This window comes from Methanoregula sp. PtaB.Bin085 (assembly GCF_002067035.1).
Lineage (GTDB): Archaea > Halobacteriota > Methanomicrobia > Methanomicrobiales > Methanospirillaceae > Methanoregula.
Window position 1 is genome coordinate 55591 of sequence record NZ_MVQB01000062.1, and the last position, 56621, is coordinate 112211.

At 54.1% G+C, this 56621-nt stretch carries 63 protein-coding genes and 2 tRNA genes (3 of these 65 cut by a window edge); 50 read left to right on the forward strand and 15 right to left on the reverse strand.

The features are described from left to right. A protein-coding gene (gene twy1, locus A4E33_RS13975) for a 4-demethylwyosine synthase TYW1 (protein WP_292349032.1) crosses the window boundary here: on the forward strand, nt 1-3 show its final stretch. It extends 897 nt beyond the left edge of the window; the window shows 3 of its 900 coding nt (coding positions 898-900); its start codon lies beyond the left edge, outside the window; it ends in the stop codon at nt 1-3. Next, on the forward strand, nt 1-1649 hold the 3' portion of the coding sequence (gene sepS, locus A4E33_RS13980) for an O-phosphoserine--tRNA ligase (protein WP_292349034.1). It extends 1 nt beyond the left edge of the window; the window shows 1649 of its 1650 coding nt (coding positions 2-1650); only part of the start codon is in view: it crosses the left edge, with 2 bases visible at nt 1-2; the stop codon is at nt 1647-1649. Before twy1 ends, sepS begins: the two co-directional genes overlap by 4 nt. 428 nt (nt 1650-2077) lie before the next feature. After that, the gene (locus A4E33_RS13985) at nt 2078-2467 is read left to right on the forward strand and encodes a hypothetical protein (RefSeq protein ID WP_292349036.1); all 390 of its coding nucleotides are present in this window, start codon (nt 2078-2080) and stop codon (nt 2465-2467) included. A gap of 75 nt (nt 2468-2542) precedes the next feature. Beyond that, nucleotides 2543-2773 carry a helix-turn-helix transcriptional regulator gene (locus tag A4E33_RS13990; RefSeq protein ID WP_292349242.1) on the forward strand — a complete coding sequence of 77 codons (231 nt, stop codon included), beginning with the start codon at nt 2543-2545 and terminating at the stop codon, nt 2771-2773. Nucleotides 2774-2780: 7 nt separating this feature from the next. Here the strand turns inward: A4E33_RS13990 and A4E33_RS13995 are convergent, their stop codons facing one another. Together A4E33_RS13995 and A4E33_RS14000 are read right to left on the reverse strand one after the other, a co-directional pair. Then, nucleotides 2781-5096: a DEAD/DEAH box helicase gene (locus A4E33_RS13995; protein ID WP_394334412.1), complete on the reverse strand. Its 2316-nt coding sequence runs from the start codon at nt 5094-5096 to the stop codon at nt 2781-2783. Beyond that, entirely contained in the window at nt 5077-6168 is a 1092-nt protein-coding gene (locus A4E33_RS14000; protein ID WP_292349040.1) for a ribonuclease H-like domain-containing protein, read from the reverse strand. The genes A4E33_RS13995 and A4E33_RS14000 overlap by 20 nt, the downstream gene beginning before the upstream one ends. A gap of 157 nt (nt 6169-6325) precedes the next feature. On the opposite strand from A4E33_RS14000, the gene A4E33_RS14005 reads away from it, so the two are divergent. Beyond that, the gene (locus A4E33_RS14005) at nt 6326-7105 is read left to right on the forward strand and encodes a TIGR01458 family HAD-type hydrolase (RefSeq protein ID WP_292349042.1); all 780 of its coding nucleotides are present in this window, start codon (nt 6326-6328) and stop codon (nt 7103-7105) included. 59 nt (nt 7106-7164) lie between these two features. On the opposite strand, the gene A4E33_RS14010 is transcribed toward A4E33_RS14005, so the two are convergent. After that, on the reverse strand, nt 7165-8079 hold the full coding sequence (locus A4E33_RS14010; RefSeq protein WP_292349043.1) for a site-specific DNA-methyltransferase: 915 nt from the start codon (nt 8077-8079) through the stop codon (nt 7165-7167). Nucleotides 8080-8748: 669 nt separating this feature from the next. On the opposite strand from A4E33_RS14010, the gene A4E33_RS14015 reads away from it, so the two are divergent. The 23 genes from A4E33_RS14015 to A4E33_RS14125 all read left to right on the forward strand — a co-directional run bounded on the left by A4E33_RS14015 (nt 8749) and on the right by A4E33_RS14125 (nt 28991). Continuing rightward, the gene (locus A4E33_RS14015; RefSeq protein WP_292349045.1) at nt 8749-9480 is read left to right on the forward strand and encodes an ABC transporter ATP-binding protein; all 732 of its coding nucleotides are present in this window, start codon (nt 8749-8751) and stop codon (nt 9478-9480) included. Continuing rightward, complete coding sequence (locus tag A4E33_RS14020; protein WP_292349047.1) at nt 9465-10580, forward strand: SufD family Fe-S cluster assembly protein; 1116 nt, start codon at nt 9465-9467, stop codon at nt 10578-10580. The genes A4E33_RS14015 and A4E33_RS14020 overlap by 16 nt, the downstream gene beginning before the upstream one ends. A 6-nt stretch (nt 10581-10586) precedes the next feature. Continuing rightward, complete coding sequence (locus A4E33_RS14025; RefSeq protein WP_292349049.1) at nt 10587-11237, forward strand: protein-L-isoaspartate(D-aspartate) O-methyltransferase; 651 nt, start codon at nt 10587-10589, stop codon at nt 11235-11237. After that, a complete protein-coding gene (locus A4E33_RS14030; RefSeq protein ID WP_363054487.1) occupies nt 11234-11854 on the forward strand; it encodes a cyclase family protein in 621 nt (206 codons plus the stop codon). Before A4E33_RS14025 ends, A4E33_RS14030 begins: the two co-directional genes overlap by 4 nt. A gap of 2 nt (nt 11855-11856) precedes the next feature. Continuing rightward, nucleotides 11857-12468: a hypothetical protein gene (locus A4E33_RS14035; RefSeq protein WP_292349050.1), complete on the forward strand. Its 612-nt coding sequence runs from the start codon at nt 11857-11859 to the stop codon at nt 12466-12468. A 75-nt stretch (nt 12469-12543) separates the two neighbouring features. Then, on the forward strand, nt 12544-13794 hold the full coding sequence (locus A4E33_RS14040) for a phosphopentomutase/phosphoglucosamine mutase (RefSeq protein WP_292349052.1): 1251 nt from the start codon (nt 12544-12546) through the stop codon (nt 13792-13794). Between the two features lie 23 nt (nt 13795-13817). Continuing rightward, nucleotides 13818-15017, forward strand: a complete 1200-nt coding sequence (glmU, locus tag A4E33_RS14045; RefSeq protein ID WP_292349054.1) for a bifunctional sugar-1-phosphate nucleotidylyltransferase/acetyltransferase — start codon at nt 13818-13820, stop codon at nt 15015-15017. Nucleotides 15018-15025: 8 nt separating this feature from the next. Further along, entirely contained in the window at nt 15026-16180 is a 1155-nt protein-coding gene (gene glmU, locus A4E33_RS14050; RefSeq protein WP_292349056.1) for a bifunctional sugar-1-phosphate nucleotidylyltransferase/acetyltransferase, read from the forward strand. 1 nt (nt 16181) lies between these two features. Beyond that, nucleotides 16182-17927 carry a glutamine--fructose-6-phosphate transaminase (isomerizing) gene (gene glmS, locus A4E33_RS14055; protein WP_292349057.1) on the forward strand — a complete coding sequence of 582 codons (1746 nt, stop codon included), beginning with the start codon at nt 16182-16184 and terminating at the stop codon, nt 17925-17927. After that, complete coding sequence (locus A4E33_RS14060; RefSeq protein WP_292349059.1) at nt 17924-18523, forward strand: acyltransferase; 600 nt, start codon at nt 17924-17926, stop codon at nt 18521-18523. Before glmS ends, A4E33_RS14060 begins: the two co-directional genes overlap by 4 nt. A 48-nt stretch (nt 18524-18571) precedes the next feature. After that, nucleotides 18572-19705: a glycosyltransferase gene (locus A4E33_RS14065; RefSeq protein WP_292349061.1), complete on the forward strand. Its 1134-nt coding sequence runs from the start codon at nt 18572-18574 to the stop codon at nt 19703-19705. Between the two features lie 63 nt (nt 19706-19768). Further along, nucleotides 19769-22381, forward strand: a complete 2613-nt coding sequence (locus A4E33_RS14070) for an oligosaccharyl transferase, archaeosortase A system-associated (RefSeq protein WP_292349062.1) — start codon at nt 19769-19771, stop codon at nt 22379-22381. An 83-nt stretch (nt 22382-22464) separates the two neighbouring features. After that, the gene (locus tag A4E33_RS14075; RefSeq protein ID WP_292349064.1) at nt 22465-22758 is read left to right on the forward strand and encodes a DUF2098 domain-containing protein; all 294 of its coding nucleotides are present in this window, start codon (nt 22465-22467) and stop codon (nt 22756-22758) included. A 344-nt stretch (nt 22759-23102) separates the two neighbouring features. Beyond that, a complete protein-coding gene (locus A4E33_RS14080; protein WP_292349065.1) occupies nt 23103-24338 on the forward strand; it encodes a translation initiation factor IF-2 subunit gamma in 1236 nt (411 codons plus the stop codon). 2 nt (nt 24339-24340) lie between these two features. Continuing rightward, nucleotides 24341-24718, forward strand: coding sequence for a PIN domain-containing protein (locus A4E33_RS14085; RefSeq protein WP_363054526.1), 378 nt, complete (start codon nt 24341-24343; stop codon nt 24716-24718). 7 nt (nt 24719-24725) lie between these two features. Then, the gene (locus A4E33_RS14090) at nt 24726-25367 is read left to right on the forward strand and encodes a DNA-directed RNA polymerase (RefSeq protein ID WP_292349066.1); all 642 of its coding nucleotides are present in this window, start codon (nt 24726-24728) and stop codon (nt 25365-25367) included. After that, a complete protein-coding gene (gene spt4 / locus A4E33_RS14095; RefSeq protein WP_292349068.1) occupies nt 25351-25557 on the forward strand; it encodes a transcription elongation factor subunit Spt4 in 207 nt (68 codons plus the stop codon). Before A4E33_RS14090 ends, spt4 begins: the two co-directional genes overlap by 17 nt. Beyond that, on the forward strand, nt 25557-26045 hold the full coding sequence (locus tag A4E33_RS14100) for a GTP-dependent dephospho-CoA kinase family protein (protein ID WP_292349069.1): 489 nt from the start codon (nt 25557-25559) through the stop codon (nt 26043-26045). Before spt4 ends, A4E33_RS14100 begins: the two co-directional genes overlap by 1 nt. Nucleotides 26046-26153: 108 nt before the next feature. Further along, nucleotides 26154-26453 (forward strand): 30S ribosomal protein S24e, encoded by a 300-nt coding sequence (locus tag A4E33_RS14105; protein WP_292349071.1) that lies wholly within the window; start codon nt 26154-26156, stop codon nt 26451-26453. A 2-nt stretch (nt 26454-26455) separates the two neighbouring features. Next, complete coding sequence (locus tag A4E33_RS14110; protein WP_292349073.1) at nt 26456-26638, forward strand: 30S ribosomal protein S27ae; 183 nt, start codon at nt 26456-26458, stop codon at nt 26636-26638. A gap of 6 nt (nt 26639-26644) precedes the next feature. Beyond that, on the forward strand, nt 26645-28234 hold the full coding sequence (locus tag A4E33_RS14115) for a bifunctional N(6)-L-threonylcarbamoyladenine synthase/serine/threonine protein kinase (protein ID WP_292349074.1): 1590 nt from the start codon (nt 26645-26647) through the stop codon (nt 28232-28234). After that, nucleotides 28231-28785 carry an RdgB/HAM1 family non-canonical purine NTP pyrophosphatase gene (gene rdgB / locus A4E33_RS14120; RefSeq protein ID WP_292349076.1) on the forward strand — a complete coding sequence of 185 codons (555 nt, stop codon included), beginning with the start codon at nt 28231-28233 and terminating at the stop codon, nt 28783-28785. The genes A4E33_RS14115 and rdgB overlap by 4 nt, the downstream gene beginning before the upstream one ends. Before the next feature lie 59 nt (nt 28786-28844). Beyond that, the gene (locus tag A4E33_RS14125) at nt 28845-28991 is read left to right on the forward strand and encodes a 50S ribosomal protein L40e (RefSeq protein WP_292349078.1); all 147 of its coding nucleotides are present in this window, start codon (nt 28845-28847) and stop codon (nt 28989-28991) included. A 93-nt stretch (nt 28992-29084) separates the two neighbouring features. Here A4E33_RS14125 and A4E33_RS14130 read toward each other — a convergent pair whose 3' ends face one another. Continuing rightward, complete coding sequence (locus tag A4E33_RS14130; protein WP_292349080.1) at nt 29085-29735, reverse strand: putative phosphothreonine lyase domain-containg protein; 651 nt, start codon at nt 29733-29735, stop codon at nt 29085-29087. A gap of 179 nt (nt 29736-29914) precedes the next feature. On the opposite strand from A4E33_RS14130, the gene htpX reads away from it, so the two are divergent. From htpX to A4E33_RS14150, 4 genes are all read left to right on the forward strand, one after another. Then, nucleotides 29915-30808 carry a zinc metalloprotease HtpX gene (gene htpX / locus A4E33_RS14135; RefSeq protein ID WP_292349081.1) on the forward strand — a complete coding sequence of 298 codons (894 nt, stop codon included), beginning with the start codon at nt 29915-29917 and terminating at the stop codon, nt 30806-30808. Between the two features lie 186 nt (nt 30809-30994). After that, entirely contained in the window at nt 30995-32395 is a 1401-nt protein-coding gene (locus tag A4E33_RS14140; RefSeq protein ID WP_292349082.1) for a response regulator, read from the forward strand. A 193-nt stretch (nt 32396-32588) separates the two neighbouring features. Next, nucleotides 32589-32659, forward strand: a tRNA-Gly gene (locus A4E33_RS14145). Between the two features lie 4 nt (nt 32660-32663). Further along, nucleotides 32664-32737, forward strand: a tRNA-Val gene (locus tag A4E33_RS14150). Between the two features lie 362 nt (nt 32738-33099). On the opposite strand, the gene A4E33_RS14155 is transcribed toward A4E33_RS14150, so the two are convergent. The 5 genes from A4E33_RS14155 to A4E33_RS14175 all read right to left on the reverse strand — a co-directional run bounded on the left by A4E33_RS14155 (nt 33100) and on the right by A4E33_RS14175 (nt 37371). Then, a complete protein-coding gene (locus A4E33_RS14155; RefSeq protein WP_292349083.1) occupies nt 33100-33810 on the reverse strand; it encodes a hypothetical protein in 711 nt (236 codons plus the stop codon). Between the two features lie 181 nt (nt 33811-33991). Then, entirely contained in the window at nt 33992-34207 is a 216-nt protein-coding gene (locus A4E33_RS14160; RefSeq protein ID WP_292349084.1) for a hypothetical protein, read from the reverse strand. Nucleotides 34208-34499: 292 nt separating this feature from the next. Then, nucleotides 34500-34901 carry a hypothetical protein gene (locus tag A4E33_RS14165; protein ID WP_292349085.1) on the reverse strand — a complete coding sequence of 134 codons (402 nt, stop codon included), beginning with the start codon at nt 34899-34901 and terminating at the stop codon, nt 34500-34502. Between the two features lie 239 nt (nt 34902-35140). Further along, a complete protein-coding gene (ftsA, locus tag A4E33_RS14170) occupies nt 35141-36502 on the reverse strand; it encodes a coenzyme F390 synthetase (protein WP_292349086.1) in 1362 nt (453 codons plus the stop codon). Between the two features lie 53 nt (nt 36503-36555). Further along, nucleotides 36556-37371, reverse strand: coding sequence for a methyltransferase domain-containing protein (locus tag A4E33_RS14175; protein ID WP_292349087.1), 816 nt, complete (start codon nt 37369-37371; stop codon nt 36556-36558). A 111-nt stretch (nt 37372-37482) separates the two neighbouring features. Here A4E33_RS14175 and A4E33_RS14180 point away from each other — a divergent pair, with 111 nt between their 5' ends. The 3 genes from A4E33_RS14180 to A4E33_RS14190 all read left to right on the forward strand — a co-directional run bounded on the left by A4E33_RS14180 (nt 37483) and on the right by A4E33_RS14190 (nt 39188). Beyond that, nucleotides 37483-38607, forward strand: a complete 1125-nt coding sequence (locus A4E33_RS14180) for a TIGR04084 family radical SAM/SPASM domain-containing protein (protein ID WP_292349089.1) — start codon at nt 37483-37485, stop codon at nt 38605-38607. Nucleotides 38608-38713: 106 nt separating this feature from the next. Then, complete coding sequence (locus tag A4E33_RS14185) at nt 38714-38881, forward strand: CxxC-x17-CxxC domain-containing protein (RefSeq protein WP_015286826.1); 168 nt, start codon at nt 38714-38716, stop codon at nt 38879-38881. A 91-nt stretch (nt 38882-38972) separates the two neighbouring features. After that, a complete protein-coding gene (locus tag A4E33_RS14190; RefSeq protein ID WP_292349093.1) occupies nt 38973-39188 on the forward strand; it encodes a hypothetical protein in 216 nt (71 codons plus the stop codon). A gap of 46 nt (nt 39189-39234) precedes the next feature. Here A4E33_RS14190 and A4E33_RS14195 read toward each other — a convergent pair whose 3' ends face one another. Further along, nucleotides 39235-39843, reverse strand: coding sequence for a hypothetical protein (locus tag A4E33_RS14195; RefSeq protein ID WP_292349094.1), 609 nt, complete (start codon nt 39841-39843; stop codon nt 39235-39237). 342 nt (nt 39844-40185) lie between these two features. Here A4E33_RS14195 and trpE point away from each other — a divergent pair, with 342 nt between their 5' ends. Genes trpE through trpA form a run of 7 tightly spaced genes read left to right on the forward strand, consistent with a single transcriptional unit; the run spans nt 40186 to nt 46595 of the window. Further along, nucleotides 40186-41718 (forward strand): anthranilate synthase component I, encoded by a 1533-nt coding sequence (gene trpE / locus A4E33_RS14200; RefSeq protein WP_292349095.1) that lies wholly within the window; start codon nt 40186-40188, stop codon nt 41716-41718. Then, nucleotides 41715-42296, forward strand: coding sequence for an aminodeoxychorismate/anthranilate synthase component II (locus tag A4E33_RS14205; RefSeq protein ID WP_292349096.1), 582 nt, complete (start codon nt 41715-41717; stop codon nt 42294-42296). Before trpE ends, A4E33_RS14205 begins: the two co-directional genes overlap by 4 nt. Further along, entirely contained in the window at nt 42293-43312 is a 1020-nt protein-coding gene (gene trpD / locus A4E33_RS14210) for an anthranilate phosphoribosyltransferase (RefSeq protein WP_292349097.1), read from the forward strand. The genes A4E33_RS14205 and trpD overlap by 4 nt, the downstream gene beginning before the upstream one ends. Continuing rightward, nucleotides 43309-44064, forward strand: coding sequence for an indole-3-glycerol-phosphate synthase (locus A4E33_RS14215; RefSeq protein ID WP_292349099.1), 756 nt, complete (start codon nt 43309-43311; stop codon nt 44062-44064). Before trpD ends, A4E33_RS14215 begins: the two co-directional genes overlap by 4 nt. Then, nucleotides 44055-44633, forward strand: a complete 579-nt coding sequence (locus tag A4E33_RS14220) for a phosphoribosylanthranilate isomerase (protein ID WP_292349101.1) — start codon at nt 44055-44057, stop codon at nt 44631-44633. Before A4E33_RS14215 ends, A4E33_RS14220 begins: the two co-directional genes overlap by 10 nt. Before the next feature lies 1 nt (nt 44634). Then, nucleotides 44635-45807 carry a tryptophan synthase subunit beta gene (gene trpB / locus A4E33_RS14225; RefSeq protein ID WP_292349103.1) on the forward strand — a complete coding sequence of 391 codons (1173 nt, stop codon included), beginning with the start codon at nt 44635-44637 and terminating at the stop codon, nt 45805-45807. After that, the gene (gene trpA / locus A4E33_RS14230) at nt 45804-46595 is read left to right on the forward strand and encodes a tryptophan synthase subunit alpha (RefSeq protein WP_292349106.1); all 792 of its coding nucleotides are present in this window, start codon (nt 45804-45806) and stop codon (nt 46593-46595) included. The genes trpB and trpA overlap by 4 nt, the downstream gene beginning before the upstream one ends. A gap of 14 nt (nt 46596-46609) precedes the next feature. Here trpA and A4E33_RS14235 read toward each other — a convergent pair whose 3' ends face one another. After that, entirely contained in the window at nt 46610-47128 is a 519-nt protein-coding gene (locus A4E33_RS14235) for a YkgJ family cysteine cluster protein (RefSeq protein WP_292349108.1), read from the reverse strand. A gap of 217 nt (nt 47129-47345) precedes the next feature. Between A4E33_RS14235 and A4E33_RS14240 the strand changes: the two genes are divergently transcribed. Then, nucleotides 47346-47771 carry an arsenate reductase ArsC gene (locus A4E33_RS14240; protein ID WP_292349109.1) on the forward strand — a complete coding sequence of 142 codons (426 nt, stop codon included), beginning with the start codon at nt 47346-47348 and terminating at the stop codon, nt 47769-47771. Nucleotides 47772-47813: 42 nt separating this feature from the next. Here A4E33_RS14240 and truA read toward each other — a convergent pair whose 3' ends face one another. Next, nucleotides 47814-48644, reverse strand: a complete 831-nt coding sequence (gene truA / locus A4E33_RS14245; RefSeq protein WP_292349111.1) for a tRNA pseudouridine(38-40) synthase TruA — start codon at nt 48642-48644, stop codon at nt 47814-47816. After that, a complete protein-coding gene (locus A4E33_RS14250) occupies nt 48599-49276 on the reverse strand; it encodes a PHP domain-containing protein (protein ID WP_292349114.1) in 678 nt (225 codons plus the stop codon). The genes truA and A4E33_RS14250 overlap by 46 nt, the downstream gene beginning before the upstream one ends. A gap of 41 nt (nt 49277-49317) precedes the next feature. Here A4E33_RS14250 and A4E33_RS14255 point away from each other — a divergent pair, with 41 nt between their 5' ends. The 6 genes from A4E33_RS14255 (at nt 49318) to A4E33_RS14280 (ending at nt 53662) form a co-directional block, all read left to right on the forward strand. After that, entirely contained in the window at nt 49318-50730 is a 1413-nt protein-coding gene (locus A4E33_RS14255; RefSeq protein WP_292349115.1) for a dihydropteroate synthase-like protein, read from the forward strand. 171 nt (nt 50731-50901) lie between these two features. After that, nucleotides 50902-51183: a peptidylprolyl isomerase gene (locus A4E33_RS14260; protein ID WP_292349117.1), complete on the forward strand. Its 282-nt coding sequence runs from the start codon at nt 50902-50904 to the stop codon at nt 51181-51183. Between the two features lie 12 nt (nt 51184-51195). Then, the gene (gene budA / locus A4E33_RS14265; RefSeq protein ID WP_292349119.1) at nt 51196-52020 is read left to right on the forward strand and encodes an acetolactate decarboxylase; all 825 of its coding nucleotides are present in this window, start codon (nt 51196-51198) and stop codon (nt 52018-52020) included. Nucleotides 52021-52113: 93 nt separating this feature from the next. Beyond that, nucleotides 52114-52485, forward strand: a complete 372-nt coding sequence (locus A4E33_RS14270; RefSeq protein ID WP_292349121.1) for a Mov34/MPN/PAD-1 family protein — start codon at nt 52114-52116, stop codon at nt 52483-52485. After that, on the forward strand, nt 52482-52946 hold the full coding sequence (locus A4E33_RS14275; RefSeq protein WP_292349123.1) for an FAD synthase: 465 nt from the start codon (nt 52482-52484) through the stop codon (nt 52944-52946). Before A4E33_RS14270 ends, A4E33_RS14275 begins: the two co-directional genes overlap by 4 nt. Before the next feature lie 68 nt (nt 52947-53014). Next, nucleotides 53015-53662, forward strand: a complete 648-nt coding sequence (locus tag A4E33_RS14280; RefSeq protein WP_292349125.1) for a DUF2284 domain-containing protein — start codon at nt 53015-53017, stop codon at nt 53660-53662. A 3-nt stretch (nt 53663-53665) separates the two neighbouring features. On the opposite strand, the gene A4E33_RS14285 is transcribed toward A4E33_RS14280, so the two are convergent. Both A4E33_RS14285 and A4E33_RS14290 read right to left on the reverse strand, forming a co-directional pair. Beyond that, on the reverse strand, nt 53666-54808 hold the full coding sequence (locus A4E33_RS14285; RefSeq protein ID WP_292349127.1) for a cation:proton antiporter: 1143 nt from the start codon (nt 54806-54808) through the stop codon (nt 53666-53668). Then, nucleotides 54808-55293: a cation:proton antiporter regulatory subunit gene (locus A4E33_RS14290; RefSeq protein WP_292349129.1), complete on the reverse strand. Its 486-nt coding sequence runs from the start codon at nt 55291-55293 to the stop codon at nt 54808-54810. The genes A4E33_RS14285 and A4E33_RS14290 overlap by 1 nt, the downstream gene beginning before the upstream one ends. Nucleotides 55294-55707: 414 nt before the next feature. Between A4E33_RS14290 and A4E33_RS14295 the strand changes: the two genes are divergently transcribed. After that, nucleotides 55708-56621: the 5' portion of a PAS domain S-box protein gene (locus tag A4E33_RS14295; protein ID WP_292349131.1), read on the forward strand. It continues 3364 nt past the right edge of the window; 914 of the gene's 4278 nt are visible here — the first part of the coding sequence; it begins with the start codon at nt 55708-55710; its stop codon lies beyond the right edge, outside the window.

Here is a 56621-nt window from a genome sequence, read left to right on the forward strand (position 1 = left end):
TGAGATTCAATCCCGAAGACTGGAAACGGAAATCACACGAGAACTTCGAAGGTGCATGGCACGAGGGCCCGTCGGTCCTGACCCCCGCAGCGCATTCGGAGACCTACCCGTGCCGGCAATACAAGCGGGCGCAGGCGCACCCGATCTTCGCCACGATCAACCGCCTCCGCGAGACCTACCTGTCGATGGGGTTCGACGAGGCGGAAGTCCCGGTCATCATCGAAGAGAAGGATATCTACCGCCAGTTCGGGCCCGAGGCGATGGCCGTTCTCGACCGCGTTTTCTACCTCGGTGGCCTCCCCCGCCCGAATGTCGGAATCGCACGTGACCGCCTTGACGAGATCAACGACATCATCCTGAGCCACCGGAGTCCCCTCGCTCATGGCGGATCTGCCGGAGCAACGAGTGATTCTGGCGGATCGTATAAACCTATGTCTCCCGAGACTGAAGAACGCCTCCGTGAAACACTCCACGCGTACAAGAAATCAGAGATAGACGGGGATGAGCTCACCTTCGAGATGGCAAAGGTCCTCGGAGTTGATGACGGGGTTGTTGTTCACATTCTCGATTCGGTTTTCCCGGAATTCCGGAACCTTGCCCCCGAGTCCTCGCGCTCCACGCTCCGCAGCCATATGACAAGCGGCTGGTTCCTCACCCTTGGATCCATCTGGGACAAAAGCCCGCTGCCCCTCCGCATGTTCTCGGTTGACCGTTGTTTCCGCCGGGAGCAGGCGGAAGGGCCCACAAGGCTCATGACCTACCACTCCGCATCCTGTATCGTTGCCGGTGATGACGTAACCATCGAAGATGGTAAAGCAGTCAGCGAGGCACTTCTTTCAGCGTTCGGGTACACGGATTTCCGGTTCCAGCCGGACGAGAAGCGCTCCAAGTATTACATGCCCGACACCCAGACCGAGGTCTACGCCCGGCACCCTGTCCATGGCTGGGTCGAGGTGGCAACATTCGGGATGTACTCACCATCCGCGCTTGCAGAGTACGGTGTCGGCGTCCCGGTCATGAACCTCGGCCTCGGCGTCGAGCGGCTCGCGATGATCGCGTATAATGCAAACGATGTCCGGCAGCTCGTGTACCCGCAGTTCTTCCCTCACCCGCTCTCCGACCGGGAAATTGCCCGGGCCGTACACCTCAAGGAAGAGCCGGTCTCCACCGAAGGAAAAATGCTCGCCCGTGCAATTGCGAGGGTTGCTGCAGCCAACGGGGCGTCACAGGGACCCTGTGCCTTCGATGCATGGGAGGGATCACTCGGGGGAACAGCCTTGAAAGTCGTTGTAGAGGAAACGGAGTCCAATGCGAAACTCTGCGGGCCGGCCTGTGCCAACGAGATCTTCGTGTACGAGGGATCGGTCCTTGGGGTGCCGGATGCAGAGAAGTGGAAACAGGTCAGGACCGAAGGGGCACCAACGGGAATAACGTACCTGTCCGCGGTCTCGGCCATGGCCGCTGCACGCATTGAAGAGGCGGCATGGTGCGGGAAGGGAACAACCGTCCAGGCCAAGATGGCAAAACTCCCGAGCGATATCAACCTGAAGATTGACGAGTACGCGATGCGGTACATCACGGACAACAAGAAGAAAGTCGATGTCCGGGGCCCGGTCTTCCTTTCGGTTCGCTCGATCATAAAGGAATAATTTTTTCCAGAGACGTTTTTGGAAACCCGGCCGCCCGCTGCAAACCCCCCTCCATCCTGGCGGGGGGGTCTGATCGTTTTTACAAAAAGAAGGGTGGGGGGTCTCCGGCAGACCCCCTACTCAACCGTGAGTAGTATCCATTGTTATGCAAAGGATGTACCTTCGCTTCCGCTGGAATTGCCGGCGATACCCGGAACAGGAGCAACCTACCCGGAAATGAGTTGGGGGGTCTGATCCGGGCGGAGGGGGGAGGGGGTCTGCGGGAGACCCCCCCCTGCCTGTGGGCCGGGAATCGGATCGTTTTAAAAATTAAAGGAGGGGGGTCACCACGACACCCCCCACCGGCCCGGGCAGATTGCACCTAATTTTGTTAGAAATACACAACATTCATATCCTTGTGTTAGAAATATATAACATACAGGCAGACTATGATGAAACCCAGAAATATGTATCGTATCGTTATCGGTGCGCTGATGGCGGCCAGCGGTGTTGCAGCCATTCTGATGAGCGGTGGGGAGGGGATCATTGGAACACTGCTCCTCTGTGCCGGGCTTGCATTCCTGATCACGGGAATCCTCCGTCACCGCAGGTATGGCGATGACCCGGAATCGGACGAACGGTCGAAAAAGATCGGGGCATATGGCATCACCTATGCATGGCTGACCGGCCTCTTCTTCATGACTGCATTATTCTGGCTGGATTATCTCAACGTGCTCAGGCTTGACACCCGGAATGCGCTCTGGATCTCGATCCTTGTCCTCGCCCTGTCTGCGGTGCTCTTCCAGGCCTGGCTCTTCCGGAAAGGAGATGTCGGGTAAATGGGCTTCTGCCCGCTCATAGCAGAGCATGTCAACAGGAACAACCAATCCGGAATACAGGATACCGAGGACCCCATGCAGACGAGGATAAAGGAGTACCGGGCCAGGTTCTCCATCACCCAGGAAGATCTGGCAAAAGTCGTGGGCGTGCGCCGGGAGACCATTGTGTTCCTCGAACAGGGGAAATATAACCCGTCCCTGAAACTGGCCCACGATGTGGCACGGGCCCTGCACACGACCATCGACGACCTGTTTATCTTCGAAGACGATGGTCCCGAACCGGAACGGACCGTTCTTGTGGAATAATCCTGGTTTACGGTGAAACAGTCGGGGAAACGGCAGGATCCGGTACTGCAGTGGCTGGGACCGGCTGACGACAGAGTTCTCCCAGAATGATGATGGTTGCCTCCTTGTCCAGCGGCTGGTTGTCATTCCCGCATTTCGGTGAGTAGATACAGGAAGGACAACCCTTCTCGCACGAGCAGTCCCGCACGAGTTCGTGGGCACTGGCAAGAAGACAGGGAAGGATGTCGTACGCCTTTTCGGCAAGCCCGATACCCCCCTCGTACGCATCGTAGACGAAAATCGCAGGTTCCCCGGTTTCACCAAACATCGGTGACGAGAGCCCCCCGATATCCCAGCGATCGCACATCACGTGCAGGGGCATCAGCGCGATGATCGCATGTTCCGCACCATGAAGTCCCCCCGCAAGATCGAGGTCTCCTGCATCGACCTTCTGCCCGATGCGTTCCGGCGGTACAAGCCAGAACGCTTTTGTCCTGAAGGTAGTCGGGGGGAGGGAGAGCGGTTCTATCCCGATGATCGTATCACCGCGCTTGAGCTTGAAGCCAGTGATTGTTTCGGTCACCTCAACTTCGCCGAACGCACACTTCACATCATTGAGAATGCGGTTCCCGGTTGTTTCGACGATCTTCAGGCTTACCTCCTTGAGCGGCTGCGTGTAGTAATCGACATCGGTCTCGGAAACCCGTATTGTGTGGGTTTCCAGGTCCATTTCGTTCACGACATAGGTAACGCCCTGGTGGAGCATGATGGCTCCCTTGTGTGCCTCGCTGAACGCGTGTCCCCGGTCCATGGTCTCAAGAAGCTTCCCCTTATGCATGATCCGGAACGTCGGCCCGGGGATCCCGTCCAGCTGGACAGCCTCCGCAGCACGGCCCCGTCCGGAATAGACCCAGCCGCGCGCAGTTTTTCGTACCAGATCGTGCGTGGCGAGATCTGCAAGGTGTGAAGAGAGGGATTCCCCGAAAAAGAGGGAATCGGCTGAGTCGTTCACCGGGAGTTCCGCAGCAGCGCAGAGGAGGTGCCCGGAGACGATATAGGGATTGTGCGTATCGACAATGGCATGCTCATGGGACCGGGAAAAGAACCTGTCCGGGTGGTTCATGAAGTACTGGTCGAGCGGGTTTGCCATGGCAACGAGAATTGCAAGCGAATCGGTACCGTTCCTCCCGGCACGGCCGGCCTGCTGGCGTGCCGACATCATGGTCCCGGGGTAACCGGAAAGGATCACGGCATCCAGTGTCCCGACATCGATCCCAAGCTCCAGCGCGTTTGTAGACACGATCCCCTTCATCATCCCGTCTTTCAGCTGTCGTTCAAGACCCCGCCGTTCTTCCGGGAGGTATCCGGCCCGGTACGCGGAGATGGCATCGGCAAGACGACAGGATGAATGTCTGGCATCCTCGCGGGCCCAGAGCGTCACCAGCTCCGCCATCTTCCGGGACCCGGTAAAACAGAGCGTCTGCAGGTCTTCTTTGACACACGAGAGGAGGAGATCTTTTGTTTCCTGGTGCGCTGAACGGTCACCGATCCCGTCATAGAACGGATTATACAGGACGAAGGTTCTCCTGCCATGGGGAGATCCGTCCTGCTGCACGAGCTCGAATGACCGGCCGGTAAGGTTTCCGGCAAACTCGACCGGATTTGCAATCGTGGCAGTGGAAAGCACGAATTGAGGATGCGAACCGTAAAAGGCACACAAGCGCAGGAGCCTCCTGACAAGGAGTGCGATGTGGGACCCGAAGACCCCGCGGTAGCGGTGGGCTTCATCGATGACAATATACCGGAGGCCGGAGAAGAACGGACGCCATTTTGCATGCCATGACAGTACCTGGTGCAATTCGTGGGGATTCGAGATGATGATCCGTGCATTCTCGCGGATGGCCGCCCGCTTCGACTGGGGGGTATCCCCATCATATATTGCCGGCCGTACACCAGTAGTGGTGAACCGGTCCATCTGTTCAAGTGTCGCGAGCTGGTCATTGGAAAGGGCTTTTGTCGGGTACAGGTACAGGGCCCGTGCAGCCGGATCCTGTTCCAGTTTTTCAAAGACGGGAAGGTTGAACGCCAGTGTCTTGCCGCTTGCAGTCGGTGTTGTGATGATCACGTTCCTGCCGTTCCGGAGATGGTTGATGGCATCACACTGGTGAGTATACAACCGGATGTTTTTCTGTTTGAGATATGCCGCAAGCGAGGCGGACAGTGGTGTCCCGAGCTCCCCGTATCGCGCTTCGGTCGGACCGGTGATGTCTGTAAAGACGACACGGTTCCGGTACACCGGATTGACAGAAAGAAGCCGGAGCAGGTCAGCGATCGCCACAGACATCCCCCAGGAGCCGGAAGAAGAGCCGTGCTAGCGATGCCACATCCTGCCGGTTGTGTTCAACAATCGGCACCAGCGGCCCGCAGTTGCCGGATCGGAGATAGGTTTCGTAAAATTCCGGGACCATCTGCCCGGGTACATCATCATCACGGCTGATGCCGAGGATCTCCTTCTCGAGAGCGCAGAGGCGCAGCGAGGAGAGAGTATCCTTCCATTTTCTCCGGCTGAAATGGAGAACATCGAAATGGGGGATACCATTAATGGCTTCCATACCGTAGTAAGCCAGCCGGTCGGAGACATACGGGGCATCGAATGCCTTCCCGTTGAAGGTTACCAGTGCAGGATGGTCTGAAGAGAGGTATCCCAGGGTTGCCATCAGGGCGGCCGGTTCTTCAGAGATATCGCGCAGCAGGTACTGCCGGACGATCAGGCGGCCGTTTTCCAGGATACCGACACCGAACAGGATGATTGGGCGGGAGAAGAGCCCGAGCGTCTCGATATCGAGAAACACGTAATCGCCGGGTTCGTGAAGACCGGCAGTTCCGAGAACGAAGGGATGGGATTTCGAATGCCGCTTTCCGATCAGGTCCATGATATCCGCAGGTTTCCCCAGACCGATACAGTCCGCGGCTCTTCTTGCAGGTGTCCGGTATCTGGGATGCTCCATCAGGTCATACAGCGTCTGGTACCCCCGCTGTTTCAGACGTTTTTCCGTGGATTTCCCGATTCCGTGAACAAGCGTAAGATCTCCGGAGATAAGGGATCGGAACCGATCCTCATCGAAACACGGATTCTCCAGAGGTTCGCAACTTTCCAGCAGGTAGCAGGAACCCCCGTCATTCACAAGTTCCCTGCCACCGGAAAACACAGCTTCAAGGCTGCACCCGTCGTACTGGTTGATGAGTTCTCTGAGATACTGCCGGGCCCTGTCGTATTCGGATGAACAGACGTAACTGTTCGAGAAACCTGCTGCAAATACATTCCCGTCACGGATAACCTCGTATTCCTGGAGGGTATCCACGCGCTGCCGCCAGAGGGATCCAATCCTGGCTCCAGAGACCTCCATGACCGTCATTGTCAGATAAACATGCCAGAAGAACGGGTTTAAACACCGGCCGTGCAGGGTGAAAGTAAAAAACCTGCAGGAGGATAATAGTTGGGAGATAACTCCAGTCCAGGGATGGTGTCATGCACGGAAGTTTCGGCAAGAATAAAATACGGAGATCGAACTCATGAAAGAGGTTCGGGGATTCCTCATCGATCTTGACGGGGTTCTTTACACAGGAAACCAGCCGGTTGAAGGTGCTGGCGAGGCGATCGCATTCCTCATAGATCATGGGTATGTTTTCCGGTGTGTGTCCAATTCCACCAGGAAATGCCGCCAGACCATTGCAGCCCGCCTCTCTTCAATGGGATTCGATATTCCGGCTGACCATATCTTCACACCTCCGCTTGCGGCAGTTGCCCATATGCGAAAGACCGGAAAAACCGGTTACCACCTTCTTGCAACCGGCGATGTCGAGAAGGACTTTACCGGCATGAAGAAAAACGAACCCGGGATGATACCGGACTGGGTCGTCGTGGGAGATGCCGGCGACAATGTCACCTACGACAGCATGAACACGGCTTTCCGTTTCCTGATGGACGGGGCGGAACTGCTCGCGCTGGAGAATGACCGGTACTGGATGGCTGCCGACGGGCTGTCCCTCTCAGCGGGCCCCGTTGTCAGGGCTCTCGAATATGCGAGCGGAAAAACCGCCCTTGTCATGGGAAAACCCTCTCAGGCGTTCTTCAGCCTTGCCCTTCAGGACATGAACCTCCGTCCGGACGAGGCTGTTATGATCGGCGATGATATCCAGACAGATATCGGAGGGGCGTATCATGCGGGAATGAGAGGGATCCTGGTGAGAACAGGAAAGTACCGCCGCGATTCCGCTGAAGCGGCCCCGGTACAGCCCGCATTTACTATTGATTCAATTGCACATATCACTGAGGTTATACAGCACAATTAACAGGGTCCGGCTTTCCGGTCTCCCGCTCATGCTGAAAATATTCCGGGAAATCGGGATCCCTACCGGGAATCCTCAATGACAATCAGCCCGGGGGCAGGATACTTCGGCGAACTTTCAACTCCCCCTGAGGAAGTTTCCAGCCTTTGAAGGGCAGTAGTACAATACTGGCGCGACACATCAATCCCGATGAACCGGCGCCCAAGCTTGTATGCCACAAGGGAACTCGTCCCGGCACCGTTGAAGGGATCCAGCACGATGTCGTTCCTGTACGAGAAGAGTTTCATCAGCCGACGGGGCAGCTCTTCGGGAAACATGGCGGGATGGTCATAATCCTTCATCCGGATTTCCGGAGGAAACGACCACTTCCCCAGCACCCACTCTTTGAATTCCTCGGCTGTGATATCGATATCCTCGCGCCTGCCGCTTTTCTTGTGCGTTTCTTTCGCAAATACTTCGATGAATTCCCAAGTGTATTTGATATAGGGCATCGAGGGTGATTTCCAGCTGCCCCATGCCGTGTACTTTGCGTTGTAATTGTTCTTCTCCCAGAGGAACTCGGCTTTCCAGAGCAGCCCGAGATCGGCCAGCTGGTGGGATATTATGTGGTGCGTCGGGATATAATCCGAGAAGAGTGGCTGGACGTTGACCGCGATGCGGCCACCCGGCTTGAGGACCCGCACACATTCGCGCCACACGGCATGCAGGTTCCCGAAATACTCGTTCCATTCATGGGTATCGTCGTGGGGGTCCTGGGCATATGAATGGCCGAAGTTATAGGGGGGGGACGTGACGACCAGGTCGATGCTCTGATCCGGGATATGGTCAAGGACTTTCAGGGCATCGCCGCAGATAATTTTGTTGATGAACGGAGATAACGCGGGTGATTCCTCAGACCGGAAGGTGTGTTTTGCCTCTTTGGATCCCTTCCGGATCCTGGCCTTTCCTTCCTTGTCCCGGACCTTCTCCGGTTTCATCGCGGTAATCCCGGGTACACATTACCGCACAGGAGTAAAAGGGTGCCTGTTCGTGCTGTCTGAACCAAATGCTGGTTTTGTGCGTTTTTATGTACTGACGACCAAGGATTCCCGTTGGAGATTAAAAAACCGGATCCCGATTTTCGTACGAAAATCGATCCGCGGTTTTGATCTCATAATCGATCCCTGGTTCTCATTTTGAAATCGATCCGCGATTGAAAAGCAGTTCTCAGATAAAAAGTACAGACGGAACGCAAAATCGGAACCCGATTTTCGTACGAAAATCGATCCTCGATTTTGAGATCAAAATCGATCCCCGGTTTTCATTTTAAAACCGGATCCCGATTTTCAGATCGCAATCGCGATCACGATCGCGATTGAAAAACCGATCCGGATCAATCGCGATCCGATTTTGATCTGCAAATCGGGTCGCGATTGAAAGCACCCAGTATATCCTTAGATCCATTAAGTATGCGCTATGGTTACTTACGCTGGAACCGCTGGCACTCCCGGACCAACCTGCTAACATGCTACCAACCAACCTGCCATGCCCGGCGCACAACCTGCCAACCTTCTCCAACTTCCCGGCCCGCGCCGCGTTATACGACCAGGTATGTCCCGTTGAAAAGCGTTTAATGCCGCAGTCGCCATACATTCTTCGGTAGTACTATGCTGCATATCGAACACCTCCACGTGAATATCGGCGACAAGGAAGTGTTGCGCGATATCAACCTCCATATCAACGAAGGGGAGACCCATGTCCTCCTCGGCCCCAACGGGTCGGGGAAGACCACCCTCTTAATGACCATCATGGGGTTCTCCACGTATACTATAACCAAAGGGACGATCACCTTCAAGGGCGAGGACGTGACCCGGATGCATTCCAACGAGCGTGCGAAACGGGGGATGGGGATGCTCTTCCAGCGCCCCCCTACCATCTCCGGCCTGAAACTCGGGAAGATGCTCTCCGCCATCTCCAAGACAAAACAGGAGAACATACCGGAACTGGCAAAGACCGTCCACATGGACAGGTTCCTCGAACGCGATATAAACAAGGGATTCTCCGGCGGGGAGATCAAGCGCAGCGAGGTGCTGCAGCTGATGATCCAGAACCCGGACTTCATCATGCTCGACGAACCGGAGAGCGGCGTCGACCTGGAGAACATCTCCCTCATCGGTACCAACATCGGGGCGCTGCTCGAGAAGGACAAGCACCTTGCGAAACGGAAGAAATGCGGGCTCGTCATCACGCACACGGGATATATCCTCGATTACCTCGATGCCGACAAGGGGCATGTGATGTGCGAGGGACAGATCCGTTGCCACGGGAACCCCCGGGAGATCTTAAAGGACATCAAGCAGCGCGGGTACAGGGAGTGTATGGAATGCCGGAACCAGTAAGAGTCCCAAACCTGTCGAAAGCCGACCAGAACCGCCTCGCCCAGTCGGGAATCGACCTCTCCATGAAGAACCGGTGCGGCAGCTACCTCCAGATGGACCAGGACATCGTCCAGTCCGAGTGCTCGCAGGAGGGGATCGAGGTCCTGTCATACAAAAAGGCGATGGAAAAGTATGACTGGATCAAGGAGTATGCGTGGAAGGTCGTCTCTCCTGAAAAGGATGATATCACCAGGTACGTTGCAGCACAGAAGGAGCCAAAGGGATACGTTATTATCGCCCACAAGGGATCGAACAACATCTTCCCGATCCAGGCATGCCTTTTCCTCGGGCGCGAGCAGATCCAGCATGTCCACAATATCGTCATCGCCGAGGAGGGTGCGGAGCTTCATATCATCTCCGGCTGCACGAGCGGGGAGCATGTTGGCAAAGGTGGCGCTCATTACGGGATCTCGGAATTTTACGTTAAGAAGAATGCCAAGATCAGCTTCACGATGATACACAACTGGAGCGAGAAAATCGAAGTCTATCCCCGGAGCGCCTCGATCGTCGAGGAAAACGGCGTGTTCCTCTCGAATTACGTCTGCATGCAGCCGGTGAAGAAGGTCCAGATGTACCCGACTGCAACCTTAAAGGGAGCGAACTCCGTTGCCCGGTTCAGCAGTATCGTCATCTCCACGCCGGGATCCCATATGGATCTCGGATCGCGGGCAGTTCTCGAGGCACCCGGAGCGAGCGCCGAACTGATCACCCGTGCCATAACGAAGGGCGGTACCATCATCTCACGGGGCCATATCAACGGCAAGGTTGCCGGCACCCGCGGACACCTCGAATGCAAGGGCCTGATCCTGCAGGACGGGGTCGTGTACGCGATACCGGAGATCGAAGGCTCGGTTGTCGGCACGGAACTTTCCCACGAAGCGGCTGTAGGGAAGATTGCCAAGGACGAGATCGAATACCTGATGTCGCGCGGGCTTGACGAGGACGAGGCAACGTCAACGATCATCCGTGGATTCCTCGATGTGAAGATCAGCGGCCTTCCCGAGGCGCTGCAGCAGCAGATCGATGCATCCATCGATGTGGCGGAAAAATCAGGTTTCTGAAACAGTATGGAAGCATATCCCCGGGCTGAAGAACGACGGATCATGGTGGAACGCCAGATCGCAGCCCGGGGCATCCGCGACAAACGCGTGCTCGGGGCAATGCTGGAGATCCCCCGCCACCTCTTTATCCCGCCTCCCTACGATCGGTCAGCATATGATGATAATCCGCTCCCGATCGGCAACGGGCAGACTATATCCCAGCCATACATCGTTGCGCTTATGACGGAACTGCTCCGCCCGAAAGCTACTGATAATGTCCTTGAGATCGGTGCAGGAAGCGGGTACCAGGCTGCGGTACTTTCCCTGCTTGTACGGAAGCTGACCACCATCGAGCGCATTGCAGCTGTTGCGGATCTCGCGCGAAGAAACCTGAATTCTCTTGGCATCAGCAATGTCACGGTCATCGAGGGCGATGGCACTCTCGGCTATCCGGCTCATGCTCCCTATGACGGCATCATCATCACCGCAGCAGCACCTGCCGTACCCCGGCCTGTGATTGAACAGCTTGCCGAGGAAGGGATCCTGGTTGCACCCATTGGCGGCCGTGACATCCAGGATCTGGTCATCCTCCATAAAAAGGGGGGCAATTGCAGGCAGGAGTACTACGGGGGGGTACGGTTTGTACCGCTTATCGGCCGGTACGGGTGGGAGAATTGAAACCATTGAAAATCATCGACATCACCCGGCCACTGAAAGAGGGGATGCTCGTGTTTCCCGGGGATATCATCCCGTCCTTCAGCCAGTCGGATCATGGCAGGTATCTCATCAGCGACCTGCACCTGAGCTCCCATACCGGAACGCATATCGATGCACCGGCACATTATCTTAAATCCGGCGATACCATTGACACCGTCCCGCTCAGGAACCTGATGGGCGGGTGCCGGGTCATCGATGTGAGCGGGGCGGGATCCCTCATCACGGCGGCTCATCTCCGGGGAATGATTCGGGGAGCAACGCGGATACTGCTTAAAACACGGTTTTCAGGTATGGATACCTTTACCAATGCATATCCTTCGCTTGCTCTCGATGCGGCATTCCTGCTCACGGATGCCGGGGTGGAATGCATCGGGATCGACTCCCCCTCCATTGAATCGTTCGAATGCGATGGTTCCGTGCACCGGCAACTCCTGGAAAAGGGATGTCTCATCATTGAAGTGCTTGATCTGTCGGGAGTACCGGAAGGGGATTATGAGATGGTGGCGCTCCCGCTCCGGCTTGAAGGTCTTGACGGTGCGCCTGCCCGGGTCGTCCTTATACAACACCTGGAGGAATAACCATGGATTTGATACGGGATTCGGTACTGAAGATTCGGGAACTCCTGGAACACGGGGGGTGCGGGGAGGGGGATGTCCTTCTTGATGTGAATCCAAAAGCTGTGAACTGCCAGTTTGAGAAAGGTGCGTGCATGACTGCATCATTCGGAGGAAGAACTGCGGATTTTGTAACATTCGATCCCATCAGGGCGCGGACAAGGATTTCTTTCATGTACGATGCCCCGCTCGATACCCCGGCAACGAGGGGTGCTGCATCCGCCATCATCAATGTTGTCACCGGCTTTTTCTGCCTGTCACGGGTGCTCCATGCATGCCCGGAGTCATCCCACGCAGCCTGTCTTGCAGAATTTCGGCCGTATATCGGGAACCGGAGGGTATACGTTGTCGGAGAAATTCCGGCATTCGGAGATCACTTCAGAGGGCAGATCGTCCCGGATCCGGAACATGCCGATATCATCCTGATCGGGGGGGATGGTATGGTCATTTCAGGAACCGGAAACCTCATCGAACGGTACCGGGAAAAGAAGAGAATCGTCGGTATCGGACCATCCGTTGCCGGGATATGCCGGATCCACCAGATTGAACACTGGTGCCCGTACGGCAGATCTTCATGAGATCCGTTCTTCCGGAATCCTCTGCCATCTTTTCAGGGATAAAACTCTTTTTAGACAGAGAACCAATGATGTTGCATGCTGTTCGGCTCCTCGGGAATACGGGGTAAATATAACCTGAATCTTGCTGATATCGCCCTGAAGGCCGGTTCTGTCCTGGGATCCGGTTCTCCTGATATAATCGTTGGTATAGATACCCGGACAACCAGCCCCATTCTTGCACATCTGGTTACTGCCGGAATTCTCGGGTCCGGAGGATCTGTCAGGTCTGCAGGGATTGTTCCAACCCCGACCGTGGCATTTTGTTCCCGGCTGGCGCAGGCCGGTTGCATGATAACTGCATCCCATAACCCGGAAGACTACAACGGGCTGAAACTGTTCAACAGGGACGGGTCATCGTTCACAAAAAAACAACAGGCAGAGACAGAAGAGCTGCTCGGCGCCTGTCACTGGACGGACTGGAAACACCAGGGGCATGAACACACATTTGATGCCATCACCCCCCATATAAAGGCGATACTTGACGGCGTGGATATCCCTCACGGCGGATCAGCTGTCCTGGATTGCGGGAATGGTGCAGGAAGTACGCTCACCCCGTCTCTTCTCTCGGATGCGGGCGTGAAGACAACCTGTATCAACTGCAATCCGTCGGGACATTTCGGACGCCCGTCCGAACCCCTGGAAGAGAATGTCTCGTATCTTGGGGAAATCGTGAAAAAAACCGGTGCACGCTGTGCCGTTGTCCACGATGGCGATGCCGATCGCATGATGGCATTCGATAACAGGGGCAGGTATATCAGCGGGGATCACCTTCTTGTGCTCTTTGCACGATATCTGGGTGCAAAACAGGTTGTAACGACAAGCGACGCATCGATGATTATCGAGGACACGGCGGAGGTGCGGCGGACACCGGTTGGCGATGCCTATGTATCGGAAGAACTCCTGAAATGGGGTGATTTCGGGGGTGAACCATCCGGTGCCTGGATCTTCCCGAAAATCTCATACTGTCCTGACGGGCCCTTTGCCGCGACCCTCTTTTGTGAAATGTCTTCTGAATGGGATATTGCACAGGAAATCGATGAAATACCATCATACCCTCTGATACGGGAGTCGTATCACTGTGAGAATGCCCGGGACATCCTTCTATCGCTCGGCGCTTCCAGCCCGACGGATGGTATACGCATGAGCGGGGAGGATGGATGGTACCTGATCCGGGCAAGTGGTACCGAGCCCAAGATCCGGATTACCGCTGAAGGTAAGACACCCGCAAAGGCGAAAGAACTCCTGACCATGGGGAAGGAACGTATTCAGAAGGGGAAAACCCCTTAAATGTTGCAGGAAGAGCTGTAGGTATGGAATGTGTCGTTCTCGCCGCAGGAGAGGGGAAGCGGATGCGCCCCCTCACGGCGAAACGTCCGAAAGTGATGCTCCCGCTGGCGAACCGGCCGATGATGGAACATCTGGTTCTCGCGACGCGGGATGCCGGGATCAGCGATTTTATCTTCGTCGTAGGATACGGGGAACGGGAGATCCGGGCACATTTCGGCGACGGTTCCCGCTTCGGGATCAGGATAACGTATGCCGCCCAGCGACACCAGCAGGGAACGGCAGATGCTGTCAGGTCCGTCCGGGATCTGGTGACCGGCCCGTTCCTCCTGATGAACGGTGATATGATCCTGAACCATGCCGATATTGCAGACTTCATTCAACGCCCTGCCCCGTGTATGGGTATCAGTACGACAGATCACCCGGGGGATTATGGCGTTGTGCTCGTCAGCGATGACAGGGTCATATCACTTGAAGAGAAATCACCCCACCCGAAATCCAACCTCATCAATGCGGGGCTGTACCTCCTCTCTTTGGATATATTCGACCTCGTTGACAGGGTGAAACCCTCGGCCAGGGGCGAACTCGAGCTTACGGATGCCCTTGCCGGGCTGATCGCAGAACGGAAGCTCGGGACATACCGGCTCCCGTACTGGATGGATGTCGGGTATCCGTGGGATATGCTCGACGCGAACGCAATCCTGATGGAGAAAAATCCCGGAAGTATTGCCGGGACCGTTGAAGACGGGGTGACACTCAAAGGCCCGGTCCAGGTCGGGGAAGGCAGTATTCTCAGGTCCGGAACATATATCGAGGGCCCCTGCATAATCGGGAACAACTGCCGGATCGGACCCCATGCATATATCAGGGGGTCGACAAGCATCGGTGATGACTGTCATATCGGGTATTGTACGGAGATCAAGAATTCTATCATCATGACGGGAACAAAAGTCCCTCACTTCAACTATATCGGCGATTCGGTTATCGGCACTCACTGTAACTTCGGTGCAGGCACCAAGGGGGCAAATCTCCGGCATGACCACGCGAACGTCAGGGTATGCGGGAAAGATACTCGCAGGAAGAAATTCGGTGCGATCATCGGTGACAACGTCCAGTTCGGGATCAACTGCTCCATCAATGTCGGGGCTGTGATCGGCAGTAACGCACAGTTCGCGCCGAACTCATTCATTGAAGGATGTATTGGAGACAATGCAAGTATCCGGTAGGTAACACAATGCAGGCAGTTATTCTTGCAGCAGGGGAAGGAATCCGGGTCCGGCCGCTCACCAGGAGTAGGCCGAAAGCAATGATCCCGGTGGCAAACCGCCCTATCATTGAATATGTGATCGATGCACTTCTGAAAAACGGTATCCGTGACATTATCGTTGTCGTAGGATACCGCAAGGAACAGGTGACGCGGTTTTTAAACGGGCTCGAAGTCCCGGTTGAAGTTGTGGTCCAGGAAAAACAACTTGGCACGGCCCACGCTCTCCAGTGCGCAGAATCACTGATCAAAGGAGATTTCCTCGTCCTTCCGGGCGATAATTATATCGACCCCCGGTCCATCGCCCGTATCCGCGATACGACAAACGCTGTCCTTGTCAAGGAACACCCCAGTCCCTCGAATTTCGGGGTCGTTTTCATGAATAACGGCCTCGTGACCGATATCGTGGAAAAGCCAGAACATTCCCCGAGTTTCATGGTGAGTACGGGCATCTGTTCCCTGAAAAAGAGCTTCTTCTCCTATATCCGGGGAACCGATATAACCGATGCCGTGGCGGGAATGATCCAGGCCGGAGAACCTGTCCGGGCTGTTCCGGCAGATGACTGGCAGGATGCCATATTTGCCTGGGACCTGGTAAAAATGAACAGGCGCCTTTTGAAAAACATACCGAAAGCACGGGAAGGCACCGCAAGCAGACAGACCATCATCCAGGGACAGGTCAGCATTGGAAAGGGAACGAGAATCGGCCCGAACACGGTTATTACCGGTCCCGTTGTTATTGGAGATAATTGCGAGATCGGGCCAAACACGGTGATCCTGCCCGACACGAGCATCGGCTCGCGTGTCAGCCTGAATCCATTCTCCATCGTGGGTGATTCGATAATCATGGATGATTCCACAATCGGATCGCATTCCCGGATCGTGGACAGTGTTATTGGCGAACGGTGCAGCCTTGGTGATCATACATCGGTTACCACCGCTCCCGGTCTCATGGAATTCGAAGGGCATGCCATCCGGTCGGAGTTCGGTGCGGTTCTCGGGGATAATGTTTCCAGCGGCCCGTTCACGGTATTCAAGAACAGTATCGTCGGAAATAATGTAACGATCGAAAGCCAGGCACGTATCTCCTCCCGTATCGTACCGGACGGATCCCTGGTGATATAACGTGTGTGGCATTATCGGGTACATTGGCAGGAGAGATGCAGCCCCCCTTATTATCGAAGGCCTTAAAAAACTCGAATACCGGGGCTATGATTCCTTTGGCGTTGCGACTGCGGGTGCCGGTATTGATATCGCCAAACACCAGGGACGTATATCAGAGAAGGGTGGTTCGGCTGCACAGCTCAAAGGAAAAGCAGGTATCGGCCATACCCGCTGGGCAACCCACGGGGTGCCCAGTGACAGGAATGCCCATCCCCACACCGACTGCAGCGGAACGATCGCACTTGTCCATAACGGGATCGTTGAGAACTATGCCTCCCTGAAACGGGAGCTTGAGTCGCGGGGGCATACATTCCGGTCAGAGACCGATACCGAGGTGATCGTCCATCTCGTTGAGGAGGAGTATGCAAAAAAACCCGACCTGCTGGCTGCCGTTCAGGCCGTTATCCCCCGGCTTGAAGGATCGTACGCAATCCTTGTCCTTGCTGCCGGCGAAGACCGGATCGTGGCAGCCCGGAACGCGAGCCCCCTTGTTATCGGGATCGGGGACGGAGAGTTTTTTGCGGCATCGGATATGACCCCGGTCATAGAATTCACCGAGCGGGCAGTTTACCTTGAAGACGGGGATACGGTATCCCTTTCAAGGAAAAACGTCGAGATCTACTCCCATGGCAAACCCGTATCCCGGCCGGTGGAACTTATTGACTGGTCGCTTGAGGATGTCAGGAAAGGCGGATTTGCCCATTATATGCTGAAGGAGATCTACGAGCAGCCCCTGGCATTCTATAATACCATCCGTTCGATGGATCCCGCGGCGCTGCCAGAAGAAGTTCTTCGGGCATCATCGGTGACGGTCGTTGCCTGCGGCTCCTCGTATCATGCAGGTCTGATTTTCAAGTACCTTCTCGAAGAGATTGCGGGTATTCCGGCCCGGCTGGAATTTGCATCCGAATTCAAGTATTTCCCCCCGCCGGTTTCAGGACTTGTCGTCGGGATTTCCCAGTCCGGCGAGACGGCCGACACCCTGGCGGCCATGAAGTATGCCCGAAGTGCCGGTTGTCATACCCTCGCGATAACAAATGTACTGGGGAGCAGCATCACGCGGGCAGCCGATACCACGTTGTTCATGCGTGCCGGACCGGAAATCAGTGTCGCGGCAACGAAATCATTTGTTGCGCAGCTCGCAATCCTGATGCAGATTGTCAACAGGATTTCAGACAGGAAATGTGATGAAATACTGCTGCAGGCACACAAGGCTGTCGAAGAGATCCTGCTCATGGATCTCGGCGAGGCTGTCAGGGTGTGTGAGAAGGCACAGAATATCTTTTATGTAGGGCGCGGACCATTTTACCCGGTCTCCCTTGAAGGGGCATTGAAGATGAAGGAGATCTCCTACATCCATGCCGAGGGATACACCGCAGGTGAACTCAAACACGGACCTTTTGCCCTGCTTTCCCCGGAAACCCCGGTCATTGCACTCTGCATGCCCGGCAATACCTATGGGGTCATGATCTCGAATATCAAGGAGATGAAGGCGCGTGGGGCGCCGGTCATTGCCATCGGGGTTACCGGTGACAGGGAGCTTCCGGATATTGTTGACCTCTTTATCGCTGTCCCGAATACTCCCTTATTTACCCAGATCCTCACGTGTCTTGTCATCGAGCAGCTCCTTGCGTACCATACAGCGGTAGCCCTCGGAAGGGATGTCGACAAACCGAGAAATCTTGCAAAGAGCGTGACAGTCGAATGAGAGAATATGGTATCAACCAGGTAGGACAAGGCGTGCAGGTATTCGAACCGGTGACGATAGGGTTTCCCTCCCGGGAAAATATCGGCAGAAGCGATTATCGGGGTACAACGATCGGACGCAACGCCGTTCTCAGGCCGGGAACAATAATCTACTGCGATGTCATCATCGGGGATGATTTCCAGAGCGGCCATAATTGCGTGATCCGCGAGAAAACCCGTATTGGTAACCGGACCATTGTCGGGACGGCAACGGTCATTGACGGGAATACAACAATAGGCAGCCGTGTCAGCCTGCAGAGTATGGTCTATATCCCTACGAATACAACGATAGGTGATCATGTTTTCATAGGACCGAATGCTGTCCTGACCAATGATCGGTATCCTCCCTCCTCCGGACCTCTCATCGGTCCAACGATTAAAGACGGGGTGGCTATCGGAGCAAATACCACGATCCTTCCCGGGATATGTATCGGTGAAGGTGCGTTTGTTGCAGCCGGTTCTGTTGTTACCCGCGATGTTCCGGATCATACGATGGCCATTGGATCGCCTGCGAGGATCAGGGATCTTCCGGAAGAGATGCGAAAAAGAGGAGAATAATAATCCATTCACCTGACGAGATCGTGAAAGATCCGGACCAGTTCTGCCATGAAGATCCTCCTTGTTTCAACCCAGGATTACATCCACCATCCGATTCCCTCGCGTCATCATTATATTTTTGAAGAACTGGCAGAGCGTCATGAGGTTCATGTTGCCCATTTCCATGTCAGCCGCGGGGAAACGAGACCAACCCGGCTGATTGTTGAGGAGGCGACCCAGTTCCCGTTACAAAGCCCTCTCTTCCATTATACCCTGAATACACCGTATCATTACCTTGTTTTTAACAATCTCCTCCGAGACAAGGGATTCGATGCGGTCGTTGCTGCTCATGTCCTTGCCGGTTCCGCGGTAATCCGTGCAGCGAAGAGATATGAGGTGCCGCTCGTTTTTGACCTCAAGGACTGGTTCCCCGACTCAGCAGCAGCCTATTTCAAGAACCGGCTGATGCAGGGCCTGGTCAGGAGGACAGTCTGGGAGATAACGAAACGGAACCTGGCAGACAGCGATCGCATCACGACGGTTTCTCCCTCGCTTGTTGAAAAACTCGGGAGGCTGGGCTTTACGGCAGGTCTTATCACCAATGGCGTTGACACCGGCCTGTTCCGGCCAATGAGCGGAGACACGGCACGGGCTGAGCTCGGAATTGGTGCGGATGAATTTGTTATTGGTTTCTCGGGAAGTGTGGAACGCTGGTATGCCATCGATAACATGATCCGGGCACTTCCGGAACTAATCCGCTGCCATCCCCGGACCCGGCTCCTGGTTATCGGGGGATCCCTGTTCACCGATTACCGGCATGAACTTGAAAACCTTGCACGGGACCTCGGTGTTACCGACCGGGTGATCTTCACCGGGACGAAACCATACCACGAACTTCCCCGGTATATTGCCTGCATGGATGTCTGTACAATCCCCTTGTCTCCCCCCCAGTGGGGGGATATTGCACTCCCGAACAAGTTCTTTGAATATTCAGCCTGCGGAAAACCTATCGTTATGAGACCAATACCGGATGTTGCCCGTATCGGAGGACCCAACCTTTTCGTGTATAAAACACAGGAAGAGTACATCGCACAGATACGGTCATTGATGAAGAATCCCCGAACGTTCAGTATCAACCTTGAAAAGTACAGCTGGAAAGAGAAGGCCTGCCAATTCGAAGATCTCCTACAAAGTCTCGTCTGATACCATTATCCAAATTTATTAATGGTCCCAGCTGAAACGTACTTACCACAAAAGGTAGGTTCCATGATAACACTTGATTTTAAAAGCCGGCGTTTCTATATCATCGTCGGTCTCGTTACATTTTTTTGCCTTTTCGCCCTCTGGCTCCGCCTCCTGCCCATGCTTGTCAGCGGAAATACCGATGTCCTGATGCTCGTGGCAAGCGACGATCCGCTCTATAACCTGCGGCAGGTTGAGCAGATACTCGCAAATTTCCCGGAGTATGCATGGTTTGACCCGATGACGAATTACCCGCACGGGTCTCCGATCTACTGGGGTCCTCTGTTTCCCACCGTTATTGCAATATGTTGTCTTCTGACAGGCGCGTCAACCCGGACGGAGATCATCAGCATTGGTCTTCTCATCCCGCCGCTCATGGCAGTGGCTACGATCGCCCTCATGTACTTTGTCGGAAAAACCTGCGGCGACTGGAAAACGGGGGTCATGTCGGCGGGATTTCTCGCAATTATCACAGGGCAGTTCTTTTACCGTTCCCATTACGGGTACATGGACCACCACATTGCAGAAGCCCTTTTTTCAACGTTATTCTGTCTTTTCTATATGTATGCGATCCTGACAGAGAAAGGGTCGCACATAGATCTGAAAAATCCCGGATCCTACAAATCACTCCTGCTGGTCTCCGGCCTTGCAGGAATTGCATACCTCCTTGGTCTCCTGACAATGCCGACCATGATCCTCTTCGCGATGATCGCCGGGATTTTTACCGTTATCCAGTTCATCATCGATGTCTGGCGCGGTCGATCAAGCGAGTACCTGCTTCTCATCAATATCACGATCTTCATCATTGCAATCATCGGCATGCTGGTCTTTGGATTTAAAAATCCGGGCATCGATCTTTCGACGTACTCAGTCGGCCACATCATCGCATATCTCGGGATGATCATCGGGACGGGCATATTGTATCTCCTGCAGATTTACCTGAAAGAGAGAGAGAAAATCTATTATCCTGTTGCACTTGCAGGATGCGGACTCGCTTTTGCACTATTCCTGTACCTGGCTATCCCGCAACTGTATACACTCCTGATTTACGATCTCTTCTCATTCTTCGGCCAGGCTCCGGTCACCGAGACCGTTCAGGAAGCCCGCGGGTGGGCGCTGGACATGGCATGGCATACGTTCAACTACGGTCTCCTCCTGATGGCCGGCGGTATCCTCGTGATGATATACAAGAACCTCCATAACGAACATCCCGAACAGGTCTTTGCCCTGGTCTGGTCTATCGTCATGTTCTTTTCCACGTGGCAGCATGTCAGGTACGAGTATTATCTTGCCATCAATGTCGCCCTGCTCGCTGCAGTCTGTGTAACATATATTTTTACCCGGGGACTGCCGGATATCAGGCACCTTATGTCCGGGGCATCCTCCCATCACGACGAAGGGGCAGGGAAAGAGAATGTACCTGCTCCGGGGGCCACGGCAAAGAAGCAGAAAAAAAGTCATAAAGCCGTATCGCGCCACACAACAATCAATTATCCCCTTGTGGGAATTCTTGTTATCACCATCGGGCTCTCCCTGCTTTTTGCCTACACCTCGGTTTCCTATAGTTACACAAGTTCTGTGGCCATCTCAACGAGGATGAACGCGGACTGGCGGGAATCGATGGAATGGCTGGGAAACAATACACCGGAAACGGGTGTCGACTACCTGAAAATTTACGACCGGAAATCGTTTGAATATCCTGCAGGATCGTATGGTATTATGTCCTGGTGGGACTACGGGCACCTCATAACCTTCATTGCAAAACGCATTCCCAATGCCAATCCGTTCCAGCAGGGGGTTGCAGGTTCTGACGGGGCAGCTGCATACTTCATGTCAACCAGTGAAGATGCAGCAAATGCCATCCTTGACCGTATCGGCACCCGGTATATCGTAACGGATATTGAAATGGACACCGGAAAATTCTGGGCCATGTCCACATGGAACAACGCGACTCTTGCCACGGATCCCTACCAGATGATCATGATCCTCCAGCGTAATGATAATCCCAATAGTGCCGATCTTGCCCGGCTCAATAAGCAGGAGTATTATATGACAACCATCTCCCGTCTCCATAATTTCGATGGTTCGATGGGAACCCCTACCGTTGCATATTATATTGAATATTCGGACCCTTCCATCACTTCAGCGTACTACCCGCTTATTACCACAATTAAAAAAATGGATGCGGCAGAAGCGAGACTCCTGGCCCTGCAGTATAACCTCAATTCCACGAATCCCGCAAAGCATGCAGTCGTCCTGAACCCGGATTCAACGTCCGATATCGTGCGCCCGATCGATACCGTTCCTGCGTTGCAGCATTACCGACTTGTCCATGAATCACCAACGAATGTATTCGATGTCAAGACCGGTGTGGATGTCAGGTATGTGAAAGTCTTCGAATATGTGAAAGGGGCCCATATCAAAGGTGAAGGCATCATTGAAGTACCTCTCATCACCAACACCGGGAGAACATTCACCTACCGTCAGGCAAGTGTCAATGGTGAATTCATCGTTCCCTACCCGACGACAGGAAATCCCTATGGTGTGAAAACCACGGGAAAATATACCATCACCGGGACCGGGAAAGAGTATGAAGTACCCGAATCGGCGGTGTCCGGGGGATTGACAATCCAGTAATTTCTTTTGTATCACGATCGCTTTTTTTACCAGGGTCGAATCCAGACAAAAAATATATCGGAAGGAAACAATCATTCTCCGGTATGTCAGCGGATGAGATAGCTCTTGGGACAAGAGTCCGTTATCCAAAGACCGGGACAACAGGTAAAATCCTTCATATCGAGCAGATCAGGGGGGAAACCTTTGCCGAACTTGACAGCACCCATCTCCTGTACCGTATCGACCAGCTCTCCCCGGTAACAGGAACTGAAAAAACGGTCTCATCGACCATTGAAGATGCCAAAAAAGTGATTGAACGGGAACGTGAATTCGCATCGGGCAGCGGTCTCCAGGACGCATTGAAGAATATCGACCAGAGCTGTGAGGGCGGGGGCTGATACACCGGCAAAGCTTTGGCGAATTCTTCTTCATTTTTACCTTTTTTCTGAACCGTTAAAAAGAAGTTCTGGTTTTTTCCAAAAGAACAACCGGCAGGTGTGCCGGGGATCAACAAACGGCGCAATAACCGGGCATTTCCGTGGTTTGACCGACATTCAGGATAAGAAAATGTGGAGTTCTGGATTGAATTTATGTATAAGGCGCGCAATATGATTATCAGCTATCGGCCGGAACACGGTGGGATCTGGTGGTATCACGGCATCCCACAGGGCCAAAACAATAAATATTCATGGCAAGGTGGCCAGACCGGCCATCTTTTCGCGGTAAGGAGGTTCGATTTCATTTGCATGATGTGACAATCCCCAGTGTCAATATCGGAGTTGTCGGTCACGTTGACCACGGCAAGACAACGCTCGTGAACGCGCTCACCGGGACATGGACAGACCGGCACAGTGAAGAAGTAAAGAGGGGTATCTCTATCCGTCTCGGGTATGCCGATGCAACGTTCTACCGGTGCGGGAAATGCGAGGGCCCTGATGCGTTCTCAACAAAACCGGACTGCCCGGTGTGCGGGGGGAAAGGAACACCCTTCCGATCCATATCCTTTGTCGATGCGCCGGGACATGAAACCCTGATGGCAACCATGTTGTCGGGATCCGCGCTGATGGACGGTGCGATGCTGGTAATTGCAGCGAGCGAGAAATGCCCGCAGCCGCAGACAAAAGAACATCTCATGGCACTTGAACTGGTCGGTATAAAGAATATCGTTATCGTCCAGAGCAAGATCGATGTTGTCAGCCAGAAAGAAGCGATTGACAATTACCAGGAAATTAAAGCATTTGTCAAAGGAACAATCGCAGAAAATGCACCAATCATCCCCCTGTCGTCTCAAAAGGGTATCAACATCGGGGCTCTTGTCGAGGCGCTGGATCAGACGATCCCCGAGCCAAAACGTGATCCCGATGCAGAACCGGTCATGCTTATTGCCCGTTCCTTCGACGTGAACAAACCCGGATGCAACTGGAAGGATGTCAAGGGAGGGGTCGTAGGAGGATCGCTTATCCGGGGCATTCTCCATGCCGATGAGAAAATTGAGATACGGCCCGGGAGGCAGACTCAGGTCGAGAACCGGATAAAATGGATCCCTATCGTCACGACAATCACCTCGATAAACGCCGGATCCAAAAAAGTTGACGAGGCAACCCCCGGGGGCCTGCTCGGTATCGGGACAAAACTGGACCCGGCACTCACCAAGAGCGATGCGCTCGCCGGGCAGGTTCTCGGGCACGAGGGAAAACTTCCGCCGGTGTGGGATAAGATCCGGTGCAGTGTTACCCTGATGGAACGGGTTGTCGGTGCGACAAGCGAACTTATCATCGAACCACTGAAACATTCAGAACCCCTGATGCTTTCAGTCGGAACCGCGGTAACCGTCGGCGTTGTCAGCAACACGAAAAAGGATCATGTTGAGATCGTACTGAAGCGGCCCGTATGTGCTGAAACGGGGTCACGGATTGCTATCAGCCGGCAGGTGGGAGCACGCTGGCGCCTGATCGGGATGGGCGTACTGGGAGAATAAAGATTCTCCTTGACGCAAATGCACTCATGATGCCGGCACAGTATCAGATCGATCTCTTTGATGAGCTTCGCGCGCTTGTCGGGGGATATGAACCGCTTGTGCTGAAACGGGTTATGAACGAACTGGAGGGCATTTCCCGGGAGAAAGGGCAGACGGGGGCCGCGGCACGGATGGGCCTGACCATAGGCAGCAGGTGTACTGTTGCCGAGGATAAGGATCTGAAACCCGGAACCGTCGATGAACAGGTTGTCGATTATGCAGTACGGAACGGATGCCTGGTTGTCACCAATGACCGTCGTTTACGGGATGAACTGTATGCACGCGGGATCGGTGTAATATCAATGAGAAAACAGAAGAAACTGGAGTTATTGCGGAGGTAGAGCGGAAATGTATCACAAACTGATGCTTGAAGACAAGGTTCGGGTGCCCCCCCAGCGGCTGGGAGAGAAGCTGGAGAAAGTGATCCTGGATGTCCTCCAGGAGCAGCTCGAAGGAAGTATTGACAAGGAGATCGGGATCTTCATCTGTATCACAAAAGTCCACGATGTCGGTGAAGGAGAACTTGTTCCGGGGGACGGAGGGGTATATTACGACGTGAAGTTCGAGGCCATGGTCCTCCGTCTCGCCCTGCAGGAAGTCATCGAAGGGCTTGTTGTCGAAACGACCAGCTTTGGCGCGTTCGTCAGCCTTGGTCCGATCGACGCGATGCTGCATGTAAGCCAGATATCGGATGAGTACATCAACTACGATGAAAAAAATGCCCGTCTCATCTGTCAGGAATCGAAGAGATACATCGGCGTTGGGGACATTGTCCGCGTGCGGGTTGTCACCCTTTCCCTGAACGAGCGGGAGCCCCGCGACAGCAAGATAGGGCTGACGATGAGACAGGCCGGTCTTGGGACTGCGCTCTGGCTCGAAGAAGAGATGAACAAGGAGAAAGAGAACGCCGGCCAGCCGGCGGGTTCCGTCAGGGAGAAGGCGCCTGACAAGGCAAAGAGCAGGAGGAAGGACCATGCCGCCGGCGAATAAGAAGAAACAGGGCAAAGTCTGCCGTGACTGCCACCGCGTGGTTGATGGTGAAAGCTGTGTCGTCTGCGGCACGTCAAACCTGAGTGAGGACTGGTCGGGCTACCTCGTGATAATCGATCCGGAGACTTCAGAGGTCGCAAAAAGGATGAATATCAAGCTCCCCGGCCGTTACGCCCTGAAGGTCCGCTGATGCTCATACTACCGGAAGAGCACCGCAGGCTCTTCAAGGAACCCTTCGGCATACTGTGCCGATCAATAGATGAGGTTATTCCCCTGATCGGGGGTAAGATTGTCTACACGGTAGGGGATGTTGTTACCCACAACCTGCAAAAAAAAGGGGTTCGGCCGGATGTCGCCATTGTGGACGGTTACACCATGCGATCTCCCTGCAGGAAAATGCCTGCGGTCCATGGTGAGTGTATAGCGGTAAAAAATCCTGCCGGCACAATCACCGACGACCTGATCCATGCCCTCGAACTGGCGGTCAGGAACACCCCGTCAACTATCGTTGTTGATGGTGAAGAAGACCTTGCAGTCATTCCCCTGGTTCTCACCGCACCGGATGGGGCCATCGTTCTGTACGGTCAGCCTGGCGAAGGAATCGTGCTCCGCGCGATAGACGACGAAGCCCGCAAAACCGCCAAACGGCTTCTCTCCCATTTTACCCGCACAGATTAAGATTGCTGCGTTGCCGGGACTGCCATTTCCATTTTTCTCTTCGGCCGGCAGGTTATCCGGCAGGGTCATATTTTAAATATACCGGTTTCCAATGATTACAGGATATCGATGGACATTGAGATCACCAGCGATAAAAGGAATGAACTTTTATCCAGAAGAGAGGTTCAGTTTACCCTCAAATACGACGGAGCAACTCCCTCCCGCATGCAGATCATCGGCAAAATCTGCGCCCTGCTTAATATCAAGGAGCACCAGATAACCCTTGATACGCTGCACAGCAGTTTTGGCAAGACCGAAATCACCGGTTCCGCACGCATCTACGACAACGAGGAGAGCAGGAACAAGACCGAACGCCCGCACCTGGCAGCGCGCGGAGTGCCCCAGCCCAAGGAAGAGGGAGCGGCATAACCATGGCAGCAGCGAAGAAAGCAGCCGCAAAAGGACCCAAGAGAGGTGCCCATTTCAAGGTCGAAGGCGCCAAGGTAACGACCGCAAAGAAATACTGCCCCCGCTGCGGACCCGGTTTCATGATGGCAGACCACAAGGACCGGACTACCTGCGGCAAGTGCGGATATACAGAATTCAGAAAATAACAACCAATGCCTGTTTTTGGGCAGATACTTGGGATTGAGGGAACAGCATGGAACCTCAGTGCCGCTCTTTTTGATCGGGATCTTATTACCCTTGCTTCACGACCCTACAGCCCGGCACAGGGGGGTATTCACCCCAGGGAAGCTGCCCAGCACCATGCTTCGGTCATGAAAGAGGTTCTCGGGGAAGTACTCGGGAATCCGCACAAGATTACCGGAATCGCATATTCGCAGGGGCCGGGACTCGGCCCCTGTCTGAGAACCGTTGCAACCGCAGCCCGGTCGCTGGCGCTGGCACTGGATGTTCCCCTGGTTGGCGTCAACCATTGCGTAGCTCATATCGAGATCGGGTGTTTTGCTACCGGGTGCCGTGACCCCGTCGTTCTGTACGCAAGCGGGGCAAACACCCAGGTCATCGGGTACCTGAACGGGAGGTACCGGGTTTTTGGGGAGACCCTCGATATCGGTATCGGAAACGCACTCGATAAGTTCGCCCGTTCAAAAGATCTCCCGCATCCGGGGGGACCCCACCTTGAAAGACTGGCAAAGCAGGGAAAATATACCGAACTTCCCTATACCGTGAAGGGAATGGATCTTGCTTTCTCCGGCCTGGTATCCGCGGCAAAAGAGAGTCGGGCTCACCTGCAGGATGTCTGTTACAGCCTCCAGGAAACGGCTTTTGCCATGTGCGTTGAAGTCACCGAACGGGCCTTGTCCCTCAGTGGGAAGAACGAAGTCCTCCTCGTAGGCGGTGTCGGGGCGAACCGGCGTCTTCAGGAGATGCTGAGGACGATGTGCGAGGATCGCGGAGCCTTGTTTTTCGTCCCGGAACAGAAGTATCTCGGTGATAATGGCGCCATGATTGCGTATACCGGAAAGCTGATGCTCGACACTGGTGCACGTCTTTCGGTCGAAACTTCGCAGATCAATCCTTCCTTCCGCTCCGATGAGGTTGAAGTGACATGGAAACACGAAACTCAGCAAAATGACGTTCGCCGGCAGGCTCATGACGATGCACGATATTGGAGAAGGGGAGCGGAAGCTGTGATCACGATCACCGGGAATACTGCCGGGAAACGCCGTATCCCGAAACGATACCGGGTGCCGGATCTTGACCGAAAACTGATAGCAGAACGAACACGGGCAGAAGCCAGGACGATTGCGGCAGCCCGGAGAGCAGGAGTTCCTACACCTGTCATGAGTGATATCACCACTGATACCATCTGCATGGAATATGTCGGTGGCACCCTTCTGACCGATAATCTTTCAGAAACAACCGTCCGCGAAGTAGGGATCACCGTGGGAAAACTGCATACTGCAGGAATCATGCACGGCGACCTGACAACAAGCAACCTCATCCTCCGCAAAAAGGACAAAAGATGCGTATTGATCGATTTTGGCCTTGCACAGGTGACTGAGGAGATCGAGCAGCAGGGCGTTGATATCCATGTCTTCTTCCAGACGCTGGAAAGCACAGCACCCGATCGTGCAGAATCCTTAAAGGCAGCATTCGTTGAGGGATACAAAGAGACCTTTCACGACGCTGAAGCGGTACTACACCGTGAATATGAGATCCGCCAGAGAGGTCGTTACCTGTGAAGATCACGATGGTGACCGGTAATGCAGGAAAAGCTGCAGAAGTTGCAGCATTCTTCGGCGGGTTGCTGGAGGTGGACCATATTGCGCTTGAGGTTCCTGAACACCGTTCAAGCGATGTCGCAGACATTGCACGGGGAAAAGCTGAATACGCATACCGTCAGTTAAAAATCCCGCTCATTGTCGATGACACCGGCTTTTTTATCGATGCGCTGGGAGGTTTTCCCGGCCCCTATGCTGCATATGTCCTGGATACAATCGGCAATGCCGGTATCCTCCGGCTGATGGAAGGTGTTTCCGATCGCAAAGCAAGGTTCATTACCGGAATCGCCTATGCCGATACAAACGGTATCGAGGTATTTACCGGAACCCTTGAGGGGAAAATCTCTTTTGGCCCCCGGGGAGAGAACGGATTTGGCTATGATCCCATCTTTGAAATCGGGACAATGACCCTCGCCGAGATCTCTCTTGATGAAAAAAGCAGGATATCCCATCGTGGCCGTGCTCTTTCGTTATTCCATGACTGGTTTGTTTCAGCGCGATCCCCCGGATAACGCAAACGGTTAATATCTCTTACAGCTTTGGTATAAGGGCAGACAGGAGTGTTTCATACATGGCAAAGTTCCCGGAAGCCGAAGCCCGGCTCCTCAACGTAAAAATATGCATGCACTGTAATGCACGCAATGCTATCCGCGCAACCACCTGCCGCAAGTGCGGCTATCAGAACCTGCGCCCGAAGAACAAGGAGAGAAAAGCGTAACCTTTCGATTCCATACCATCGTTTTTATTTATCAGGTGCAGATTGACCTGACCGGATTAAAGATTTTTAAAACAGGAATCTGTTGATCCGGTTTCACGCTGCGTAATATGTCACTCGTTTGCCTTTCTTGGCATACTCCCCGGCAAACGTCTCAAGGTTCCGTTTGTACCCGATCCGGTCAACAAAACCCAGTTCGCGGAGCTTTTCCCGTACCCTCATGACGTCGGGTTCGTCCGCCCAGTCGCGGGTGTAGACATAGATGACCTTCCGGTTATCGCGGGAATCCGGGTTGGGCTTGGCTGTACTGACTTTTGCCGAGATCCCCAGTTCGCCGGCTGCCGTGGCGTTCCTGACCTTTTTCCAGGCTGCATCAACCTGATCAGGATCCTGAAAGATCAGCCATTTTCCGGCATTCTCATCCTCAATTGCCTCGGGCGCACTGCCCGGGGCATCCAGGACTATCCAGTACATCTGGGTTGTCTTCGTCGGGATGACCCCTTCCCCGCTGCAGAGCATCGTGTATATGGTTTCAGGATCTGAAAACCGTTGCGACAGCGCTTGTGCAAGCTGGGGATATTCCTCCCGGAATTTCTCCAGGATTGCCATAAGGTCTGCCCTGAAATCGATTCCTCCTTCTACCAGTGCATAGAGGTACTTGTCCTGTGCACGGAGGCTCCGGTTCAGGAGATGCTCGAAGATGCCGTATGCCACATCGGTCAGCGCTTCGGGATCGGCTTCATCCATGAGTACCACTCCGATGTTGGCAAAAAAATAGTTTTGGTATCCTTCAGCACCACAAGTCCGTATCTCAGCGGATATCTGCCGCCAGTCCCGGTTAACTGCCCGGAATCGGGAGAGAATACGCGCAGAGAATTGCAATCGTCGAATGATTTAAGAGTGCACGGTACGAACATGTACTAATTATGGAATGGAAACGTGACTGGGGTCTTACCGCACGGGTCTGGTTCACCGGCCTGTTATTAGTACTCCTCTACCTCGTGTTCATGACGATACTCCTGGTACTCTTCCCGAGTATCAGCACCATCTTCCTTGTCCTCCTTGCCGTCGGGATGGGTCTTGTACAGTACTTCTTCTCCGACAGGATGGTCCTGTGGTCAACCGGCTCCCGTATTGTTGAAGAAGATGAATACCCTGAGCTTCACAGGATGGTAGAAAAACTCTGCAAAGAGGCAGACCTTCCAAAACCGAAAGTCGCAATCATGCAAAGCCCGATACCAAACGCGTTCGCCACGGGCAGGAACCCGAACCATGCGGTTATTGCATGTACCGATTCGATAATGCGCCTCCTGAACCGTGACGAACTTGAGGCTGTGCTTGCCCATGAACTTGCCCATGTCAAGAACCGGGATATCCTGACGATGACACTTGCCAGTTTCATCGCCATGATCTCCTCGATGATCATGCAGAGCTTTATCTTCTCTGCACTATTCGGAGGAAACAACCGGGAAGGGAATATTCTGGGAGTTATCGTTGTATGGGTTGTATCAATTATCGTGTACTTCGTAAGCACGCTCCTGATTATGGCTCTTTCACGGTACCGCGAGTTCGCAGCAGACCGGGGCAGTGCATTGATTACGCGGAACCCGCGGGCACTCATCTCAGCACTGAATAAGATCAGCGGGAGGATCGATGTTCTCCCGGATCAGGTGAAGGAACCGGTCGCGAACGCGAATACCTTTTTTATTATCCCGGCATCGACCAAAAGTCTTCTCCGGGAACTGACATCAACCCACCCGCCGCTCGAGAAGAGAATTGCGAATCTCGAGAAGGTCGAAGCCGAAATCAGAGGATATTAACCTTTTTTACTGATTCATTCCAGCGGGTATCTGCACATTGAATACCTGTGCACCGGGATGCCATCTTCCCGGGATTCTGCTCGTATTTTGCCCAAACGCAGAAAACCGGCATTTCCGGCAGGTGTATCTTCTGAACATTCAAACCGCTTATATTATATCTCCGGGCACTCAGTCAGATAGTAGGGAATGAATACCGAACCAGCCTCCGTTCTCCTCATCGACGATGACGTTTCCCTTCTCGAGGTCATTAAGCTGATGGCCGAACGATCGCGGGAGATGTCTGTCCAGACTACCCAGTCCGCCAAGGAAGCCCTGGCAACCCTCGCGCAGAAGAGTTTCAATGTCATTGTTGTTGATTACGATATGCCGGAGATTGACGGCATTGAATTCCTGAAGATCCTGCGGAAACACGGGGATACCACGCCTATCATCGTTTTTACCGGTCGCGGGGGGGAACACACCGCAATCGAAGCACTGAACAATGGTGCAAATTTCCTCTTAAAAAAAGGGGAGGACCCCCGTCACCAGTTCCGCGAACTGGTGACCATGGTCAAAAGAGCAATGGAACGAAGTTCCCTTGGCAGGGCTCTTGGAACGACCCAGCGTATCATCGCTGATATGATCAACTTCTCCTCTGATGCGAGTTTTGCTGTAGATCGCGACGGAAAGGTTGTTGCATGGAACGATTCCATGGAACAGCTGACCGACGTTCCTGCCACTGCAATGATGGGAAAAGGTGACAATATCTATTCCGAGCCATTTTTCGGGACAAGGAAAAAGATGCTCGTCAATCTCGTTTTTGAATCCGACGAAGAGATCAAACGCCAGAAATACATGCTGGTCAGCAGGGTCCCGAAGGGACCGGTTATTGCTGTTATCCGCGGACAAAAAAAGGATGGAGGGGAATGGACGCTCTGGATGAAAGCAATGCCGGTCTATGACAGCCAGGGCCAGTTCATTGCATCCGTTGGTACTATCCGTGACGTGACCACAACCTTCAGCGACGTTATTGTCCGCGATTCACGGCTTGATGAAGCTTCACAGGTTGCTGAAGCTTCGTTTACCGAACCCAAAAAATCCAAGGGGGGGCTGTTTGGCAAGATCCTCGGGAAATCCTCATCGCATTTCAAGGACGGTATAATCCTGTACGTCAAGGAGAAGAAACACGCCGAGGCGATTGCCGAGTTCGATAAGGCACTCGAGGCGGATAATAAACTGGCGCATGTATGGAATGAACGGGGGACCTGTTTCCGGGAGATGGGTGATCATACCAATGCCCTGAAATCCCTGTTACGGGCTGTCGAATTATCTCCGGACAATCCCGAATACCTCTTCAATCTGGGGGAGACACTCGAAACAATCGGGGTCATGTACATGAGCAACAAATACCTCGATTCCGCTATCCAGACGTTTAAAATGGTAGTAAACCAGATGCCGAACAATGCGAGTGCCTGGAACCACCTTGGCGTCTGCTTCAAGGAGATGGGAAAGCCGGAAGAGGCCAAGTTCTATTTTGACCGTTCGAGAGATATTACCCTTTGGAAAAAAGACACTCCGGTCAAGCGTAAACGTGACGAATACGTCTGACGACTTTCCGGAAATGAGACAAAGCGGACAATCATTTTTTCCGGTACGTTTTCTGAACACGTTTCGGAGACTTCAGGCCGCCGATGGGCGTGTCGTATTTCAGGCTATTGTGCGGTGATCGCTACCATGACCGCTGTCTCACCTGCTGAGGTAACACTTAATACTCCTCCCCCCCAAAATTGTAGAGCACAGTGCATCGATGGTCTAGAGGTATGACTTAGGCCTTCCAAGCCTATAGCCCGGGTTCGATTCCCGGTCGATGCATTGCGGGCTCGTGGTCTAGCTGGCTATGACGTCGCCTTCACACGGCGAAGATCTCGTGTTCGAATCACGACGGGCCCATGCCTGTTTTAATACCTCTGCCCGAGTGTATGCCTCGTATGCATTGTTGCGTCCATGATTGGCCGTGACGGCGTATTCATGGAGCTTGCATCGGACCCCCCACCTTTCCGCCCGTTATTGATTCGGGCGGGGAGACCCCCCCACAAAATTTTTTCAAAATGATCCGACCCCCCTGCCATGAGGTGGGGGGTCCGCGGGAGACCCCCTCCCCCCTCTGGCCGGATCAGACCCCCCTACTCAAATCCGGGTAACGATCGGAATCTGCACCAGCGACAGTAATTCCATGCGGGACCGGGATGGAACGGTTGTAAGAAAAAGCATGATATTCATAATTGAGGTGGGGGGTCTGGCAGAGACCCCCCTCACGGATCTTTGTTGCACGGGGGTCTCCGGAGATTATCCAGCCATGCATCGAATTCCTGATTGAACCGGAGGATCCTCTGGATCTCTTCCTGGGTTCTTTTCCCGGCCCTGTGTCGGAAATACCGCTCCCGGGCTTCGGCATCTGCATGATCCTCCTCGCCGTCACAGGCCAGCAGTTCCTTTTCATCACTCTTCCGGAACGGTTCGCTGGTTGCTGTCCTGCAGAACGCTGTCCGTACCGCTGACCGAAGGGGTTTTACCGCACACAACGTGTCTGAATGTCCATCCCAGCGGATATTGACCGGAAAACCTCCCCGGGCAAGCGGAGGGTCCCAGGTTGCATCAACGAGAACCCGGCGGGAACCGATCCGGACCCGGCACGCCAGATGGTACGCAACGGGGAGGGCGGATGCAAGCCGGCGGAGTTCCGGCGGGTACGCGAGATCCGGATCATTCCAGAGGAACGGGAACGTGGCATAGGCAACATCGTATCCAAGACGGCGGTACATCTCTGCGAGAAGGTAGTGTTTGGGGGCACAGTAGCCCTTGCCGATAATAAGGATCTGTTCCGGCGCGGTGACCGGATCGGTCATGGGAACAGAGAGCGAGTAGGGGATATCCCGGATATGATCAAAGATTGATATTATGCTCTGTCCATCGTCAAGACCATCCGTCCATTCTCGGAATGTATCATCAACCCGTGTTGACAATCACTGACACCCGCCGGTCTGTCACAGTCTGTTGTGATCCGCCCGGTAATTGAATATTGGGATTTGACAGATACAGGAGAGTTAAAACGAGAGCCTCCCCCGCAGGGGAAAATATTGTGCAGTCCCGCCAGCCGGATTGCTCCGGTGGCAGACGGACCGCGTGCAAAAGGAAAAAGGAAGATTATGCGTTTTTCATCTTGGCCTTTGCGACGAAGCCGTCCTTGCCAATGTAGTACATGAAGCCTTTTTCTTTGGCAATCTTTTCGGTGCCGACCTTCTTCTTGCGGCCGCCCTTGTTGTGCTTCATCGGGGCTGCCCAGACATATCCATCCTTGCCGATGAAGTAGAGGTAGCCCTTTTCGCGCTGGATCTTTTCTTTTCCGATTTTGGTTCCCATTTAAACACCTCAAAACCACTATTGGGTTTTGATAATGAGAGTTACCGCCTGATTATATAAAAGGTTTCCGTCGAAAGCCCGTCGAAGTCCGGATTTTTGCCACTTATTTAAGGTTCTTTTGGTCATTGTGGCGCACTAATTTGTCCGTTTGAAATCCTTATTAAAATGACTGTTTTCGAATATAATCGACAGAATGCTCCCGGAATGCTCACTGGGGCAGATTAGAGCACCGGAAGCGGAAGCGCAGCAAGAGACGGTATTCGTTGGGTGTTTTACCGGGGGTGCGGCAGGATCAGCCAAGATTCATGACCGGCTGGATATTGAAGGGAACCGTGCGGCTGATTTTCAGCGGCATTGCTGTGCCATCAGGAGTCATTACAATCGTGAATTTACCATAGGGTCGAATGCCCTCCCGGGGACAGAGAAGTATCTCAAATTGTTCACCGGGTTCCAGCCAGTCATCTGAATCTGCGGTTCGCCCGGGCAGCAGGTTGGCTTTCCCCGAAATCGTCCAGTTCGGGCAGACCAGCGGAGAGACTGTTGACTGCGATATGATCTCATGACGGGTATCCGTATTCCATTCAACTTGGAGATGATCCATATCGATCGCTCCCGTGTCACCGATAAAGAGTGAGACAACGAGCCGGACGATCCCCAGCCGGTCCGAATCCTCGTTCGTTATCTGTACCGGCATTTTCCCCACGGTTCTGCTGATTGCAGGAAAACCGTATAAACTTCCTGCCGGCTGCAGGTTATCACCGGATACATACATGCTTTCAGCAACGAGACCTCCCGGGAACGTCCTTCCAAAAGCAGAATCCTGCCCGCTTCCCTGATAAAACAGAAAAAGAACAATCAAACCTGCAACCGCGACAAGAATCATGATGAGTCCGAATCCGGTTAATCCATCGTCATCGATATGCAAAGAACGGATCATGCATGTTCCCTGCGATCAACAAGCCGTTTCGGACGCCCTTTCTGGGTATGGAGTTCAAGACCGCCCGGCCGGGTCATGTTAACAATGATTTTCAGGTCTCCATCGGAGTAATGACCGGCAAGGCCTGGTTTGGATTTCAGGAACCTCCCGATCAGGGTATCCTGAACAACACGCCGGTCGCACCGGCCCAGGTCAAGACATTCTACACTGATGCGGAGGATCACTTCGCCGGGAGCTTCACCATCATGGATGAATGCTTCATACTCCCCCGAGAGATACTCCATATTCTCAGGCTGAAAAACCGCTGTTTCGATATCAACCCGGTTTAATGCCGTTCCTGATATCCATGCGGTCTCTGCTTCGCGCTGCGGATTAAAAATCCGCATATGCGTCCTTCCGCACCCGCAGCGTTCCCGGGACAGAACGAGCGTGGTGTCTTCAGTATCATAATTCAGCAGGAGCATTCCGCTCTTTCCGCCGACCGGGAGAAGGGTCGTGAGAACACCCCTGCCACACTCACCATCTTTCACAAATCCCTGCATCCGGGGATCATACACATCCAGATGGACAAGATCTTCCGGTACATGCAGGCCATTCAGTTCCGTGCATTCCCCGCACATTGTGCCTTCAGTGCTGCCATACGTGTTATACACGGGGCATTCCCACTGGTCTGCAAGGTACTTCCGGGATTCATCGGCAAAACTCTCCCCGCCCGCAACCAGTTTGTCAATGGAAAGCTCCCCGGGTTTAATCCCTTCCGCGCTTATCCGTCGCCAGAGCCGGAGCAGTTTGAAAACGCTTCCCACGATGGATGTCGGCCGGTAATTCCTCAGGATGCGCGAATCAAAGGAGCATTTTCCAACCGGTATGATCCCCATCCCGAGTTTCTGGGCAGCAATCGTCATCGTATTTGCTCCAACGTTCATACCATAGGAAGCGCAGACAACAATCCTGTCCTTCTTCGTGAATCCCTGTGATACAAAGCTCCGGCAGTATTTTTCTGCATACCGCTTCCAGTCATCCCATGTGAGAAAGAATCCCTTGGGGGTTCCGCTGGTACCGCTCGTTTCCTGAATAGAGAATATATCAGACCACTCCGCGGAAAGGAATTCGAATTGCGGAGTAACCGGCGGCTGGTGCTCGCGGATCGCCTTTCCTGAAATCAGGGGCAGTTCAAGCAGGTCCTCATGAACACGGATTGCAGTGGGATCTATCCTGTTCTGCCGGAACCAGTGCCGGTAAAAAGGGGAGTGTTCCGCCGCATAGTGTACCGTGTACCGGACACGTTCATCGATAAGAGCATCAAGATCGCTGCGCTCCATTGTCTCAATTTCAGGTGAGAAGTAGGCAGCAGGCATATCAGTTGATTACCGGAGTATTGTTTATAGATTTTGCCGCACATCATCTGTCCTCATACTGGTTTTTCGGCCTCGACTTCAAGCCGAACCATACTGAAGCGGATTACTCCATCTGAATCCGGAGGGGAGAGCTTACAACACATTTCATAGAGTGCGTCGATAAATGCAGGACGAAGTGAAACGGGAATCCGATCGAGGTGAGGAAGCCAGGTAGTCCGTATCCAGCCTGTAAATGATTCACGGTTGGCATGAACCATATCACGCCGGATCAATTCAAGCCGTACTGGTTTAAGGCCGGATTCAAGAACCCATTCACGGTACTGTTCGGGGCCAAAGCACGCCCAGGGAGTACGGAGACTGGTAAAAAACTGATTCCATGGCGGATCCTGCACAAGGTAGGCAAAAGCCAGAAACGCCTCTGCTGCATTCCCTTTCCCGGCCATCTGAGCAAGCATCTTTCCCCCGGGCCGGAGAGCCCGGAAAATTCCCTTGAGAACGGGACGGTGATCCGTAATCCAGTGCAATGCCGCGTTCGAGAAAATAACATCGAACTCATCGCGGTATTCCAGTGCCCTCGCATCAGCCACGGCAAAGGAGAGGTTTGGATATTTTTCTGCCGGGTAACAGCTACTGGCGTACTGTATCATCTCCGCCGATGCATCAATACCGAGAATCCGCCCCTGATGAAGCCGGCGCGCGATCTCAGCAGTACTGCGACCATCGCCACAACCGATGTCAAGGATATGTTCTGAACCCCGTAAGTCCAGTTTCCCGATTACCTCTTGAGCACACTGTTCCTGGAATGCCGAATAATGAGAATACTCTTTTGCATCCCACGAGAGCTTCGTGGAGAGGTCTGGCTCCTGCATACTGTTGGTTCCTTAAAAGACATAGAGTGTGAACGGAAATAAATGCGAGGATGACTGGTCATGGGAAGTGTGCATTTATCATACCTGACTTCCCATCATGAGTGGGTTTTTATGTACTTCCACCTTATCCTGACCGATAACTGCAATCTCTGCTGCAGGTATTGCAGGGCAAAGGCCTTCCAGGATCTGGATGAAAGCGAAGGGGAGCGTGCCCTGACAATAGACGAAAATCTCCCGGTTGAACTTGACTTCGACCTCAACACCCTTTATGCGTTTCTGGAAAAAGATCCCTCACCCACCCTCACGTTCTACGGGGGAGAGCCACTCCTCCGCTCCGATCTGATCGAGCGGATCGTCAGGGAAGCACCGGTAAAGCGATTCATGATGCAGACCAACGGGATCCTGCTTGACCGTCTCCCGGCTGATATTATCAACAGGTTTACGACCATCCTTGTTTCCCTTGACGGGAACAGGGAGCTGACCGATGCAAACAGGGGATCGGGAGTATACGATCGGGTGATGGCAAACCTCCGTTCTATCCGGGCGAAGGGATACCCGGGCGAACTGGTTGCACGCATGACGGTAACAGAGAGCTCTGATATTGCAGGAGCGGTTCATTACCTTGCGGATAACCCGGATTTCCCGTTCTCCTCCATCCACTGGCAGGTTGATGCAAATTTTGCAGGGGACTATGCGCTGCGCGGGTTTGCAGACTGGGCCCGGGACAGGTATAATCCGGGCATCCGGCAGCTTGTCGGGGACTGGGTTGACCATATGGAGCGGGAAGGAGAAGTATTGAAGTGGTACCCGTTCCTCGATACAATGGAGGATCTCCTCGTGGGGAGAGAGAGCAGGCTCCGGTGTGGATCCGGGTACGCCAATTACAGCATCATGACAGACGGGAACATCGGGCCCTGCCCGGTGATGATCGGCATGAGCCAGTATTATGTCGGGCATATTTCCCGGTCGCATCCGCTCAAACTCAGCGAGGTACCTGTCGGTGGGGATTGTACGGACTGCAGGATCCGATCATTCTGCGGCGGACGCTGCCTTTATTCAAATATCACCCGTCCGTGGGGGACCGCAGAACGAAGGATTGTCTGTGATACAGTAGAGAATCTCCGCACTGCCCTCGTTGGTGCACTTCCCCGTGTCAGGGAACTCATTGATAAGGGTACTGTCACAGCAGAGAGTTTCAGCCATGAAAAGTACAATGGCTGTGAAATTATTCCCTGAACTATCCGGGGTTCCGGCGGTGAAAGCAGATCAATATTCAGGGAGATGTATTTATACTGGACCGCGTATTGTATATGTGCAGATCACAACTGCATGAGTAAAAACAATGGAAAGAAAGAGTTTTGGTGGCCCGAGAAACTTCGGTCCCAGAGAAATGACAAAAACAGTCTGCTCAGACTGCGGCAAAGAATGCGAAGTCCCCTTCAAGCCCACAGAAGGAAGGCCGGTCTACTGCAGGGACTGCCTGCCCAAGCACCGGAAACCCCGGTTCTAATCTCATCATTTTTCTCTTTTTTAGGATTCTTCACCATCGGGCAGCGGTTTTGGATGGCATTCTTCCGTAACCGTCAGTCTCATGATATCCTATGGTCAATACAACCCCCATGGCAGGATCATGGAAAGAGGCAAGGGAACTTGCCGTAAAGGATGGGCTCCCCATGATGTATCATGACTTCGACGACGGGGTCTTCGGTGCAAGCCGGCAGGGTGAGTCGCAGGGTGTATTCAAGAATGAAGTTTTTACCGAACACCGCTGTATCTGCATGCCTTCACATCTGACTGCAGAGGACCCCGAAGCATAAGAGAGATCGTTTTTTATAGAAAATCCGAACTGGTAAACGGGGAGACTCACTGCTTCTTTTTAATTTCCTGACGGAACCGGTGGATAATATCATAGAGCATCATGCGGAATTCCGCACCGATCTCTTCCCATGATTTCACATCTGAAACCGGTTGTTCCGTCTCTTCAACCCGCACCTGGTGGACGACTTCTGCATCCGTATCTGTCTCCAGATTTGACTGCCGCCAGAGATGGCGCATGATCCCAACGTAGCCGCTGGCAAGCACGAGGAGGAAGAGGAGAGGGATCAGGATTAACGCAGGCAGCCAGAACAGGGGGAACAGGAATGTACTGAATGAACCATCGATCCACTTGAAGACATTCAGGATAAATGCAATACAGAAAATGCTGCCGAAGGCCTTGATAATCGGAAACGGCAGATTGAGGGGGAAGGGGAAAGCGTCGAAGATATCAGCGATGAAAAAAATGATTGCAATCAGGAGAAGCAGCCAGAAATTTGCGAACAGGATCCCCTCGAGGGCCTTGTAATACATACCCTCCGGAGGGAGGAGGGTTGTCAGGATCTTGGCAAGGACCACGACGATCAGGAAGCAGATGATCCCTATCATCCGCGAAACGAATACCCAGCTGAACGATTTCTTCCGGTAGCTGCCCAAGCACATTCCCCCCAAAAGTCTGTACAGGATTTGCCGGTTGTGTTAAATAGTCTTCTTGATTTTTCCCGGTGCAGTCTTCGGGAAAAACCGGATTTTCCCCCGGTTGGGAATTTTTCCTGATTCTCCTTGCCGGCAGGTGCAGGGTTCGACACGTATAAATGCAATATAAAATGCATCAATACGCAAATAACTACAACAATGTATAAATATGTACAAAGTAGACCTTTAAGAAAGAAATTCGCAACGCCCTGTTCCCGTCCGTGATCCAGGGCCCTGCAATAAAAAACCCGGAATTACCGGAAAGCCCCGTTCATGGGGGAGTCCGGCAGGCAGGGAATGAACATGACGACACCTGAAATCCAGCTTAACCTGCAGATCGATGAGTATCTGACGGCAGTGAATAACCAGCCCAAACCCCTGATTATTCCCCTCTGCGCCGAATTGCCATTGCCGGATATCTCTCCTCTCGACGTGTATACGGGTATCCGGACGGGGTGCGGATTCCTTCTCGAATCGATGGAAGGAAGCGAGAAACTTGCACGATATTCCTTTATCGGTATTGACCCGGAGTTTGTACTCTCAATCGGGGAATCCGTCACCCTGAACGGTAATGAGCCCTTCGTCTCCATTGCACGGGATCCCGAAGGAAGGGATCCTGTCGAGAGGATCAAATCCGTTCTCTCCCGGTTCCATTACGTCAACGTAAAAGCCCCCCGATTTTTCGGAGGCATGGTTGGTTATTTTGCCTACGACTGTGTCTATGCTCTCTTTGAAAAAGTGCGGGAAGGAAAGACCGTCCGGCCCGGGAACAAAAACGATGTGCCTGATGCCTGTTTCATGTTCACAAAAGACTGCATCGTCATCGATCATTGTGACCGGAAAATGTTCATCTTCTCAAGCCCGTTCCTTACGTATGATACTCAATGCGATGAGGAATACCGGAAATGTGCTAACCGGATCCGGATTCTCGCAGATCGCGTGAACACCCTTGCATCTCAGAAAAAACCGGCAATTGAAAAACAGTGCGGTATCAAAACCGGTACGCAGTTTATTACGCAAGTATCCCGGGATGCATTCGAGCGTTCTGTTGAGAAGATCAAGTCGCACATCATCGCAGGCGATATCTTCCAGGCAGTCCTTTCACGCCGCATTGAATGCACGATCGCCGACGACCCCTTTTCCGTCTATGCAGCGCTCCGCGAGATCAATCCCAGCCCCTATATGTATTATCTTGATTTTGGCGACGAGAAGGTTATCGGGGCAAGCCCCGAGATGCTGGTGAGGGTAGAAAGAAGAAGAGTGACCACGGTACCGATTGCAGGGACACGCCCGCGGGGGAAGACACCGGAAGAGGACGCACAGCTCTCACAGGACCTCCTGAATGACGCCAAGGAGCGTGCCGAGCATACCATGCTCGTCGATCTTGCACGGAACGATATCGGGAGGGTTTGCCGGTTCGGGTCTGTGGATGTCAGCGATTTCATGGCAATTGAAAAATTTTCCCACGTCCAGCACATCGTCTCGACCGTCAGCGGAATCCTGAAGGACAATCTCGACTGCTACGATGCGTTCAGGTCATGCTTTCCCGCGGGTACCGTCTCGGGTGCACCGAAGATCCGGGCAATGCAGATAATCGACGAACAGGAGTACATGCCACGGGGGCTGTATGCAGGTGCGGTAGGATACATCGGCTTCGACCGTAACCTCGACTTCGCGATAGCTATCCGGACAATCGTGGTGAAGGCAGGGACCGCATCCCTGCAGATTGGGGCAGGGATCGTTGCCGATTCGGTACCGGCTAACGAGTGGACCGAGACCGAGAACAAAGCTGCCGCGATGAAACGGGCAATCGAGCAATCGGGGGTGTGCTCATGATTGTCCTGATCGTGGACTGCTACGACAGTTTTACCTTCAACCTGTACCAGCAGGTAGGGAGGCTCGGCGGGAATCCGGTGGTATTTCCCTGCGATACGCCGCTTGATACGCTGCAGAAGGTATCGTGCGACCGGATCATACTCTCGCCCGGCCCCGGTACTCCGGAGGACTCCGGCGTCTGTCGCAGCGTGCTGGAAACCATGAGCCGGACGATTCCGACGCTCGGCGTATGTCTCGGGCACCAGACTATCTGTACCGCGTTTGGAGGTGAGGTTATCCGGGCCCGTCATTTGATGCACGGGAAGACCTCCCTCATCCTCCATGAAGGAAGGGGACTTTTCACCGGTGTCGCGGCCCCGTTTACCGCCACCCGGTATCATTCCCTGGTTGCAAAGCGGGAATCCCTTCCGGATACCCTTGAAGTAACGGCATCCAGCGCAGATGACGGGTACGTGATGGGAGTCCGGCATACCGGTTACCCAATCCACGGCGTCCAGTTCCACCCGGAGAGTATCCTCTCCCAGGAAGGTGACAGGATCATCCAAAATTTCCTCTTTCATCCTGAGGTGAACGCATGAATTTCAAGGAAACCATCTCCCGCCTTGCGGAACGGCAGAACCTCTCGTTTGATTGTGCCGGAGAGGTTATGGGCACCATCATGGACGGAAAGGCAACTCAGGCACAGGTCGGGGCAATCCTCACCGCTCTCCACATGAAGGGTGAAACTCCTGAAGAGATCGCAGCATTTGCAAAGGTCATGCGCAGCCATGCCGTAACGGTGGCACCGGTCACCGGAAAAACCCTGGTTGATACATGCGGGACCGGGGGGGATGGGATGCACACGTTCAATATCAGCACCGCATCCGCTTTTGTGGTTGCCGGGGCCGGTATACCGGTTGTCAAACACGGGAACCGGAGCATCAGCAGTGCCTGCGGTTCTGCGGATGTGCTCTCGGAACTTGGCGTGAACCTCGCTGTGGATCCCAGAAACCTTGCCGGAATCGTGGAACGGGTCGGGATCGCGTTTTTCTTTGCACCCAATCATCATCCCGCCATGCGCAACGTCATGCCGGCACGGCAGGAACTCGGGTTCAGGACGGTCTTCAACATCCTCGGCCCGCTGACCAATCCTGCCGGCGCGCAGGCACAGGTGCTGGGAGTGTACCACCCTTCGCTGACCCGTACCATGGCCGAAGTACTCAGGATACTCGGGCTTTCCCGCGCAATGGTCGTCCACGGAGCAGGACTGGATGAGATCACAACAACGGGTGTCACCATGGTTTCCGAACTCTATGCAGGCAGGGTCCGTTCCTATTCGCTGGACTGCAGTACATTCGGCATCAATCCTGCATCTCTCTCAGACATCAGGGGTGGAACAACCCAAGAGAACGCTGGAATCATCCGCGAGATCCTTGCAGGGGAAAAAGGGGCCTGCCGGGATATCGTGCTGATGAATGCCGGGGCTGCAATCTGCGTAGGCGGACAGGCCCGCGATCTCCATGAAGGGATCTCTCTTGCAGAACAATCCATCGATTCCGGCAATGCCCGCGCGCGGATGGATGCCCTTGTTGATGCGACACGGTGCGCCTCATGATCCTTGATGAGATTATCCGCAGGACCGAGAGGCGGGTTGCCCGGCTCCCGGATTCGTTTCCCGAACACGGAATGAGCCCGCAGCTGATACTTACGGATGCCATACAGAACAGGAACGGAAGAAATGCGATCATCGCCGAGATCAAGTGCGCCTCGCCAAGCCGCGGGATTATCCGGAGGAACGTGGATATTCCGATGATGGCCGGCGTCCTGGAGCAGGGGGGGTGTGCCGCACTCTCCGTACTGACCGAACCGTACTTTTTCGGAGGAACTGTACTGGACATCGGGCGCGTGAAAAGTGCCGTGAATCTGCCGGTGCTCCGGAAGGATTTCATCATCGACGAGCGCCAGATCGCCGAATCCCGTGCACTGGGTGCGGATGCAGTACTCCTTATCGCGGCAATCCTGAAAGACCGGCTGCCGGACTTTGTTGATACAGCTATCGGCACCGGTCTCGAACCGCTCGTCGAGGTCCACACTGCAGACGAGGCTGACGTGGCGCTTGCAACGAAAGCGGCTATTATCGGGATCAATAACCGCAACCTTGCAACCCTGGGAATCGACCGTTCAACAACCCGGATACTCTCGGAGAGGATCCGGCAGGAAGGCCGGCTGGTTGTATCGGAGAGCGGTATGCGTTCCGCAGATGATGTAAGGGAGATGAAACCATACTGTGATGCATTCCTGATCGGGTCGTCTATCATGTCTCACGAACACCCGCGGAAAAAACTGGAGGAATTCGTATGCGCATAAAGATCTGCGGTATCACCCGTCCGGAGGATGCCCAATATGCAGAAAAAGCGGGAGCCGACGCTATCGGCGTAGTTGTTTTCTCCGGGGGCGTCTCGCGCCGTCACGTCCCTCCCAAGCGGGCGCGTGAGATTTTTGGTGCGGTCGGCCCGTTCACAACAACGGTGGCTGTATCCCACACTACATCTGAAGAGGAACTCCGCCGGATGATTGCCCTGCGGCCCCACGCCATCCAGATATCCCACCCGTTCGGGTTTGACGAAAAACCGGATGTGAAGATCATCCGGGTGATCGGGAGGGGAGATCCGCTGCCGGAAGACTGCGATGCGATTATTGTTGATGACAGTCACGGACAAGGCCGGGATTTCGACCCGTTGTACGCCGCAGATGCCGTGAAGCGCTCGAAGATCCCGGTTATCCTTGCGGGCGGGCTCACCCAGGAAAATGTCGGCGAAGCGATCCGGAGGGTCCGGCCGTATGCAGTCGATGTAGCAAGCGGAGTCGAGATCTCACCAGGCATCAAGGATCATGAAAAAATCAGGGCGTTTGTTGAGGCCGTTAGGAGCGTGTGAAATGGAGAGAAAAGGAAGATATGGAAAATACGGCGGGCAGTATGTTTCAGAAACGCTCATGGGTGCCCTGATAGAACTGCAGACCGCATACGAAAGGATCAAAAAAGACAGGAATTTTGCCCGGGAACTTACGTCCCTCCAGGGAGAATATGCCGGCCGTGAAACGCCACTTACGTTCTGCCCCAACGCCTCGCGGGAGCTGGGGTGCAGGATTTACCTGAAGCGGGAAGACCTTGTCCACGGGGGTTCCCACAAGCTGAACAACACGCTGGGCCAGGCACTCCTTGCAAAGCGTATGGGCAAGAAGCGCCTCATAGCCGAGACCGGCGCCGGGCAGCACGGGGTAGCCACTGCGATTGTCGGGGCAGCACTCGGACTGCCGGTCGAGGTCTACATGGGCGAGGTTGACACAAAACGGCAGGCGCTCAATGTATACCGGATGGAACTGATGGGAGCAAGAGTGATACCGGTCAAATCGGGCACCCGGACCCTTAAGGACGCCATCAACGAAGCGCTCCGCGACTGGGTGGCAAACGTCCGCGACACCCATTACCTCATCGGTTCCGTTGTAGGACCCCACCCGTTTCCCCTGATGGTCCGTGACTTCCAGTCCGTGATCGGCAGGGAAGCCCGCCGGCAGGTAATGAAAAAAGAGGACAGGCTCCCTGATACCATCGTTGCCTGTGTCGGGGGCGGATCGAACGCCATGGGCATCTTCTACCCGTTCGTGAAGGACGACGTGGAGCTGATCGGGGTAGAGGCCGGGGGTGAGGGGATCGACACCGGAAAACACTCGGCAACCCTCTGTGCCGGTGAAGCCGGAGTGCTGCACGGAACGCTCTCCTATCTTCTGCAGGATGCGAACGGGCAGGTTCTCCCGACGCACAGCATCTCCGCGGGACTTGACTACCCGGGTGTCGGTCCCGAACACTCGATGCTGAAGGACAGCGGAAGGGTCACGTATACGGCTGTAAATGACCCCGATGTTCTCGGGGCATTCCGGTTCCTCTCCCGGAACGAGGGGATTATCCCGGCACTCGAATCGGCCCATGCCGTTGCGTGGGTGATGAAGAATGCGGACCGGTTTGACCGCGACGATATTGTTGTCATCAACCTCTCCGGGAGAGGCGACAAGGATGTGGCTGAAGTGGCCGCGCTCGAAGGGAGGATATGATGGGGCGGATTGAAACGGTATTTGCGAACCTTGATCGACCGGCATTCATCGGGTTTACCGTTGCAGGAGACCCGGACAGGGAGACCAGCATCCGGGCAGCACTTGCCCTTATTGAGGGCGGAACCGATATCCTTGAACTGGGCATCCCGTTCTCCGATCCGGTTGCCGATGGCCCGACCATCCAGAAGGCCGACGAACGGGCGATTGCTGCGGGCACGACCGTTGACACGGTCTTTGAGATCGTCCGCACCCTCCGGAAAAAAACCGGTGTCCCCGTTGTCTTCCTCGCCTACTACAACATGATCTATCACCGGGGGATTGACAGGTTTTACCGGGAAGCGCGTGATGCCGGGGTTGACGGGATCCTCATTGCGGACATGCCCGTCGAGGAGTCTGACGACGTGTTCGAAACAGCTCTCCACTACGGGATCGATCCAATCTTCCTCATCACCCAAACTACATCTGACGACCGCATCAGGAAGATCGCTGCCCGGGCTCATGGGTACCTGTATCTGGTCGCAGTCCTTGGCGTCACGGGTGTCCGGGATACGGTTTCGGCCGGTGCAATCGATCTGTTACAGAGAGTCAGGAAGCAGACAAAGGTTCCCCTTGCCCTCGGTTTCGGCATTTCAACCCCCGACCATGCAAAAATCTGTTCGGATGCTGGTGCCGATGGCGTTATCGTCGGCAGCGCTATCGTCGATATTGTCGGCAGGAACGTGGGGGACCCGGCAGCGATGGAACGGGAGCTGAAGTCGTATGTCGCCCGGATGAAAAAAGATCTCTGACCCGATACCCTTTTTTATTCTACCACATCGCCGCAATACCCATGCTGGGAGAGAATTGCCATGACCTGCGTATTCCATCCGGGATCGGGTTCGTTCGGTTTTTGGGTGTGCGGAAGGTGGGAGATGTGCTCTTTCCATATCGTTTCCAGGGCCTCATCGGAGGTCCGGATCTCGTTCTGGCCGATGACCCGGCCCACGAGCTTCCCCTCCCGGTTATGGATCAGCATCCGGTAGCAGCGGAACTCCCGGCATACCGGCGGGCGGGTCGGGTAGACCGTACAGACAAAACCGTTCCCCTCAGGATTTTTTATGAGAAACAGGCACTTTTTTTCCTGGTTTCCTGTTTCCTGCGTATTCAGAAATGTGTCGGAGATCTCCCCGGCATATTCCGGCTGGACATGCACAAGGACAAGGTCATTGGTGATGCCGTACCGGCAATAGTAATCACGCTCCGTCAGCTGGCGTTCTATCCTGATAAATTCCCCGAAGCTCCTGCAGCATTTCCCGCACCAGTCACACACAAACTCTGCCATGGATACCGGATTTTTGGCGCCGGGGCTGATAAACTGCGCGAGTATTCCGGCCGGTTGTGCCCTTTTGCCGTTCCTGAATTACCTGTCAGAACGCTGTATGGCAGGTATGCCAAAAAATGTACAAATAGTGATGGTACACATTCTTTTAGCGGGAGATTATGACAGAAATATCATGTGCTGCAGGAGAGCAGGAACCTGATCAGGATCGGGGGATGGAATGACGGGGAAACCGCGAATTCTTTTTGTGTGTACGGCAAACGCCGCCCGCTCCCAGATGGCAGAAGGGCTGCTCCGGGCAAAATATGGCGACCGGTACGACGCGTTCAGCGCCGGAACCCGCCAGTCAAAGGTGAGTGTACGGGCGATTATGGTGATGAAGGAGATTGGGATCGACATTTCAGGTCACCGTTCAAAAACCCTTGCAGAATTTGATGGATTCCCTGTCGATCTTGCCGTAACCCTGTGCGACAACGCACATGCGATCTGCCCGGTTGTCCATGGTGCAAAAAAGACAATACATCAGGGATTTGCCGATCCCCACCTCACACCGGGAACAGACGATGAGGTGCTTGAAGGGTATCGGAAGGTCAGGGATCAAATATCAGCATGGATCGACAGCGAGTTCGGGAGGAAAGACGGGTAACTATCCTGTCAGGAATTCCCGCGCGAGGGAAAATTGCTGAATTCATGGCTCCCGGAGGACACGACAGACCTTTTCCATCAGGGCGTGGTGCCTGCGGAGATGGTTCATGAATGTACTGCTGCGCTCCCGGTCAGGAAGAGGCTCCCAGCTCAGGCCGCAGTCGGTATCCCAGAGCACCAGCCCTTCGGCAGGGGCCGGGGACAAGGGTTTATCGATCACTCCTCCCAGATACTCCCGGATAGTATCAGCTCCGATCTCGCCGTATCCCACGCGGAGGAGTGCTGCCGCCATGCACCGGACCTGGTGCCACAGGAAACTCTCCGCGGTCACTTCGAGATACAGGAAACCGTCCTCTTTTGCAACCCGAATCCCGAGTATGTTCCGCAGGGGGTTCTTGTCCTTCACGCGGGCAAAATTCGAGAAATCATGAACTCCAAGAAAATGCCGGCATGCCTTTTCCATCTCCTCCACTTCTTTCGGGGATTCAGAGAAATAATAACGGTATGTCCGCGACCTGGCATCATAGCGCGGGTGGAATTCTGCCGGAACAGCTGCATACGCTGAGCACCACAGGTCCGGCGGGAGCTGGAGGTTGATCGTCGCGATCGCACGATCGGGAGCGTCCGTGGTAAATGCAATAACCTGCCCGCGGGCATGGACGCCACGATCCGTCCTTCCGGCTGACTGGAATCCTGCCAGCCTCCAGTCGGAGAACAGGCTCAGCCGCTGGCAGGCAGCGATAAACTCACCTTCAACCGTGCGGCTTTGCGCCTGCATCTGCGAGCCGTAGAACCTGCTGCCGAGGTACGAGACCCGGAAGGCCAGCCTTACCGCAGATGGACGTGGCGGGTTATCCGTTTTATCTTCTTCCATGTGTTGTTGATGGACTGGCGCGTATAGGTGCGCAGCGGCGTCTTTTTCCCGCCGCAGGAGACTTTTCCGGCACGGATCGCATCAAGGATCGCCGGGACATTTTTTTCGGCATCGACATACGTTCTTCCGAACCCGACAAAGCGGGCATGGTGGGCATCGCTTCCCCCTACGCAGGGCTTGCCAAGGCGCTTTGCGATCCGTGCGGCCTTGGTATTGGCCGATCCCACGATATAACGGCTGTTGAACACTTCAACCGCATCAACTGCGGCCATCCCGGCTTTTTTCCTGCGGGCAACCCCGTGACGCCAGACATGATAGGGGTGGGGAAGGATCGCAAGGGCTCCCATGCGACGGGCGATCTCAACGGTGACAAGTACATCCAGCCCGGCAGGTATAATCTCGGTGACTCCCAGCACCAGGAGGTGTCCCTGTTTTGTCGAGACCTCGATCCCCGGGATCACAAGGATGCTTGTGACGCAGGCGAGGGCATGCTTCGCACCATCAACCGAGTCATGGTCGGTGATAGCTATGGCGTCGAGTCCGGCCTCCTCCGCCCGTTTCAGGATCTCTTCGACACTGCTCTCGCCGTCTTTTGAGAAGTTTGTATGTACATGCAGGTCGCAGGTCAGCATCTGATCATAGTGTTTTTATCTCTCTGGTATTAAGGGAACTTATGCGCATTCTCCTTCCCACCGGGGCTTCCACCGAACCGCAGGTGAAGCGCGCAGCAGCGGGATATGATGCCGATGTCGTGGTGACCGGGGAGATTGCCTCGTTTCTGACCCCCCATGCCCTCCGCATGCTCCTGAAGGGAAAAACGTATGACTGCGTTATTATCTCCGGCATGTGCACGGCATCCTTCGAACAGGTAGAACGTGAGACCGGAGTCCCCATATTCCGCGGGCCCCGCCATGCGGCGGACCTGGAACTTGTACTGCCGCTTCTGGAAACCACTGAACTGTCGCGCTCGATCCCTGCTGACGATTTTCTTGCCGCGAGAAAAGTGGAGCAGGCACTTCACCGGATCCATGAACAGGAAAAGAATGCGGTTCCTGATTTTATCATACGGGGTGTAAAAATCGGGGGGGACTCGCGGATGAAAGTCCTTGCAGAGATCATGGATGCCCATAAATGCGGGGATATCAGGCGCCTTGTCCACCAGTATCTTGTTTCAGGTGCGGATATTGTCGATCTGGGTTTCGGGTTCGATGCTGTACCGGAAGATGTCTCCCGGGTCTTCTCCCTCCTGTCGGAAACCGATGCCCCGCTGGCAGTTGATACACAGGATCCCTCACTGATCCGGGCAGCACTCGGCCGTGCCGATATTATACTCAGCCTGCAGGAGACAAATATTCCCGTGATTGGAAAAGAAATTGCAAAAGCGGGTGCAGCTGCCGTCGTAGTACCGGGCAATAGTTCGCTTGTAAAAAACATCTCTCTTGCAAAGAAAGCAGGTATCCGGTGCATCATTGCCGATCCGCTCCTCCAGCCGGTCGGTTCCGGGTTCGTCTCTTCCCTTGGCAGGTTCAAAAAGACCGGCTGCCCGCTCTTTTTTGGTGCAGGGAATGTCGTGGAGCTCTTTGACGCAGATTCCATCGGAATGAACGCGCTCCTGTCCGGCATTGCTGCTGAAGCCGGCGCCTCCGTAATTTTCACCAGTGAGCATTCAGACAAGACACAGGGATCCATCCGCGAGATGCGACGGGCAACGGAGATGATGGTCCTTGCACAGGGGCGTCCCTATCCCAAGGACCTCGGGCTCGACCTCCTTGTACTCAAGGAGAAGCGGCGCCGGAGGGAACCTCCGCTCGATTTCATCACTTCGCGGCCGGCACGCCCGATGCCTGACCAGATTACGTATGATCCCAAAGGTAATTTCCGGATTGGGATTGAAGGCGACCAGATCGTTGCGGTTATCCATAAAAAAGCCGTCAGGGGGCGCCGGTGGCAGGATGTTCTGTACAGTATCATTTCCCAGGGAGATGTTTCCCTCCTCGATCATGCAGGGTATCTTGGCCGTGAACTGTTCAAAGCGGAACTCGCGATCCGGTACGGGAGGAGCTTTGAGCAGGACGGGGAATTCTGAAGTTATGGACTTGATGCGGGTTTTTTTAGATACCCGGAAAAGGTAATGCTCCACGGGGCGGGGGGCGACAGATCCCGAGCGCCCGTGGCTCCATCATAATTTTAGTAGTATTTCAGTAGGTTTTCTCCAGAGCCGAACTTTTTATCTCCCGTGACAATGCACCTGTACTGCATGGCACAACAGGCACGGGCATCCCATATCCTTGTGAAGACAGAAGAGCAGGCAAAGCAGATCCTGAAACGCATTGCCGACGGTGAAGAGTTTGACAAGGTCGCACGGAGGTTCTCCTCCTGCCCTTCGGGCAAGAGCGGCGGCGACCTCGGCTGGTTCGGGAAGGGGATGATGGTCCCCGAATTCGAGAAGGTCGCATTCGAGGAAGAAGTCGGCAAGGTCGTCGGGCCGGTCAAGACCCAGTTCGGGTTCCATGTCATCAAGGTGACCGGAAAGAAATAACCCACCGGCCTTATGGACACAAAATTTTTTCTCGGTATCGTTCTGGCAATTGTTGTTGTCTTTGCCGGCGCAGCAGTATACTCGGGGCTGACAAAAAACCAGACAGCAGTTGCTGCTCCGGCTGCGGGGGACCGTGACGTCCTCTACCAGGTCTCGACTATCGATGCCCTCATGCAGGGGGTATTTGACGGCATCAGGCCGGTGAAGGAGATCCGCAGACAGGGTGATTTCGGAATCGGTACCTTTGATGCGCTGGACGGCGAGATGATCGTCCTGGACGGTGTTGTTTACCAGGCAAAAGCTGATGGCAGGATATACCCTGCCGATGACAGGATGACCACCCCGTTTGCAACCGTTACGTTCTTCGATCAGGATCGTACCGAGGTTACCGAACAGCCTATGAACCTTTCAGAATTTTCTTCTGCAATGGAACGAAGGCTCCCCACCGGAAACATGATTTATGCCGTGAGGATGCACGGGACATTCCCCTCGGTAAAAGTCCGGGCGATACCCGCACAGCACAAGCCATTCCCGACACTTGCCGAAGCATCAAAGAACCAGTCGGTATATACCTACACAAACAGTACCGGCACGGTAGTCGGTTTTTTCACCCCTGTCTTTTTCAGGGGCGTCAATGTTGCAGGCTACCATCTCCACTTTATCAGCGATGATAAAAAGACCGGGGGGCATATCCTCGATATCACCATACCGGCACATACAACGGTCGTGTACGACATAACGCCGGGATTTGCCATGGCTCTGCCGACAAGCGGAGATTTTACCGGTGTTGATCTGTCGAAGGACCTGACCGGCGATCTTGCACAGATCGAGAAATGATCCTTCATCTGGATTCCATACGATGAGTTTTTTTTGCAGCCGGGACATACAGGATGGGTACAGCATGCAGAAATACTGCCGCAGGAGCGGACCATGAAAATCAACGGGATAAAACAGGATATCCTCACGCTTCTTCTCCGGATGGCAAAAGACAGCCATCCCAACGAGTTCGTGGCGCTCCTCCGTGAACACGACGGGTATATCAACGAAGTAAACATGCTTCCCGGTACGGTCGTGCGCGAGGACTCCGCATCGCTCTTCTACGATATGATGCCTCTCGACACCCACGTTGCCGGCAGTGCCCACAGTCACCCGAGCGGCCCGATACTTCCTTCCGATGCGGACCTGATGTTCTTCCCAAGGACCGGAAAATACCACCTGATCATCGGGTACCCGTACCGGAAGACTGACTGGCGGTGCTTCACAGCTGATGGAGCACCACACGAGCTGGAGGTTGTCGCATGACAGGCCGCAGGATAGTTGCAACGGGAACCTTCGATATCCTCCACCCGGGCCACCTCTTTTACCTTGAGGAATCGAAAAAACTCGGGGATGAGTTGTTCGTGATCGTTGCACGCGATGCGAACGTGAAACACAAGCCCCATCCCATCATCCCGGAAGATCAGCGCCTTGCCATGGTTGCAGCCCTCAAACCTGTCGATCATGCCATGCTCGGGGACCAGACCGACATGTTCCGGCCGATCGAAAAGATACGCCCGGATATTATCACGATCGGGTTCAACCAGATGTTTTCCGAAGAGACTCTCTCACGGCAGCTTGCCGAACGGGGCCTTTCACCGGCAATCGTGCGCATCGGAAAATTCTCGGGTGATGATCTCTGCAGCTCCCGGCTGGTGGTCCAGCGGATCATCACCAAGCGGGGCCATGACCTCCACCATATGGGCGATCAGGAAAAGGATCACTGAAACGTTCCGGGTCGTCAGCCGTAATGCTTATGCAGTCCGGCCGGTATTCTTCTGTATTCAGGTGACGTATGGATACAGACGTGCTGGCGGAGATCGAAGCCCTGAAGACTCTTGCCCGGGATAAGGGAGCGGATGCAAAAGAGATCTCTCCGGAGGATATTGTTGTCTCGCAGTGGGTACGGTTCAAGTGCCGCTACGGGTGCAAGGGATACGGCAAACATCTCGGCTGCCCCCCCTATGCACCCGTGCCGGACGACACACGCCGCATGGTGGACGAGTATTCCATCGGGCTGCTTCTCCGGTTCGACGGGGTTCCCGGCCGCGGGGAGTTCGGGCCGGACGATATTCCGGATGATTTTCACCCGTGGTATGCGGATCTCATACGCTGGGTGAACGGCACGGTCCATCATATCGAAAAAAGCGCATTTTATGACGGCTTTTACAAGGCATTCGGCTTCGGGGGCTATCCCTGTATCTGGTGCGAGCACCAGCATTGCGTTGCCGAGGAGGCTGATGGGATTGTTGATGAGAGTTACCGGAGGAGATGCCGGCACATGGATCTGGTTCGTCCCAGCATGGAGGCAGCCGGAATCGATGTCTTTGCCACAGCCCGCAATATCGGATGGGAACTGAACACGATCCCCTGTAAAAACATGGAATACGGGAAGATTATCCATTCCCGCATACGCTCGATCGGGCTTGTGCTGATCGAATAACCGCTACCTGCCATTATGAGGGTGGTACATCAGAGCCTTTCGCCGGCTGTGGGAGATGATACATTTCCTCATCCAGGTACTGTATTTTGCCGTGAAGGCACCGACGATTGAGGTAAAAATGACCATTGCAGCGATTGTCGTTGCAATGACCGGCGACCCGTATAATACCGCAAGCGCTATCGAGAATTCGCCCCGGCTGATCATGTTCGCCCAGATCTCGAGCCCGGACAGTGTCGAGCCATGGATGACGACACCGATGATCATACCTGAGATCAGCTTACTCACGACTGCAAGAGTACAGATTACCGCAATGATAAACCAGTCCACACCGCTGGTAAAGTCGATGGTGACCCCGAAAAAAACAAAGAACATGACCATGAATACATCCCTGAACGGCCTGGCATGCTGTTCGAATGCATCAGGGTCGGTTGTGGCAAACGCAGCACCAAGAGCAATCACCATGAGGGTCTGCGGGATGCCAAAAAATATTGCAAACGCTGCAGTCGTGAGGACCGCGGCAAACGTGAAAAGGATGGGGATCTCATCATCCCGCTCAAGAATGGAGACAAGAAATTCCTTACCGTAAAAAGAGACGGCGTACATGAATACAAGTGCCAGGGCTATCTTGACAAAGAACAACAGGAGATTCTGGTCGCTGGCCGAAAGCACGGCAAGGATGAATATAAGGACAATATCTTCAAAGACCGTCACCCAGATGATCGTTTCGGCTTCCCTGCTCATGAGTTTCCGGTTCTCGATGAGCGAGGTGATGATGATCGCCGTGCTGGTGATATAGAATGCCGCCCCGACGATGAACGATTCCATGAGGGTGAATCCGAGGAGATAGGCTGCTGTAAAACCGATACCCATATCAACGCTCAGACCGATGAGCCCCCCGGTCAGTACTCTCTGCGGGTTGGCAATAATCCGGTCAAGCTTCAGCTCAAGGCCCATGAAGAAGAGCAGGAACAGCAGGCCCATGTCAGAAAAGAACCGGCTGATCTCATCTGCGTGCACAATCCCAAGACCGGTCTTTCCAAGAATAACTCCTGCAATAATGTAGAAGGGGATCGCAGGGATGGATAGATATTTGGAAATAAGCGCAAGTATCAGACAGACGAAGAGTGCGATGATGAAGCCTTCCATTACTCCACCAGTATTTCGCGCTCAAATTTTTTAATCTGGTCGCTCTCACCGATGACCAGTGCCGCATCACCTTCTTCAAATGCGAATGATGGCGGGGGATTGATGATATTCTTATCATGGCGACAGACGGCGATGATGGTTGCACCGGTCTTTGCCCGGACCTGAAGATTTTCAATCGTTTTTCCGATAACGGATCGCGGGATAAAGAACGTATGGATCGTGATGCGGAGATCGGCGAGAGCTGAGAACGCGATCTCAACACTCTCCTGGTCTGCTTCGATGATGGCCCCGGTGAGGATGTTCCCAAGACGCCGCGCCTCGACCGGTGACATCTCGGCAGCACTTGGGGTCTGGCATCCTTTCTGGAGGGTGTACATCTGGATCGAACCGGTCTTCGTGAAAAAGACGGCGATGGTATCGCCTTTGTCGGTTTCAACCTCATATTTTGTCCCGACGCCGGGAAGGTTCACGGATCGAAGCGCCATAGCTGACATTAGAAAAACGATCCCTAAATATATTGTTGTTCCGCTGGCGCATTTCTCACCGGGAACCGGGATTGGATCGATCAGGATCCTGCCATCCGGATAACCGCACCGGATGAATATCCGAGAGACAGCGTCCTGAACCTGCGTGAAAACAAAAAGAGGGGGGTTTGCATTCAGGGTTTGTGAGAGGTCGGGAGGAAGCGAAGCGCGAACCGAACCGGCATCTGACTCTTCGTTTGGGGGTTATACCTCCTCCCCACATACCTTGTTGATACACCAGCATAATAAACCCCGGACCGGGCGGGGCGAAAGTGAAAAAAGATAGTGCCATCAGAAAATCTCAATCCGACCACATTTTTTATCATATCAGCTGGAGAAACGTTCCTTGAGTATTCCCGGATCCGGGGAGGAATTATGCCTGAAAAGAACGGAAGGGAGATACCGGAAAATCCGGAGATATCGGCGGCTTCCCAGAATGATGATCGTCTTTCATACCAGCAGGAATCCCGGAAAAAACCACCTGATCTCCGGTCGCTCATCCAGAACCTGAAAGAGAGCGAGAAACGGCTGAACCTCCGATGTTCGCTGCTGCAGGCAATAATTGACGGGGCCAATGCTGCGATTTTTTCCGTTGATCCCGGATACAGGTATACGAATTTCAACAGGAAACATATCGATCTTGTTCGCGAATTGTACGGGAATGAGATCAGCCTGGGGGAAAACCTGAAAACGGCCTTTTATGTGGAACGAGATTACCAGAATATCCACGAGCTTGTCCGTCAGGCGTTTGCAGGAGACGAGGGATCTGTCAGCGATTTCTTCGGGGACAACGCTCACAACCGCAGGTTCATCGATATCTCCGCCTATCCGATCTGCAACGAAACGGGTTGTATCACCGGTGCCGCAATTATCGCCCTTGATAGTACAGCCCGGAAACAGCACGAGATGGAACTGATCGAACGTGAAGAGCGGTTCCGGCGGCTGGCTGCGGATGCACCCGATTTCCTGTATCGTATGTCCCTCCCGGAGGGGAAGTATGAATTTGTGAGCCCGGAAGCACACGCGTTCACCGGATACACTCCGGAAGAATTCGCACGGAAACCCGGCCTGCTCTATGAGTTGATCCATTCGTCAGATAAGGATGCGTTCGGACGGCAGCTGGAACTCCTGATTCAGGGCAGGGCGCCCCCTCCGGCTGAATTCCGGATCGTGCACCGGAACGGTACGGTACGCTGGGGATATTTCAGGACTGCCCTTGTCCGGGATACTGAAAACAAACCTGTGGCTGCTGAAGGTTTCGTCACCGATATCACGAGACTGAAAACCGA

Coding starts and splice junctions, on each gene's coding strand:
- A4E33_RS14235 (WP_292349108.1), bottom strand. CDS start 47,128: ATGGCAGAGTTTGTGTGTGACTGGTGCGGGAAATGCTGCAGGAGCTTC.
- A4E33_RS14240 (WP_292349109.1), top strand. CDS start 47,346: ATGACGGGGAAACCGCGAATTCTTTTTGTGTGTACGGCAAACGCCGCC.
- A4E33_RS14215 (WP_292349099.1), top strand. CDS start 43,309: ATGATCCTTGATGAGATTATCCGCAGGACCGAGAGGCGGGTTGCCCGG.
- A4E33_RS14275 (WP_292349123.1), top strand. CDS start 52,482: ATGACAGGCCGCAGGATAGTTGCAACGGGAACCTTCGATATCCTCCAC.
- truA (WP_292349111.1), bottom strand. CDS start 48,644: ATGGAAGAAGATAAAACGGATAACCCGCCACGTCCATCTGCGGTAAGG.
- htpX (WP_292349081.1), top strand. CDS start 29,915: ATGGAATGGAAACGTGACTGGGGTCTTACCGCACGGGTCTGGTTCACC.
- A4E33_RS14255 (WP_292349115.1), top strand. CDS start 49,318: ATGCGCATTCTCCTTCCCACCGGGGCTTCCACCGAACCGCAGGTGAAG.
- trpA (WP_292349106.1), top strand. CDS start 45,804: ATGATGGGGCGGATTGAAACGGTATTTGCGAACCTTGATCGACCGGCA.
- A4E33_RS14000 (WP_292349040.1), bottom strand. CDS start 6,168: ATGACGGTCATGGAGGTCTCTGGAGCCAGGATTGGATCCCTCTGGCGG.
- A4E33_RS14020 (WP_292349047.1), top strand. CDS start 9,465: ATGCCGGAACCAGTAAGAGTCCCAAACCTGTCGAAAGCCGACCAGAAC.
- A4E33_RS14110 (WP_292349073.1), top strand. CDS start 26,456: ATGGCAGCAGCGAAGAAAGCAGCCGCAAAAGGACCCAAGAGAGGTGCC.
- spt4 (WP_292349068.1), top strand. CDS start 25,351: ATGCCGCCGGCGAATAAGAAGAAACAGGGCAAAGTCTGCCGTGACTGC.
- A4E33_RS14190 (WP_292349093.1), top strand. CDS start 38,973: ATGGTCAATACAACCCCCATGGCAGGATCATGGAAAGAGGCAAGGGAA.
- A4E33_RS14075 (WP_292349064.1), top strand. CDS start 22,465: ATGTCAGCGGATGAGATAGCTCTTGGGACAAGAGTCCGTTATCCAAAG.
- A4E33_RS14130 (WP_292349080.1), bottom strand. CDS start 29,735: ATGGATGAAGCCGATCCCGAAGCGCTGACCGATGTGGCATACGGCATC.
- A4E33_RS14040 (WP_292349052.1), top strand. CDS start 12,544: ATGCTGTTCGGCTCCTCGGGAATACGGGGTAAATATAACCTGAATCTT.
- A4E33_RS14180 (WP_292349089.1), top strand. CDS start 37,483: ATGTACTTCCACCTTATCCTGACCGATAACTGCAATCTCTGCTGCAGG.
- budA (WP_292349119.1), top strand. CDS start 51,196: ATGGACACAAAATTTTTTCTCGGTATCGTTCTGGCAATTGTTGTTGTC.
- A4E33_RS13995 (WP_394334412.1), bottom strand. CDS start 5,096: ATGTCTGTGGCGATCGCTGACCTGCTCCGGCTTCTTTCTGTCAATCCG.
- A4E33_RS14205 (WP_292349096.1), top strand. CDS start 41,715: ATGATTGTCCTGATCGTGGACTGCTACGACAGTTTTACCTTCAACCTG.
- A4E33_RS14125 (WP_292349078.1), top strand. CDS start 28,845: ATGGCAAAGTTCCCGGAAGCCGAAGCCCGGCTCCTCAACGTAAAAATA.
- glmU (WP_292349056.1), top strand. CDS start 15,026: ATGCAGGCAGTTATTCTTGCAGCAGGGGAAGGAATCCGGGTCCGGCCG.
- A4E33_RS14100 (WP_292349069.1), top strand. CDS start 25,557: ATGCTCATACTACCGGAAGAGCACCGCAGGCTCTTCAAGGAACCCTTC.
- trpD (WP_292349097.1), top strand. CDS start 42,293: ATGAATTTCAAGGAAACCATCTCCCGCCTTGCGGAACGGCAGAACCTC.
- A4E33_RS14280 (WP_292349125.1), top strand. CDS start 53,015: ATGGATACAGACGTGCTGGCGGAGATCGAAGCCCTGAAGACTCTTGCC.
- A4E33_RS14015 (WP_292349045.1), top strand. CDS start 8,749: ATGCTGCATATCGAACACCTCCACGTGAATATCGGCGACAAGGAAGTG.
- ftsA (WP_292349086.1), bottom strand. CDS start 36,502: ATGCCTGCTGCCTACTTCTCACCTGAAATTGAGACAATGGAGCGCAGC.
- A4E33_RS14220 (WP_292349101.1), top strand. CDS start 44,055: ATGCGCATAAAGATCTGCGGTATCACCCGTCCGGAGGATGCCCAATAT.
- A4E33_RS14060 (WP_292349059.1), top strand. CDS start 17,924: ATGAGAGAATATGGTATCAACCAGGTAGGACAAGGCGTGCAGGTATTC.
- A4E33_RS14285 (WP_292349127.1), bottom strand. CDS start 54,808: ATGGAAGGCTTCATCATCGCACTCTTCGTCTGTCTGATACTTGCGCTT.
- A4E33_RS14250 (WP_292349114.1), bottom strand. CDS start 49,276: ATGCTGACCTGCGACCTGCATGTACATACAAACTTCTCAAAAGACGGC.
- A4E33_RS14010 (WP_292349043.1), bottom strand. CDS start 8,079: ATGAAACCGGAGAAGGTCCGGGACAAGGAAGGAAAGGCCAGGATCCGG.
- A4E33_RS14065 (WP_292349061.1), top strand. CDS start 18,572: ATGAAGATCCTCCTTGTTTCAACCCAGGATTACATCCACCATCCGATT.
- A4E33_RS14005 (WP_292349042.1), top strand. CDS start 6,326: ATGAAAGAGGTTCGGGGATTCCTCATCGATCTTGACGGGGTTCTTTAC.
- A4E33_RS14070 (WP_292349062.1), top strand. CDS start 19,769: ATGATAACACTTGATTTTAAAAGCCGGCGTTTCTATATCATCGTCGGT.
- A4E33_RS14105 (WP_292349071.1), top strand. CDS start 26,154: ATGGACATTGAGATCACCAGCGATAAAAGGAATGAACTTTTATCCAGA.
- trpB (WP_292349103.1), top strand. CDS start 44,635: ATGGAGAGAAAAGGAAGATATGGAAAATACGGCGGGCAGTATGTTTCA.
- A4E33_RS13985 (WP_292349036.1), top strand. CDS start 2,078: ATGATGAAACCCAGAAATATGTATCGTATCGTTATCGGTGCGCTGATG.
- A4E33_RS14290 (WP_292349129.1), bottom strand. CDS start 55,293: ATGGCGCTTCGATCCGTGAACCTTCCCGGCGTCGGGACAAAATATGAG.
- A4E33_RS14185 (WP_015286826.1), top strand. CDS start 38,714: ATGGAAAGAAAGAGTTTTGGTGGCCCGAGAAACTTCGGTCCCAGAGAA.
- A4E33_RS13990 (WP_292349242.1), top strand. CDS start 2,543: ATGCAGACGAGGATAAAGGAGTACCGGGCCAGGTTCTCCATCACCCAG.
- A4E33_RS14165 (WP_292349085.1), bottom strand. CDS start 34,901: ATGCCGGTACAGATAACGAACGAGGATTCGGACCGGCTGGGGATCGTC.
- A4E33_RS14175 (WP_292349087.1), bottom strand. CDS start 37,371: ATGCAGGAGCCAGACCTCTCCACGAAGCTCTCGTGGGATGCAAAAGAG.
- trpE (WP_292349095.1), top strand. CDS start 40,186: ATGACGACACCTGAAATCCAGCTTAACCTGCAGATCGATGAGTATCTG.
- A4E33_RS14035 (WP_292349050.1), top strand. CDS start 11,857: ATGGATTTGATACGGGATTCGGTACTGAAGATTCGGGAACTCCTGGAA.
- A4E33_RS14115 (WP_292349074.1), top strand. CDS start 26,645: ATGCCTGTTTTTGGGCAGATACTTGGGATTGAGGGAACAGCATGGAAC.
- A4E33_RS14160 (WP_292349084.1), bottom strand. CDS start 34,207: ATGGGAACCAAAATCGGAAAAGAAAAGATCCAGCGCGAAAAGGGCTAC.
- A4E33_RS14260 (WP_292349117.1), top strand. CDS start 50,902: ATGGCACAACAGGCACGGGCATCCCATATCCTTGTGAAGACAGAAGAG.
- glmU (WP_292349054.1), top strand. CDS start 13,818: ATGGAATGTGTCGTTCTCGCCGCAGGAGAGGGGAAGCGGATGCGCCCC.
- A4E33_RS14270 (WP_292349121.1), top strand. CDS start 52,114: ATGAAAATCAACGGGATAAAACAGGATATCCTCACGCTTCTTCTCCGG.
- A4E33_RS14140 (WP_292349082.1), top strand. CDS start 30,995: ATGAATACCGAACCAGCCTCCGTTCTCCTCATCGACGATGACGTTTCC.
- A4E33_RS14090 (WP_292349066.1), top strand. CDS start 24,726: ATGTATCACAAACTGATGCTTGAAGACAAGGTTCGGGTGCCCCCCCAG.
- A4E33_RS14025 (WP_292349049.1), top strand. CDS start 10,587: ATGGAAGCATATCCCCGGGCTGAAGAACGACGGATCATGGTGGAACGC.